The following is a 55,235-nucleotide window of genomic DNA, read 5'->3' on the forward strand; positions in this document are numbered from 1 at the left end:
ATCCGCTGAACCACCCGGCGCAGCGCTTCGGTCATCTTGGTACGGTCAAACTTCATCCGCTGACCTTACCAGCCCGCGCTTATTGCGACAGAACCGCGCATCGTCTTGAACACGACAGCGATGCATCCGGAACGGACGATGCACACGCTCAACAGCATCGGTGTCGCTGTATGTCCCTATCGCATTCAGCACCACGACGAACTGATGAGCGAGTTGACATCGGCAGGGTACAAGCGAGTCGATGGCTGGCGCAACGAAGGCAAGTCGATCGAGGTGCCGTTTGTCGACGGCGGCGACAAGCCTTACTTCGGCGGCGGCTGCTTCGACCTTCGCTGAATCAAAAACCGAGGACAGCTCGCGCGCGTGCCGGCTCACCGGTCACGCGTTCACCAGGAAGCCGGCTGGGTCATTGAGACGGATCTTGGCGTGTGGGTGTTAATGCCTTGGTTCGAGGCCAGACCGGACTCTTTTCGAGTCGCATCGATTCGCGCAGCCTGACGCCGTGGGGCGCCGCCACGGTCTGTGCATAGATATCAAGCTGGAGGCCGCCAGAGAGATCGCGCTTGAAGACACACGTGGTCGTCACTGTCTGATCGATCAACGGCAGCAGCTTGATGTGCCCCTCGCCCTTGCGCACCAGCTTCATTTCGCCAGGGCTTACACAGCTGTAGTCGGTGATGGGACAAAGCTTTGATTGATGATTTTGTTGGAGCACCGTCAGGCCGTGCAGGTCCGATCGAAGCGTCACATCGCCTGTGTCGTCTCGCTCGTCTCCGAGCAGGTATCGGGCCAAGAATGCGGCCTCGGACCTCGCATGAGCCGGGTAGATGCCGCTGAAATCCGGGAAAGTGGCCTCATCCTTCGCGGCCGGACCTGCGCATCCTTGCGCCAACAGGACGCACAGAGCCAAGCCCGCTCTCCAAGAAATCTGTCGTGACTTGCGGTTCGGATGGCGTCGGTTATGCGCCATGGATGCGAATGTTGGCTTTCCAAAATCTCCGCATAGCCTTCATCCGTTCTTCTCTTTCGGTGGTCAGATACATCGAAGTCGTCCCAAGAGACGCATGCCCCAGATTGTTCTGCACCACCTGGATGGGCATCCCCATCTGCCCTTCTCTCCCCTGCAGCGCCTGCGAGGCATGCGTGTGTCTAAGCCAGTCAACACTGGCCTTTTTCAGTTGCGCAGCGTCTGCTTCATCGAGGCCCATTGCTGCGTTCGCCAAGAATGCCTTGATCGCCTGGTAGAGCCCCGACGCCGACCAGGGGGCCGGGCGTATCAGTCTGGCGTCGAAGCGCGCCAGGATGTGGATGCCAAGATTGTTAACGGCCCCGACCTGCCGCTCGAAGCCATGGCGCGCCAGCTCGTCGCCCAGTTCATCAACCAACTCGGCTGGCACCGGCACCTCCCGGCTGCGTCCACCTTTGCCGATCACCGACAGCATCCAGTCGGTTGCACTCGACCCATCGTCCGCTCTGTATTCGACGCGCTCCAGATCCTCGCACTTCGCAGTCGTGATCTCGGCCAGCCGCAGACCGGTCGCATAGAGCCATCGCATGCCACGCCGCAGACGTCTTTGGACTTCACCATCCGCGTGTGTTTGCAGCAGACTATCGACGTGGTCCCACTGTGCATAGGTGAAGGCCCGGGTCGAGCCCAGCGGTCGCTGCGGGGTCGAAGGCAGGGCGACCGCAGCGAACGGGTTGCCCGTGACATAGCTTTGGCTCAATAGGAACGCGAACAGGCTTTTGAGGATGATCAGCGACTGTCGCAAGGCCATCGCGCTGAGCGGACCTTCAAGCGGACGCCACAGCGGCGACCAGCGTTGCTGATAGCGAGGGCCACACCAAGTCGCGGGCGGGTCGGCCAAAAAAGACCGGTAGGCCATCGCATCCTCAACCGCCAGCGATGACAGAGCAATCTTTCTTTCAAGGACGGCCCAGAGCAAGAGTCGCTCCGCTTCCTTGCGGTAAGCCCGCTGCGTCGACGACAACTCGCCCTCGCTACTGCCCGGCTTCTTCGACGCCAGCCATGCGCCGACCGCCTCATGGTCGTTCGCCGCCATCAGGAGGCACTTGCCTTGCGGAGCGCGATAGCGCCCTGCCCTGCCATCGAGTCCGGCCGGCAGCACGAACTTCTCGTACGGGCGGATGGAAGTGGCCGCAGGGACGATCGCAGCCAGGTCCTCCCGGGTCAGTTGCGCTCTCGGCTTGTCCGCATGCAAGCCGACGTGCAGTCCCAGCAGCTCTTCGTTCGCCCGGAGCCAGTCCAGGATGCGCGACGCCTTGAGCGTTCCCATCCCTGGAATTTCCACCCACCACCTTCCACCCTTGCCGTTGATGCGCTCGACCAAGGCAGACACGGTAGGCAGGCCGGCGCGTTCCAGGCGCGCGGCCATGGACGGATTGAGCCAGGAGGCCACGCTGTCCCCGGACTTGGGATCCTGCGCCACCAAACCCTGCAGCCATCTGAGGGCCTCGAGTTGTCGTTCCACGACTCTGCCGCGTCGGGAGGTGTGATCGGCGCCTCCGACACCCTTTACACCTCCGGCAGCGCTGCCCTGCCCTCCCCTGCCCGCCTTTGGATACGCGTCCTCATAGGCTTCGAGCTGTTCGGCTTCGGAGAAGTCCGTCATCCCTCGCATCTCGGCGAACTCGGAAAGACCCGGCACGGCCGGCGCTGTCGCAAAGCGATCCGGGTCCAACAGGATCAGCCGGGCCGTGCCCGGCCTGTGCTCGCGCTTGGCGGCCGCGGCGAACTCGTCTCGGATCCATGCAATGGTCCGGCGCACCTGGCGCAAATCCGCGTGCTCGCCTTCCAGGCTCAGATAGCGGTTCCAGCTGGCCCGCTCATCCAGGCCCTGGGCCAGCGCCCGCATGAAGGCGAAGTGGCCGCTGTGAAGTTTGCGCGGAGGCGTTTTCGGGCTGCTCACATCGACGATACAGAGGAGCCGTCCTTGCGTGCAGGCCAGAACTTCCACCATGGCCGCTGCTGAGCGGACATGGTGAGTTCCGGCGGCAGGGACTGGAGTTGACTGTCACGGGTGCGGCGGCGCCGTTCCACTTCCAGTGCATGCGCGATGCCATACGCCCGCCGGTCGCCGCGCAGTGCCTTCGTGCGCCAGCTTGCGCACAGGCGCTCGAGCTCTTCGTCGTTGACGTCGGCAAGTTGGGCAGGCTGGCGGAATGGCATGTACGTCGAAGGTATCGCGAGTGAAAAGTGGACGCCATGGTGCTTACGGAGGGTGCTTTTCTCAGGGTCAGGCCGACCGAGGCGCACCTCTGAACGTAGCGCCCTGCTCTGCCGCTGCTCAGATTCGAATCCGGCGATCTAGCTTGATGATAATTCATATTATCATCAACACACTTTTTCGACCTGCAAACGGCTGTCTTTCTAGGATATCTGCCTAAGTATTTGATTTTGCTCATTTTATTGTCTTTCAGTTGCAAACTCAACGCTCCAGCTTGAGCGTTGCGGCTGGATATTAGATGGATAGCGGGTAACAAATCGACAAAGTAACAACGAACGTTTGCGCCCAGGGATCGATTGTGGCGGATAGAAGCAGATCAGAAGTGCCTTGCATGGGTCGCGCCTTCTCGCATCTACAAGACCGATGGCTGCGGCGACCTGGTCCGCGCAGGCCGTTACCTTCATGTTCGCTGTCTCCAAGCTCTTCGTGGCGAAACCGCCTTTTTTTCTTTTGATCTGGACTGTATAGACGAGGTAGTGCCCTTCCCCTGGCCTGCCAGACCTAGCGCTTTTCGTTTGAATTCAAACGAGCGAGTCCATAGGCAAAGGTCACGCCTGATGCACTGGTATTTGACGTCGTGCGCCATGGCGAACTTTCCCCGGGAAAGTTGGCCATACGTACGCATTGCCACGGGCCCGTGAGGCGATTTTCTCAAGGCGCTAACGAGTTCTCCATCCAGACGGCCGAAAAAAAGGCCCCTAGGGCCAAAGTATCGAACGCGCCTTTGAGTACTCAAATGAACTTCAGCGCCTTCAATGCCTGATCCAACTTTTCCTCTTGGCCGGCCACTAATGGCAGCATCAAGGTGATCTTTGTGCGTCCAGCGCGGTCCAGCCTGATTTTTGCGATCACTTTGCCACTCGCAACAAGCTTTCGCTCCTCGAGCGCGTCGGGCGACGTTGCATCCTTGGGCGCGGTCAGCGCCGCCAGTACCTGCTGGCCATCCTGGCGTTCTGCGTCTCCCCTGCGTGCCTTGTCCTGCACTTGCGCCAGACTCTTGGCACGGGAAAGAACACCATCAGGATCGATCTGCAAAGCTTTGTTGAGGTCCGCTGCGAAGCGGAACTGGATGTCCAGCGGCGATGCAAAGGCTGCTATTACGGCGTCGGGCAACTCTGCTAGTGACACAGCCTTGCTGACCGTACCTTCCGCTAAACCGATTGATGCTGCCAGCGCGCGCCTTGTCGGAAAAAGGCGCTTGGACAGTGCACGCGTGTACATCACGCCCTGCTCCCACGCAGACAAATCCTGCCGGCCGCGGTTTTCCCGCTCCATCAGCGTGAACAACGTCTGCTCGTTCATTTCCTCGTCGATCTGAGCGAGCAATGGCAGCCCTAGCTCAAGGCAAGCCCGGTGCCGACGGTGACCATATACAATTTCGTAAAGCGGCTGAACCGATTCCGAATACTTTCCCGGGGAAAGTTCCGCGTTCGCCGGTTTTTCCCCGAGACGCGCGGCCGGAATCCGTCGAATCCGGACCGGTTGGATGTTTCCGCCGGCCGACTGGATTTCTTCCCGGAAAGCCGAGAAGGCCGCCGTCGCAAAAGCATCTTCGTGGCGATTAGCCCATTCAGATGGAGCGACCAGTCGAGGGTCGATGAATTTAGTGGCGGAGGCTCCGTCAAAACGCTCCCTCAAAGCATCCAGTTCACGCACGGATTCGGACTCCCGCTCCATGTAGGCTGCCATAGACCCCATGGACGTACGCGCCCGGCGTGGCTCAGAGCGGTCCTCCGCCTTACGCTCCGAAGGGCGTTCCGGCTGTACTCTGGATTCGGGCGGCTCGATGGCACCGGCCCGATCGAAAAAGCCGCGATTGGATGTTGTGGCCATCAGTTCACCTCCGAAGTGCTACGCATCGTAAGTGACAGGGGCGTCTGCTCAACCTGCCGCGCCCAGATGGCTTGGCCAAGGCGCTCGACATGCTTGGCCAAATCGAAGTAGGCATCGCGCGCCCTAGCGCGCGTTTTTGCGCTGTGCTCCGTGACGGGACGGTCAAAGACAGTTCCAAACGCGGTGCTGGCGTTTGACGTGACGATTGTGCGTGGAATTTCCACAGGCATCACCTTGTCGCCGTACGTAGAAAAAATCCAGCGCTTGACCACGGCGCTGGCGGGGTCCGGATCCACGCGCGATAACAGGACGTTCACAAAGTCAAATTTCTTCACGATGCCAAGCCGATCGCTCAGATCAGAAAACAAGCTCCAGAATTGCGCACCAGACGAATAATCCAACGCGTTGGGCGGCAGCGGGACGACGATCCCGTTGCTGGCAAACAGGGCGTTGACCGTGCCATAGGAAAGCGCAGGGGAGGTATCGATGATCACGAAGTCATAGTCTTCGCGCACATCATCGATGCCCAAATTCAACACGTTCCAAAACTGGAAGCCGTGCTTGAGTTCCTTGACCTGCCGTGACGGCAAGACAAACTCCACGTTGAACAGGTCGGCAGAGGCAGCGACCAAGTCGATCCCATCCCAATAGGTCGGACGAATAGCCGAGCGGATCGACGTTTCTTCTCCGACCATCAAGGGAAAGATCGTGTCACCTTCGCCCACCTCATGTTCGGGCAGCAGGCCCGTCAGGGTGGTCAGGGACGCTTGCGGATCCGCATCAATCAGCAGCACCTGGTGCCCGAGCAACGAAAGCCCCTGCGCCATCGTCATGGCGGTCGTTGATTTGCCCACACCGCCCTTGAAGTTGGCGACGCTGATCACCACGGCCTCACGACCCACGGGCCGGAGTGATGGCGCTCGCAGTTCCCTGATGACCTGTCGAGACTCTGCCAAAGTAAATTCGATGCGTCGGTTCGGCAGCGTCGTGCCTTGCGGCAATTCGGGCGAAGCCTTTAAGCGGTAAACGAAGGCGCCGCGCTCTAACTCACACAGTTCGTACAGGTCCTTTTGATACAAGAGCGGAGGCAGCTTCTTGGCGGTAGGCGCAAGCACTGTGCGGCGCACCTTTTCAACCATGTCGGCAGCCACCTCAGCCTGTCGACGGATATCCTCCAAGTCCATCGGCTGCAAGACGCCGTCGAAGATGTCATTCATTTTTTAATGATCGAGCGTTCACTCGTGTTTGATGAGGGTTAACATCATTTTGCCGTTTAACGCTCAATCATGCAAAAACTTCAGTCGAGTTTCCCAAAAGAGCTCATGTGGAGAAGACCCGGGGCCAGTGGGCCCGGTCTTGTTCAGAAAAACCTATGAAGACATTGAATACCTTTAGACAATGATTTCATCAATAGAATCAACAACTTAAGCTATTCGAGACATGTTGCATTGGGAGGCAACGGCGACTTTTTGGGAGACCCCCAGTGCTTCAATGTTCCAGGCTGGAGCTTTATTGGGGAACGGTGACACAGCCTCCAGTTGCCGGTCTTCTGATGCAAACAGCCCTAGAAAGTCGACTTTCGGTGCTTAGCAGTGTTCCCAAATGAGCTGAATTGGGAGCGCGCGCGCATTGCGGACCGAGAACTTGGACTTTCAATGGCCGCTTTGACATGAGAGGAATTGGGCACGCCGCGTTTCGGCCAGATGAAACCACGCTTTCATGTCAGGAAGAACAGCCGTATATTCCGTTCAAACCGTTTACCCATGACCCGTCCGTCCATCAAGCCTTCATCCCGCAGCTGGGTTGTCAGCGCACCCGATGATCTTGACGAGATCGAGCGGATGCTGCGTAAACCGGTCAATGGGCTGGCGCCCATCTCGCAGACCCAGCGCATCACCGTGCTGGCGCGGAAGACCTACAACGTGCTCCTGTGGCTCTCGCAACGCAAACACCGCGACGGAGAGGACGGGCCGCGTTATTACGCACCGCTGTCAGAGATTGTGGTTCTGCTTGAATTCAACTCGAACCAGACCTCGATCATCAAGGGACACCTGACCGCCATGGTTCAGACGATTGTGCAGTGGCAGTCGCCCACCGAAGGCGAGGGGCGCAAGTGGGAGGTCTCCGGGTTGCTGGCTTGGGCCTCGATCGAAGTGGTCAAGGGGCAGGTGATCGTCGGATGGGAGTTCTCGTCGGGCTTGCGCGAGGAGATCATGAACCCGAGCGTGTTCGCCTTGTTACGCATGGAAGTGCTTTCACAACTGCGCACCCATCAGGCCGTCTTCCTCTACGAATTGGCTAGCCGTTATATCGGGGTGGGCCGCAGTTCGCGCCGTCCGTGGCAATGGTGGCACGACCCTTTGACTGGACGTCCCCCGGATCCGGAGCGCCTGGACAAGCTCACGTACGCGTTCTTCAAGCGCGATGTCATCAAGCCGGCGATCGCAGAAATCAACGCGATCACAGAGTTCGAAATCACGTTGATGGAATACCGCAAAGGGCGGTTCATCACCGACATCCAGTTCCTGGTGGCGCGCAAACCGCAACAACGGCTGGACCTGAGTCAGGGACCGGAGAAGGTCGATCTGAGCGTATTGGTGAAAGCGCGCGAAATGGGCTTGTCGATCGATCGTATGGAGCAGTTGGTTGACCAGTACGGCGTGGATGCTGTGGCGGCGGCGCTGCCGGACCTCAAGAAGCGCATCGGCGACTCACGGCTGCCCCCGGTACGTGACGTCTCGGCCTACTTCCGCACGATTCTTCCCGTGCACTCGGAGCGCACGCAGAAGGCGGCAGTGCTGGAAGCCGAGCGCAAGGATCCTGAGAGCGCGTTGTCGCGCTCTGTGCAGAGGGAGCGACAGGACGCCTGGCGCAACGCGTGGCGAAAGAAACGCCTGGATGAGATCGAGGCGCAGATTCTTGCGCTCAGCGCGCAAACCCAGCGGGCCCTGACAGCGCAACTGCTCGAGCAGATGAAAAGTGACGACATGCATCCGCAAATCATCAAGCGGCTGGAGCGCAACGGCTGGCGCCATGACTTGGTCAAAGAAAAGTTCATCCGTTTTTACGCGGAGGGTGCGATCGGGATTGATTGGGACCAACCGAGCGAGTCGCAGATCCTGGCCATCGCGGCTCACCTGGGCGATGCGGGCATCCCATAAGTTTGGTGGACCGTAAGGGGAGGGCAGTGCTTTGTATGTGGCTGCTGCAGCCGAACCATCGCATTGGCGGCATGCAGGCCGCATTGCAGCTTGACGGCCAGGATAAGTGGTCGAACATCGTGGCTTTGTTCGGCGGCCGCCGCGTCGCCGGAACGACCTTGTTCAAGTGGCTTGCGCAGGAAACCTGAAGAGCTAACCGACAAGGTCCTGCTCGACTTCGCCTTGTAGCAGGGCGTCCTCGGCGTCTGAGCCCGATAAACTGTGCGTCCAAGTCAGGTGTGCATGAACGTCCGTGGTAAGGCGACTGCCAATCGGGGTGCTTGCGGCTTCGGAAGGGAAGGTTGGTCATGCGCGCTTGCCTTGAACGCCCGGCGGCAGCAGGACAGTCAACGCCTGTCCCTTGCGTTCGGCGTCCGGTTGCACCGCGGATGCGATCTCGGCCAGTTCCGGGACCATGTCCTGCCTTTCCGTTTCCAGCTTCAGCTTGCCCACGCCGAAGCGCACGACTTCTGCCGGGTCGGGAGGAGATTGCGGCGCCCATCGCACGGGCCTGGCGTCGTGACGGCCCGGCCCGCCCAGCCGGGTGGCTGGCACCACCTTTTTAGGTGGCTTGCGCAGGAGACGTGGCCTGAGGAACCCACCGACCGCGTCCTGCTCGACGTTGCACTCCAGCGCGGCGCTGCCAGCGTTTAGGCCTTCACAAGAGTGTATGCACTCACTTCTAAGAAGGTGCATCCCTTGAAGGCTTCGGTTGTCGACCTGTTCGGGTCCTGAGATGCGCAGGCATTGCCGCCGCTGACAAGCCGAGGATGGCCATCAAGCTCAGTCCGACCGGTAGGATGAGTCATGGCATCGCAAACCCCTAGCCCAGCCGATGCGGCCGTTGCTGCGCAGGCGACGGATTGGGCGCGGGACAACCGCAAGCGCTTCGCCGCTGACTTCACGCTGCCGACAAGGTACCCAGGGGAGCAGCATCCCGTCGCGCTTTTCATGGCAGGGTCGCCTGGTGCAGGGAAAACCGAAGCCTCGAAGGCGCTCCTTTCCGAGTTGGGTGACTTCCTTCGTATAGACCCGGACGAGTTTCGCAAGGCAGTCCCCGGCTACGACGGAACCAACTCCTGGCTCATCCAGAGCGCCGTTTCATATCTGGTGGAAGCGGTACTGGACCGCGCCTTCAGGCAAAAGCAGAGCTTCCTGCTGGACGGCACGCTGTCAAGCTACACGGTAGCCGAACGCAATATCCAGCGTTGCATCGACAAGGACCGTGACGTTCAGATCATCTATGTCTACCAGGACCCGAAGCTGGCATGGGACTTCGTGCAGGCTCGCGAAGTGGAGGAGGGCCGCCGGATTCCGGCGGATCGTTTCGTCGAGCAGTTCTTCGCGTCGCGTGATGTGGTCAACAGGCTCAAAGCAAAGTTTGCGAAAGACATCATGATTGATGTAATCTTGAAGAACACCGACGGCTCCTCGGGCAAATACCACGCGAATGTGGCCGATCTGAATGCCGTTGCTCCTCTTCGCCACTCACGGGAGGAAGTGACCCAGCTGGTGACTTCCCAATGAGACCTGCCATGTTTGAAATTTTCCGATCACTGCCACTGTCCGCCACGCTCGTCGAGAAGACGTCGCTGTCGAGGTTCGTCCGCGACGCCTCTTCGGAGGAGAAAAAGCGCGTGTACAAGCGTGTGATCCAGAAAGCAACGGCTGAACAGAATGAGGTGCTGGCAGCTGCGTCGCGCCGCCGTCAGAGCCGTCTGCACAACGCCGACACGGCCGCCGGCTGATCCGCCGGCTGCCTATTCCCGAATGCCCGCGCCAGCGGGTTTTTTATGTCCGCAGGTCGACCTGATGGTGCCGAGGCGCTGGGGTCATGAGATTGCGGCCCAGTAGGCTCATGTTCGCGCTACAGGCAGGTCGGCCCAACTCGTCGTGTAGTTCGGCGTCTTCAACGACTGGCGCATGACCCACTGCCGCTTCGCACCAGTCATGCCCGCGCTGCCCGGCTGGATGGCCCCGCGCCCGTGCTGCCGGTTGATGGCGTCCAACGCGGACATGAGCGGCCCGCGATCGCGCCCCGGATCGTCGAAGTCGAGCTCACCCTGCTCGACACTCGCATCCTGCAGGTCGAGCAGCATGACGCCGGTTTTCGCGTACTTGTAGTCCGGCTTGAAGATCGCCTTCAGGCCCCGGATGGCCGAAGCGGCGATGAGTGCCGTCTCCGCCGTCGGCCGGCGCAAAGGCACGGTGACCGAGCGCGAGTACTGCCGGTCCTGCGGGCGGAACGGCGCGGTATGGATGAACACCAGCAGCTGCACCGCGTGGCCGTCCTGCTTTCTGAGCTTTTCGGCTGCGCGGCTGCAGAAGTCGGTGACGGCCTCGATCAGGTCCTTCAGCTGTTCGATGGGACGACCGAAGCTGCGCGTGCAGGCGATCTCCTTCTTGGCGGCGGCCACCGTCTCGAAACCGACGCAGGGCTGGCCCTGCAGCTCGTGCACCGTGCGCTCGAGCACCACGGACCAGCGCCGGCGCACGGTGGTCGGATCTTGGCGGGCAACATCCAGTGCGGTCTCCAGTCCGTCGGCGCGCAGCTGCTCGCCGATTCGCCGGCCGATGCCCCAGATGTCGCCCAGCGCCGTCGCCTGCAGCACCGCGTCCTGGTCCGACGCGGGCAAGGTCGCTAAGTTGGCGACCCGGGCGAACTCCACCGGGTAGCTGCCGGGCTTGCGGCCGGCCGACTTGGCCACGTGGTTCGCCAGCTTGGCCAGCGTCTTCGTCATGCCGATGCCGATGCCGCAGGGGATGCCGGTCCACTGCAGGATGCGCTCGCGCATCGCCTGCGAGCGGCGCGTCATGTCCCGGATGCCGGCGACACCGATGAAGGACTCGTCGATGCTGTAGATCTCCTGGTCGGGGCCGAGACCGGCTGCGATGGACATCATGCGGCTGCTCATGTCGCCGTAGAGGGTGAAGTTGGCACTGAGCGCCAGCACGCCCGCGTCGGGCAGTTCGCGCTGGATCTGGAACCAGGGCGCGCCCATGGCGATGCCCAGGACCTTGGCCTCGTTGCTTCTCGCGATGGCGCAGCCATCGTTGTTGGACAGCACGATGACCGGCCGGCCCTGCAGGCTCGGGCGCAACACGCGCTCGCACGAGACATAGAAGTTGTTGCCGTCGACTAGGGCGTACATGGCGAATGCTCAGGCGGGCTTCGAAGGGCAGGGCGGCAAGCCGGGATACGTTGCGCCAACGTGCTGTTGGCTCATGGCGCGAAGCGCTTGATCGCAGCGGTGACAACGCCGCAGATGATGAGTTGCTGGCCTTCGCGAAACGTGATCTCCGGAAAGGTCGGGTTGGCCGGCACCAGCTTCACGCGGTCGGCGCGCTTGTGCAGCGTCTTCACCGTGAAGTCGCCGTCGACCTGCGCCACCACGATGCAGCCGTGGCGTGGTTTCAGCGCCCGGTCGACCACCAGGATGTCGCCGTTGTCGATACCCGCTTCACGCATCGACTGGCCACTGACCTGCCAGAAGAAGGTGGCCTGCGGACGCTTGATCAACAGTTCATTGAGATCATGGCGCTTGACCAGGAAGTCGTCAGCCGGCGACGGGAAGCCCGCCGCCAGCTTGCCCTGCACGAAGGGCACGAGCACGGTTTCCGGCGTCAAGGCCGCCAGCAGGGCGGACGCCCGAATACTGTTCATCCATCCGGTATGGAATGAGTGCCACGTCAGATGCAGCATATTTCGTGAAGGCGTCTCCGACGCCACGATGCCAAGTTGTGGTCGCTGTCTGTCGAACCGCCGGTGTCCTGATGACTTGCGCCGCGGCGCCGCGTAAAAGAGAAATTGCCATGACCATCGAGCTGGACAAGGATGCACGCCAGGAGGCGATCGCCTTCGTGGAGCGCTACTTCCGGGAGAACATGGAAGAGCCCATCGGTAAGATGGCTGCAGGTGCGCTGCTGAAATTCTTTCTGGAAGAAGTTGGCCCGCTCATCTACAACCGGGCCGTCTCCGATGTGCAAGAGAGGCTGCAGGCACGCGTCTCGGAACTGGACATCGAGGCCCACGAAGACGAGTTCCCCTACTGGCGCAAGAACGATCGCAAACGACAGGATCGCAAGTGATGGCGTGGTGCCCGTGTGCAGTTCCTGGCGTTAGACCTGGCCACCGTTCCCTTCAGGGATGTAGGCTGAGCGCCTGACCCACATGCTTTGAACCTATGAACAAACGACGCGTCCACGAACTCATGCGGGCCCGCTTCCCGACCTTTGTTCCGGCACAGCAGGCATGGACGAATATTGCAAATGTGCAAGGTCGTCTGCTGGCTGAACAGGCCTATGCAAGTGTCGCGCAGCCCTTTGTGGATCGGGGCATCGAGGAAGTGCTGGTACAAGTTAATCGCAAGGTCGGTGGCCGCATGCCGGTCTCGCAACTGATGGCGTACGTTGCGGAGCATCTGGCGGAAGGCCACATCCGGATCGCAGACCGTGCGTTCTCCGTGCTCTGTGTGGTCGCCGCCAATGGCGTTGCGACCAGCTGGCTGAGCGAAGCGGTGACAAAGGGAGCGGTGACAAAGGGAGCGGTGGCGGAGGACGCGGTGACTGTCGTCGCCTGATCGCCAGGACAAAGCTCTCTTTTGCACGCGCATGCGGTTCCTTGACCCTGCATCCCGGCCCTGCAAAAAGCAACCGGCATAACCTGCAGGTGCGGCTGCTGCCGCACCTGTTCAACCCATCTGTTTGAGCACCGCCTTCAGCAGTCCCGGAAAACGGCGCTTCAGATCTGCCCGCCGCAGCGAGTTGCTGTGTGCCGTGCCCGTTACATCGGTGCGCATCAGTCCCGACTCGCGCAGGATGCGATAGTGGTGCGACATGCTGGACTTCGGGCGTCCGTTGTCCAGTTCGCCGCAGCTGGCAGCCTTCACGCTGGCAAGGCGGCGCACGACGTCCAGGCGCACCGGATCGCTGAGCGCCTGAAACACCCGTTCAAGGACCAAGTCCTCCGCCGGCGGATGGCTATACGTACGCATGTATCCGATTCTAGCGTGCACGCGGCATACTCGATGTTCGATAGACGTCGAACATACGAACTTAATCTTAGAGATTCACCGTGCCAACACTTTTTGACCCGTACCAGCTAAAGAGCGTGACATTGCGCAACCGCATCGCGATTCCGCCGATGTGCCAGTACTCCGCAGATGAGGGCCTGGTCGACGACTGGCACCGCGTGCACCTGGCGGGCATGGCCCGCGGCGGCGCGGGCCTGACGATCGTCGAAGCCACGGCCGTGGCACCGGAAGGCCGCATCACTCCCGGGTGCCTGGGTCTCTGGAACGACGAGCAGGCCGCTGCGCTGGCCCCCGTCGCGGCCGCCATCAAGGCCGCTGGCAGTGTCCCCGGCATCCAGATCGCCCACGCGGGGCGCAAGGCCAGCGCCAACCGGCCCTGGGAAGGTGACGACCACATGGCAGTCGAAGACCCGCGCGCATGGACCCCCATCGGGCCGTCTGCGATTGCCTTCGGTGCCAACTTGCCGCTGACGCCGCAGGCCATGACCCTCGAAGACATCGCTCGGGTGCGTGCCGAGTTCGTCGCTGCGGCGCAGCGCGCGCTGGCTGCTGGCTTCGAGTGGCTGGAACTTCATTTTGCACATGGCTATCTGGCACAGAGCTTCTTCTCGAAGCACTCCAACCAGCGCACCGACGAGTACGGCGGCAGCCTGGAGAACCGCAGCCGATTCCTCCTGGAGACGCTGGCCGCCGTGCGCAAGGTCTGGCCGGAACACCTTCCGCTGACGGCCCGATTCGGTGTGATCGAGTACGACGGGCAGGACGAAGAAACCCTGTCGGAATCGATCGAGCTGGTGCGGGGCTTCAAGCGGGAGGGCCTGGATATGCTGAGCGTGAGCATCGGCTTCTCGACGCCGACGGCCAGCATCCCTTGGGCGCCGGCTTTCCTGGCGCCCATCGCGCAGCGGGTGGGTCGCGAAGCGGGCATCCCGGTGTCGTCGGCATGGGGCATCGGTACGCCCGAGCTTGCGGACCGCTCGGTGCGCAATGGGGAACTGGATCTGGTGATGGTCGGCCGCGGCCATCTGGGCAATCCGCACTGGCCGTACGAAGCGGCGCGCGCGCTCAGGATCGAGCGGCCTTCGTGGGTCCTGCCCGCACCGTATGCGCACTGGCTGGAGCGCTACAGGGACTAACGGGCCCGGATTGCGCTCGGTAGCCTATCGCCCTGAGAGATCGTAGAGCGCGCGGATGTGATCTCAAGCGTTGTGTCAGGGTTGGCGGAGCTTTTACGGGGGTTGGACCCAGTGGCCTTCGCGTGTTCGACCTGCTGGTGGCCAACCGGATCGACCAGGGGCAGTCGCCCTACCTTGATCGCAGGATATCTACAGCGCCTTCTCAAGCCGGTACCGGCGGGCATCCCGTGCGTCGGGCATTGCGGATCGACGGTGAGCTGCCTGACAAGGGCGCCGTGTTGCCGCTACAGCTCGAAGGGTTGGTGGCCAAGCGCATGGACAGCCCCTATGAGCCGGATGTGCGTTCACCCAACTGGGTGAAGGTCAAGCCCGGGGGCAGTCCCCGCAAAGCGCTTCAAGACAGGACAATGACGTCTCAAACAATGACATCCATACCCACCATCCAGCCGCTTCCTTTTCTTGAAGTCCCGGCGATCAGCAAATTCCAGGATTGCGCTGGCATCGATGTCGTCGCAGTCGATGAAACTTCCCTGACGTTCGAGCTTCAAGGCCCTTCTCCTTTCCTGCGCCAGGCTGAAAAGGTGCTGATGCGATCTTCCAATGAAGCGTTGCTCGATGGCCAGGCCGTCGTGCTGCGGCGCTCGACGTGGACGCAGCCCATCGGTCCTGCGAAGTTGCAGGTGTCATGCAGGTACGCACGCACGACTTCCAGCAATTGATCCCGATCGGTCCGGTGTCGTTGGCCACGCTGACGTAGACGTCGGATTGGGCCTATCTCTTCAATGCAGCCTGGGCGCCAGGTCCTGCAAGTGCTGCCAGAACGCTTCGATCAGCACGGCCGAGGCATCGTCCGGGTCGTGCGCGCCGCAGGCTTGTACCAGTGCATGGTTGTCTTTCCAGAGTCCCAGGTTGTTGCGGATCCACATGCCCAGGCCGAAGTGCAGATCGTTGAGTTCAGGCCGGGTCAGCGATGCGATCCGGATCTGTTCTTGCTCGGGTACCAACGCTCGCAGTAGCCTTACAGCGGCGTCGACCGTTTCGGGGAAGCTGCTGGTTGTTGCCATGCCCTTCATTGTCCTGTGCATTCCATCAGGAAACCGGCACTTCCGGCTGGCGCCTGAGGCCGACGCCGCCGACTGGTTGAAGGGCGGGGTCAGTCCCTGGCGGTACAGCGCCGCCTTGTGCCGGAAAGAACCGGGATCCGTCAGGTCCTCGTCCACCACGCCGCGCGCGTAGTCCGCCGAGGCCACGCCTCCATGGAGAGAGACCCTTTGCTCCGGGCTTCAAGGTTGGGCGAAGCCTGCTTCAGGTCCGAAGGGCTCACGTAGCCAGTGTGTCTCCAACGGCTGTCAGTGCGCGATGACTTTCCGCGGCCCCCTAAGTTTGAATGGCCGATACCCGGCCGGTCCAGTATCCAGTCGTTTTGGCCTGTGTCATGCGAGAGGAATCAGCGCTCGCGGCGATAGCGACCCGCCGGGTGCTGGGGCGGCAGACGGGCACCGCCCGCCACGCCCAGCTTCTCGCGCAGCGTGCCGTCACGGTAGCCCGTCTTGTAGCGACGGCGGTGCTGCAATTCCGGGACGATGAGGTCCGCGAAATCCTCGAAGCCCCCGGGCGTGACTGCGTAGCTCAGGTTGAAGCCGTCGATGTCGGTCGCATCCATCCAGTGCTCGAGCTGGTCTGCCACATGGGCAGGGTCGCCGACGAAGACCGGACCCCGGCCGCCAATTGTGTTGTGCGAGGCCAGCTCGCGGACTGTCCAGATCCTTGCCGGATCAGATGTGGTGAAGTTCTCCAGTGCAGACCGGATGCCCTGGTCGACCTTCATGTCACGGATCGGTTCGTCCGGATCGAGGCCCGAGAAATCGATGCCGGTCCAGCCCGAGAAGAGCACCCGGGCGGCTTCGGTGCTTGCGTAGTACCGGTACTCCTCGAACTTGTCCTGCGCCTCCTTGCCAGTGGCGGCGGTGACGATGATGGCCATGGCGAAGAATTGGATGTCGTCTGTGTGTCGACCCGCCTGTACCGCAGCCTCGCGCGTGCTCCGCACCGTCGGTTCGATCACCTGCGGGCTGGGTCCGCTCAGGAAGACGCACTCTGCGTGGCGCCCGGCAAAGCGCTTGCCGCGGGCCGACGAGCCGGCCTGGAACAGCAGGGGCGTGCGCTGGGGCGACGGCTCGACCAGATGGATGCCCTCCACGTTGAAATAGCGGCCCTGGTGCCGCACCGCATGAATCTTTGCGGGATCGGCAAAGACGCCCGTTGAGCGGTCACGGACCACGGCGTCGTCCTCCCAGGATCCTTCCCACAGCTGGTAGACGACGTCCATGTACTCGTCGGCGATGTCGTAGCGCGTGTCGTGCTCGGTGACCTTGGGCAGGCCGAGCACCCGCACCCCGCTGTGGCCGTGGCCCGTCACGATGTTCCAGCCGATGCGCCCCTTGGTCAGGTGGTCCAGCGTCGACATGCGCCTTGCAAAGACGTAAGGCGGTTCATGGTTTGCGTTGCTGGTGATGCCGAAGCCGAGATGGCGTGTGGCATGGGCCATGGCTGAGACGGACAGCATGGGATCGAGCTTGGGCACCTGGGCGCCAAGACGGATCGCCGCATCGGCTGTGCCGCCGAACACATCGTTGATGTCGAGGCTGTCGGCGATGAACAGCGCATCCACGAGGCCGCACTCCAGCGTGCGTGCGAGGTCCACCCAATAGTCGAGGTCGGTGAAACGCAGTGACTGGTACTGCGGATGGCGCCAGAGTCCGGGGGACTGATGCACCGGCGTCTGCATCGCAAACGCATTGATGCGGATTTCTTTTTTCGAGCTTGTGGGCGCGGGGCGTTCCTTGCTAATTGCGCAGCGGCCGGCGCTTCCCAGACTCTGATGTCCTGCGCCTTGGTGCGCTTCGGAATCAGCTTGGCTTCATAGAAGGTGTCCGCGATGCGTTGCTGTTCTTGCAACTCGCTGCGGCGCACGGGCAGGATGTCGTAACTGCGACGGCTGTTGGCGAGCTCGACTGTCGCCGCATCGATGCCACCCCAAATCGGGCTCAGGATCTCCGCGGCTGCCTTGGGATTGGCCTTGACCCACTGGCCCGTCTTGCGCAGCGTGTCGAAAACCAGCTTCAGGACTTCGGGATGCTGGTCGGCGAAGCGGGTGGGCGCCATGTAGGAGCGGTAGTAGGGTGCCAGACCTTTGCTGCCGTCGGCAATGGCACGGACCTTGCCCTTCAGGTCGGCGATCGTGCGGATCGAGGACGACTCGGGCACGACAATGCCTTGTGCTACGGGCGCCGCATTCTCTTTGGCGTAGTACGTCAATGGCGCATCGGCGGCCTGCGCGTACAGCGCAAAGGCATCTGCGATGTCGGCATGGATGTCGACGCTGCCGGAGTTCAGGGTGGAGAGCAGGCCGTTGGAGAGTTCACTCCAGCTCACCTGGAAGCCGAGCTTGTTCAGGTCCTTCTCGAGGTCACCGTTGCGCCGCGCCAGGATGACAAGTGTAGAAGTCTTCTGATAGCCGATCTTGATGGTCTGCTGCGCCATGGCAGCAGTTGCGCCGAGCATCATGCATGCGGACAGCAGCAGGCTTGCCGCCCATTGGAATGCCGATCGACGGCTTGTGTTTTTCATGGATGACCTCTGTGGACGAAGCCTTTCAATCTATGCGCGAGGTGGCGCCCTTGCCAAAGAACGAATCCGAGCATCGATAGACGGTTTTTCTGCTTAGCCTCAATGACAGCGCGCCTCACTCTTTTTTTGACCTCAGGCTTAAAGGTTTGATCCCCGATCACGCGCTCCTGGCGCAGTGATGCGAGCAGGCGTGGACGCCTGGCATGCGGCCGCTCGTCCAGCGTTGTACTGCCTGAAATCTGCTGGAGGTGCAATGCATCCTCATTCACTGGAAAAGGCTAACGCCAGCGAAGGCGGCGGTTCGTGGGACCATTGATCAAGCATGCTGCTGCATGCCTCTCGACCACCTGGGCGTCACCAAAAGAAGGAGTGATCACCTCAGCGGAGCGGCTGCATTGAACGGTTTCGGTGCGTCCTAGCCAGGGAGGCTGTAGCTGGCGTTGTTGTCGCTGATCGAGATCAGTGCTTGCGCCTGCAGTTCGTTGACCAACCCGACGAGTTCCGATTCAGACAGGACAGATTGGAACAACGAGTTGATGGTATTTGTCAGGGTCTTCGTCTTGCGTGGACGGGCTGCTCCTCGCAGTTCCAGGTGCGCAACGATCACGGCGATCTTCTCGCCCGGCAGCTTCGCGTTCAGCACCTTCAGCAGTGGAATCTCGCTCACGTCGCGCCAGCGTGCGGCCAGAATCTTCCTGTCTTTCATATGTCGAATGAGGGGATCGAAACCGGTGTCCCTGGAGATGATGTGGAAGTACGCGCTCGCGTCCTGCAGCGACAACTGTCCGATATAGAACGCGATATGAAAATCCAGCGCGTTCGGCCCGCTCCCCGAGACCTTGATGTAAGACGCACGTTCGCCCATGCGCTGCAATGCCGCGGCGGTCTCGAAGGCCACCTTCGCCTGGGTTGCGCCAACGAACACAATCAGCCGGAAGTGGTCCTTATGCAGGACGGCCAGCGCCTCCGGCTGAACGCTCTCGTAGTCGATCAGGACATAGTTGATGCGCAGGCCCACCGCTTGCCGATCAGGCTGCGAAGTCCAAGAGGGTCTTGCCTGCGGCAAGCCCCTGGCTCAGCCAGCGCGGCTTGCGTCCGCGCGTGCCGCTGACCCAGATCTCTCCGGCCGGCCCGCGGTAGCGTGGGCCGGTCGCAACCGCGGCAGCACGCCGCGTCGTGATCTTGCCCGTCAAGCCAAGCTCCTTCGCAGAGATGCCGTACTCGGCGATCGTGGCGCGAACGTCCTGCACGACTGCTCCGATTTCTTCGGCGCGCTGCTTCGCAGCAGCGGCTTTGAGTCGCGCGATCTGGATTTCCTGCTCCTTGATCTGCGCCTCGATGTCGACGAGAGAAAGTGTTGCCATTGCTTTATTGGTTTTGTGTACGGGGACTATAGGGGTGAAGGCGCCCCGCAATGAACGGGAGTAACCCACTGCGAAGTGGCGAAAGTGCTCGGGGCATTGCGCCTCAGGAACGAGGTTTGAGTGCCTTGCCGCCCGCGTGGCCAGGCGATATGCCGGGCGTCTCCGGCGGTGCCGGCCGGGCTGCTCCAGGTTCGCGCGGTGGCGCTCATCCCTTGCGGGACGGCCTGTGGCCGCCTTGCGTATCCCTCACGCAGACTCGGGTGCAGAAAGAATTAAGTCATCCGTGGTGTCTGCGGAGGGTGGGGGAGGGCTTGCCTGTGAGGCCTGACGCTACCGCACCGTTCTCGCGTTCAAGGCCCTGCGCGCGCTTCGCGTGCTCGGCGCGTGCCGCGCGCCTGCGGCGGCCTTGAGCACTGCGCTGCGGCGCGGTGGCTGGGGCCACGCAGGCAATCCCGCCTGTGTCGTCCCACAGGAGTTCATCATGACCGCATCTTCCGAGCTGACCGTCCGGCAGCAACGCATCGTCGACGCACTGCGCCCCTTCTTCGGCGCCGAGGCCGACGCCCTTTACGAGGCCCATGGCCGATCGCTGCAGAAGCTGACCTACTTCGCACGGCAGTCGATGTTGCCGAGCTGCCACCGGCTGGTGACCGGGCTGGTACTCGCGCAGGAACTGCTCGTCGAGGAGATGACGAGCCGGTCGGTGTTCGATTCGCCGACGTCAGTGTCCGACTTCCTCAAACTTCACTTTGCAGGTCAGCCGCACGAGAGCTTCGTGGTGCTGTTTCTCGACGCCCACAATACCTTGATCGCTGTCGAGGAAATGTTCCGGGGCACGCTGACGCAGACCAGTGTCTATCCGCGCGAGGTGGTGAAGCAGGCACTGCATCATGACGCGGCTGCCGTCATCCTGAGCCACAACCATCCCAGTGGCAGCGTCGATCCTTCGCGTGCGGACGAATCGTTGACACAGACGCTCCGGTCCGCCTTGTCGATGGTCGACGTGCGGGTCCTGGACCACGTGATCGTCGCGGGTGGACGAACACTGTGGATGGCGGAGCGCGGGTTGATGTGAACCCCCGCGGGGTCGTGCCACGCACGGCCTCGTAGCGGCCGGCGACGGCCGCTGCTTTGCATAAAGCTGGCCCGGCTGCGTGGGCCTTGATGCGAGCATGGCCGTGCGCTGCACGGCGGGCATTGGATCAGGCCGCGCGCTTCGCGCACGGCAGTCTCTTGATGTTGAAGTTGCATTTGCCTCCGCCTGGCGGAGGAGGGCATGAACGCATCCTGCAGCCGCGGCGCTGACGGGCGGGGTGCCTGCGCCTGTCTGCGGGCTTGTGCCCCGGGGCCCTGCTTTCAAAGCCACCTCTGGTCCGACGCATAGCTCGCCCGGTCCGATGTCCAGGGCTGTGGGCTGCGCCCCCGTCCTCACCCGGTCCTCGCTGCGCTCAGCTGCGGCTTGCGGGCGGTCCCTGGACATCGGCCCTTGTGCTCGCTTGGTATGCGCTGAGGCGGCTCCGAAAGCAGATGTTCAACCCCCGCGGCACGCCCCGCAGAAAGGCACAGCCATGCAAGCAACGCAATCCTCCCGTCAGCGCAATGCGAAGTCCCCAACAGCCGCGGGCTTTCCCCCCGCGCCCCCCGAGGACTCACCAAAAGCAGATGGCTTCAGAGACCGAAGGACTTCCAGTCGACCCGGCGGCCGGATGGATGTCCGGCAGGTCATCACGGACCGGATCATTGCGATGCTGGAAAAGGGAGGCAACGTGTTCCAGGAACGCTGGACGCGAGCTGCTTCGCGCGGTATGCCGCGCAACGGCAGGACGGGTGCGCCGTACCACGGGGCCAACGTGCTGCTGCTGTGGGATGCGGCGATCGAGCAAGGCTATGCATCGAATGTCTGGCTGACTTACAAGCAGGCCGAGGGACTCGGCGCGCAGGTGAGGAAGGGCGAGCGTGCGGTGCTGTGTGCGCACTTCGAGCGCAAGGCGAGAAAGAGCGAAGGCCGCGACAACGATGCGACGTCTCGTGCCGGCAGTGAGGACGCCAATGCTGATGAAGAAGCCCGCTCCAGCGTTCTGATCTGCATGCCGTTCTGGCTGTTCAATGTGGCGCAGATCGATGGCTTGCCCGCCGAGGTCGTCGACCTTTGCGTGAATCCGACGGTGGCACCTAACGGGCCGGTTGAAGGTGCAATGCGGCTGCTTGGTGGCTGCGATGCGACGATCCGCTACGGCTTCGAGCGGGCGATGTACCTGCCTACGCTGGACGAGATCCGGTTGCCCTGGCCGCGGCGCTTCACGAGTGCGGAGGCGCACTGCGCCACGGCCTTGCACGAGCTGGTGCACTGGACCGGACATGCTTCACGCCTGAACCGTGAGTACGGCCGGCGCTTCGGTGACGATGCTTATGCCTTCGAGGAACTGGTCGCGGAACTTGGGTCGGCCTTTCTGATGGGACATTGCGGTCTGGTCGAGGCGACAGTCGAAGGCCATGCGGCCTACCTGGACTCGTGGCTCAAAGTGCTGCGTGGCGATCGCAATGCGATTTTCACGGCGGCCCGGCATGCGGGCGAGGCGTACGAATCCATCCTGACGCGAGCTATGGCCGCATTTGACGAAGACGACAACGTCGCCGAACAGGCGGAATGAAAGACGCGCACGGCGCGCTTTGCGCGCCGTGCGGTGACAGGTTTCGCGCATCCGGGTAAATGGCCTCATGTGCCGTGAAAGCCGACGCCGCAATCGGCGTGTCTGAGGGAACTGCGTCCGGGCATCGTGATCTATTTACTTCCCGCTGTGCACTGCTGGCGGTTCAATGAAGCCATGTCTAATTTTTCTGAAAGCCTATGCAGGACACCCTCGAACTGATCATCGACGAAGCGATACCGGGCCATTGCTTCTGGACCCTGGTCAATCAATATCAAGCTGGCGAAAAGCCATTCGTCGCGGACTTCGCGATTGGACCGCTGCCGAGCAGACAGTCCGCCATCGCTGCGGGCAATGCCTGTCTGATACGCCGCAGAAGCGGCACTTGGGGCGTGCCCGTGTGGTCACCTGGCCAGACCGCCCAGCGGCCTTCGGCCGAGCACTGAAGGCTTTCGTCCTTCAGTGAGCTACCGCTGCTTCGCGGGCGCTGTGTGCGTGTCGCCGACACCGCCCACTGCACATGGGGTACGTTCATTTGACCAGTGCAGCCGCAGCGTCACATTTGAGCGGCAGGTGGACCGCCCGTTCTGCGATGGCAAGCGCTCTGGACTCGGCCTCGCCGTAGCGCTGAACGGAAAATGACCGTCGCAGCGTGAGCGTGGCGAAGATCCGGGTCTGTGCCAGCCAAGTCGCGGCCAGCGTTGTCGCATTGACGCGGCGCTGCACGCCCGCAATGCCGCTCACGTTGTTGCTGCGCAGCCAGGTGGCAGCGTCGAAGGGCAACGGCAGTTCGTGCGTCGCGGCGGGGGCCTCGCGCAGCGAGGGCTCGGCCGGGTGGGTGAGGGGGAGGCCGGCCATCTGCATCAGTTGCCGGGCCCGCTCGGCGATGGCCATCGTCCGTGCGGCTTCGCCCCAGCGGGCTTCGCTGAAGGCTTTGGTCAGGATGCGGCCGGGACCTAGGTAGGTCTTTGCACTCCAGATTACGCGCCGTCCTGCGGACTCTGCCTGCCGCGTCACGCCGTGCCCTGGCGCACCAGCATGACGTCCCAGGTAAGCGCTGTCTTGCGGATCGCGTACAGCGCCAGTGAGTTGAATTTGCCGATGGGTATCGCGCCTTGCAGCGCAAGGCGCGTGATCGGAATGGCCGGATCCTAGGGCCGGGCGTGTTCAGCTACGACCCGCGGGGTCTCTGTGCGTTCCGGGGTGCACTGCCTTTGCCCGGTTTGGCGTCTGGCCCCGTGTCACCTTTCTATGGCGTCGATGCGTGGCTTCGCATCTCTGGTCGCGGCGTCAATCGCCGCGGCCTCGTCATTGCAGCCTGTCGACATGGTGGTGGTCGGCAGGCCTGTGTCGATCTCGTAGGACCGGCGCCAGCAACCGCCCACGTAGACCGTGGCGATCGTACAGGGGCACGTTTCGTCGACTTGCTCGAACGCAGCTCAATGCGAGGTGACTCCGCGCGGTGGCACGAAGAAGGGATTTGCAGTTCCATCAATCATTTCGAATACTAGGCCACGACTTTTCAGAAAGACCAACGCCAAATCCGCAATGCTCATGAGCTCGCGCCCACTCGCCCAGGTCTCGCGATCGGCGCGCAGCTTCCGGCAAGCATCACTGATGTTTCTCCATTGCTCGACCATGCCGAGTTGCACGACCCGCTGCCAAAGAACAGGCACGGCCTCGAGAGGGGATTTGCCGGCCGCATCCAGGTAACCTGCCGCCACGGCGATGCCCTTGAAGAGAAACAGGGTGGCTTCGTGCATTCTCGCTGCGAGCAACGCGATGTCGGGTTCCCGCGCGTGAGCAAGCGGCGCAGCGTCGAGCACATCGAGATCCTGCCCAAGCGAGTCGATCAGGGCCTCGAAGGGCCTCGTGGTCGCCATCGGTCCGATGTACCCCAGCACACCACTCCAGTAGCTCCCAAGTACATCGCGCGCCAGAGTGAAGTGCTGCAGGGAAAAAGGAGGCAGACGGGCCAGCCAGTCATCCGCGGCAAACTTCATCTTCATGTGCGCGTAGAAATCGACCTGGGCCAGCGTCGACGCGATCAGCCACATGGAGTGTGTAGTCGGTTCGTTGTTGCCGAGGGAGTCCGGAAAGACAGGATCGTCCCGCGCAAAGAAGACATCGACTGTGCCAAGGTCCACCAGGAAGATCGGTATGCCGTCGGCACCGTTTCGCGCCGCCGGCAGTTCGTGACCGACCGCTGCCTCCAGAGCGGCAATTGCGGCATTGATGTTGTCATCCCGTACGACGGTGACAGCGCGCAGGCGCTCGAGGTGCAGGCCCTCGTGGCGCTGCTTCATGCACTCAACCACCACGCCGAACCATCTGACCCGGGACTGGCGCTGCGCTTGGGTCCCGGCAACCTTAAAGTCCCATCGGATATCCGGCAGACCTCGATCGACGTCGCGCATCAGTTGTTGCGTCAGCACATGTTCAAGTTCCATTCGGATCTCCGGGAACACCGGCCGGCGTCGCCGGGGCATTGGATGGGCCAACGATCAGGTCGCGCCATTTCTGGGATGTCATGCGATGCGGTTCCAGCAAGGACTGAAGTCGCCGGGATGGACGTGTCGTCGTGTATGACCGCTGGCGGGCCCAATGCGGCGTCGCCGTCCATCCCATCTCCTTCGCTATTGCGACCGCGTCCGGGTACAGCAGGCCATAGGTCACGGCGTCCTCGGCCGAGCCCAGATGCCAGACGTGCGCCAGGACGAGGTCGGAGATCCGTTCGTTCTTGCGATCCACGCTGAAGGAGGAGCCCGTCGCCGCCTTCATCTGGATGGGCTTGGCGATGAAGGAGCTGACCCTTGATGCCAGATCGACGTAGGCGATCAGGTCAACGCAGCGATCCCGTACGGGCATCCCGACCTCCAGGCCCGCCCTGAGCAGTTCGCTGATCAAGCGATTCCGGCCTAGAAGCGCCACCGTCTGGGAATCGAATTCGCGTGGGTTGCTCATGGAAAGATGGCACTCCGGTGTCGAAGGTTCTTGCACGCGGGACGGGTGTTGGCGGCGCATCGATTGCACCCCGGCCGGATCAACAGAGTGGCTTTCAATTTCCGGCGACCCTGCTGTAGCGAACGTTTTCGCCCTCGATCACTGCAACGCCCGTGTTTTGCAGGTGCTTCAAAGTGTTTTCGAGTGACTGTCGCGAGGCCGCGCTCCCGAGCATGTTGCTGATGTGACGAAGAAAGCCCGCTTTCCGGGATGGCCGCCCTGCGCCCATCTTTGCGAATGCTCTGACTAGACGCTCATACGCGTTGGGGATGGGCGCTGAAGCATTCGTCGCAGCCGGTGTCTCGGCACCGACTGGTGTCTGCTTGACGCTTTTGCGCAGGACGACCTTTTTGACAGGGGCGCGCTTGACGACCACGGTGGCTGACTTGGCTGTGGTGGAACTCGGGATTCTCGTCGTCGCGCTTGTCGCCCGCGCTACCACTGGCTTGCCTGGTGGTTCATACCCAGTCCGTCTTACCTTGAAACCCAACGTGATCGCGTGGTCGATCATGGGCTGGTATCCCGTGTCGTTGGCGATCACGACGAGGTGTGCCTCGGGGTGCTTGGCCGCCACATAGCCCAGATAGAAGGACAGGTGGAAGTCGAGTGCGTTGGGAACCCGCCGCGTGATTGGTACCAGTGTCGCGCGCTTTCCGATGCTTGACTCGAAGGTGCTGCTCAAACGGGTCTGGTGAGGTCCGTGGAATATCCATGCGTTCGCATAGCCCGGCGCAAGGGCTTCCAGCACCTCGACCGGCGGCTGAACGTTTTCCAGGTCGACCAGGATGTGAACCTCATGTGTCATGGCGTGCCGCATAGGCGCCACGGCCGTTGCGGCTTCGGTGGTGACAGCTCACCGGAGTGTTCGGATCGTCGGTTCGACGATGCTGGCTGCGTCATGGCACTTCTCCGGTGTTTTTGTTGTTGCCCGCGCATCGTCGGTGAAAACAGCCTGGGCGTGCAGGCCATCGTTGAACCTAGTCGTGAACTCTCTCACGGTGCGGGCCGCTCGGAGGGTCGGCGTTGCTGCACATTGGGCGCCACCCGGCTGTGCCGGGTCGGGCTGCTTCAGGTTCGCGCAGTCGCGCTCATCCCCTCGCGGGGACGGGGCTGCTGGCCCGCCTTGCGTATCCCTGGCGCGTCGGGACTGCGTCCCTTGGACTTCCGGACTGCACTGATCAGACCTGCCTGCGGAAGGTAGAGGCGCTCGCCGCGCGGCGGTCGCGGTGCGCGCAGGCCTCGGGCGGTGCTGCCGTGCTCCTGTGTCTTTCGCCATTTCCGGTGACTCTGCGCCCGCGGTGCCGTGGGACCGGCTGCGCCTGCAAGGGGGTGTTCATAACGCTGGCGCGTTACGAATGCTTCCCCCTTGCTCCCCCGTCCCCGCCGTCGCTGTCGTTCACCGGGCGAAGACTCAGGAGAACGGCGGCCAGCAACGGGCAGGAGGTCCGTGCGAACCGCAACCCTTCACCGAAGGGCTCCAGATCTAGAAGCCCGGCATCTCTTCAACGCAACTTCAATGCAAAGGAAACCGAAATGACTGTCATGACCCAACCCAGTGCGCCAGAGAACAAGACGGGGACGCGCGCACGCAAGCAGACAAAGACGACCAAGTTGGCAAAGGCACCCAAAGTGCCGCCAGCAGCAAAAGCAGCAACGACAACAGCGAAGGCCGTAACGACAAAGACAACGACCACGGCGAAGATGTTGGGCGTAGCGCCTGCGGCTGCGACCTTCACAGAGCGCGAGGTGCTGGTGCCGCTGGACCAGCTCTTCATCAGCGAAGCCAACGTGCGAAAGGTGCATCAGGACGACGGCATTGCCGAACTCTCCGCGCTGATCGATGCACAGGGGCTGCTGCAGCGTCTGTGCGTGGTGCCGCACGACGATGGACGCTGTGCGGTGGTGGCCGGCGGGCGGCGGCTGCGTGCCATGCAGCTTCTCGTGAGCAGCGGCCGCTGGACCCCAGCGCAGCCGGTCGAGTGCAAGCTCGTCGATAAAGCGCAGGCAGTACAGGTGTCGCTGGCGGAGAACTCCGGGCGACAGGGCATGCACCCCGCTGACCAGATGGAGGCTTTCAAGACATTGATCGATGAAGGCCTGACGGTGGGGCAGGTGGCTGGCCGTTTCGGTGTCTCGCCGCTGACGGTGGAGCGACGCCTCAAGCTCGCCCGACTGGCGCCGCGCTTCATGGACCTCTATCGCGCAGACGAAATCGAGCCGGATCAACTGATCGCACTGGCGCTCGTTGACGACCACAGCGCACAGGAAAGCGTCTGGGATGGCCTGAGCGTCCACAGCCGCAGCGCATGGCGCATCAAGGAGGTCGTCACATCGGAAGCCATCAGCGCCGATAGCCGTCTGGCGATCTTCGTCGGCCTCGACCACTACGAGGCGGAGGGTGGCCGCGTCCGGCGCGATCTGTTCTCCTCACCGGATGACCTTTCCGGCGTCTATCTCGAGAGTCCAGAACTTCTGCAAACGCTGGCAATGGAAAAGCTGCGCGGCGTGGCAGCCGTGATCAAGGAAGAAGGTTGGTCTTGGTGCGACTGCATGCTCGAAGCGGATGCCATGACGCTGCGTCACTACGGAAGAGTGCGGCAAGAGGAACGCGAGCCGACGCTCGAAGAAGCCGAAGCTATCGAGCGCCTTGCCGCCGAACAGCGCCAGCATGCCGATGTCTATGAGAAGCACCTCGACGAAGGCGATGACAGTGCCGAGAACTACGACGAGATCGAACGGCAATTGTGCGAAGCGGTCGACGTCGCCGAAGAGAACCTGATGGCCGCACGGGCCGACTTGCTGCAGTGGAGCCCAGAACGATTGGCCAGCGCAGGCGCGACGCTGCGCATCGACCGGCACGGCGAGGTGGTTGTCCAGCGCGGGCTGGTCAGGCCCGAGGACCGCAAGGCTTCTCGCGGCGCAATGAGCGATGAAGGCGACGACGAATCCGCACCGCGCGACGTGGTCGCCAAAGCCAAGCCCGAGTTCAGCGAGCCCTTGATGCGTGACCTGACGGCACACCGCACCGCTGCCATTCAGGCGGCACTGATGCAGGACCCGCACATTGCGCTGGTGACCTTGGTACACCGCATGGCGGAGACGGTGTTCAGCCTGCACGGTGCGGGCGACGATATCGTGAAGATGACGGTGCGCATGACCGGCGACAGCACGCTGTCGCAGGAGGCGAGCGAGTACCCGTACAGTCCTGCAGCAGCGCTGCTCGGTGCAGCAGAAACGGAGTGGGGCGACCGCCTGCCGGGATCCCCGGCGGCTCTCTTCCGCTGGCTGCTGGCGCAGCCGCAAAGCACCTTGCTGGAACTGCTGGCGTACTGCACGGCGCGCACTGTGAACGCCATCGCGGCAAGGCCGCGCGGCTTCAACCACAGCGACGCGCTGGTGGAGGCGTTGGACATCGACATGGCTGACTGGTGGGTGGCAACGCCTGCTTCCTACTTCGACAGGGTGAGCAAAACCAAAGCAATGGAAGCGGTGAAGGAAGCGACCGGCATTGATCCCGGAGCGGCGACCGCAGGCCTGAAGAAGGACGAGGTCGTGGCGTACTGTGCAAGCAAGCTGGAAGGCACGCGCTGGTTGCCTTCGCCGCTGCGCCGCTCCACTGCAGAGGACGTGATCAACGCCTTGAACAAGGAAGGCGGAAATCTCTCGGATTAGTTCTTTCCGCATCACTCAAAGCCGACGGCCGAGCCGTCGGCTTTTTTGATCCGTGCTACTTACGGGCAGCGCTGCGCATCTTCTCCTGCCGTTCCGCGATGCGCGCCATGTCGCCGCGCTCGATGCGCTGAGTGATGTTTTTGCGCGCACTTGCCAGAAAGCGGGCGCTCTCCTTCGCATCGTATTTCTCCGCTTCGATGACTGCCGCCCCCATCTCCTCAGTAGCGTATTCGAGGTGCGGATGTTGCCTCTCGAAGTCAAAGCGATCCATGGCCCTGAAGGCCGCACCTTCGCGGGCTAATCGCAATAAGCCAGCTGCCTCTTCAAAGGCCTCGCAGCGCTTAAGGGCCTTGTTGCGCCACGCCTGCGTCTGGCGTTTGACCTGACGTGGAAGGGAAGAGTCGCTCGTCAGTCGCTGCGCCAGCGTCTCCCACTGCAAGGCCACGCGGACCAGCTACTTGGGCGAGCGCATTCTTTTCTGTAGCGCATCCAGTGCAGTCCGGGCTGTCGGCGGCCGATGCCATTCGCCATGAAGCAGGCTGTTCCCGTGGTGTTCGCGCGCGTCGCTCGAGACGAGCTGGAGCTCGTCTACGCTGCGGTACTGTTCCACCACGCCGACAGCGAGGCGGAAATTGAACAAGCCCATGTCGTGTTCTTTTTCGAGAACGAAGCGAGAGGGAAGTCCGAGCGCACGCACGCGCTCGAACTGGGCCGTGGCGTCGAGTGCGCTGTCGTCGGAGTGGGTGACGACGAAGACAGCCTGTACGGTGTAGCCGCCGTCTCGCAAAGCAGCGGCCATCCTGTGGACTGTCAGCGGGTTGCGTGGCTCCATCGCAATCTGCAGGTGCATGCCCATCCGACCTGCATCGTTGACGATGCGTTCAAACCAATAGTCGATGTCCGAATGAACCGACCCGGCGTGCAGTGGCTCGCCGCCTTGCCCCGTGCGCCAGGCAGGGTGATACGGCCGCAAACGGTCGTCGCTGAGCACGACCATCTCACCCGTCTCCAGAGTGATCTGTCTGCGCAGCCGCGCTGCGGTCGACAGCACGGCCGCACCAGCCTGTCCAACGACCAGCACAGCCGCCGGAGAGCTGGATGCCGTACCCCACGAGAGCACATCAGGACGGATGCGATGTTCATAGATGGCGTCGAGTTCGTCCTTCGACAGTTGCAGCTGGCCGATCTGGTTGGGCGCCGCTGCGGTGAGCTTGTCGTGAGAGGTGCGGAAGCGTTCAAACACCCTGGCAACTGACTCGCCATCCTCAGGATCAAACTTCCTAAGGAGCGAGCAGGCCTCAGCGCGTTCGCTAGTCACGCGCTGGACCTCTTCCTCGCGTGCACCCGCTTGCTTGCCTTCCGTCGCTGTGTTTGCCAACCATGTGGTGGCATCTGCGACGGTCTGATGCAACATGGCAATCGCCACCTCCGCATCCAGAAACGGGGTCATCTCAGCCCAGTAGCGCGGCTCGTAAGTGTCGAGGTTTGACGCGGCCGCAAAGCGTGCGCGAACACTATCTTGCTGGTCAGGCGAAGAGTTTTCAACGCGCATAAAGGTCACCATCGAACGGATAAGGCTTGGCAGATGAATGCCTGCTGCCTTTGATAAGTCATGCGCGCGCTTGGCCAGCTCACGTGCAATGCGGAAACGAAGATTGGGACCAGTGCTCGTCATGTTCACTCCAATCGCGTCGCGGTCTGGACCTTGGTTCGCGTTGCGGTATCCAACGATGGCCACGCCATCTGCAAAGCCCGGCCGATGCGTGCCTGCTCCAACAAAGGACCGGCGGCTGCCCAAGACACGGCGCCGACCAGCAGTCCCGACAACAGCGCGCTGCCCGCGCACGCAGCCCATAAGGTTTGTTTGCTCGACGTTGGGCGCACCCCGCCCGATTCACTCGGCCATCCTGATTGCTTGCCCGACTGCAGGGCCGCCTCGATGCGCGCCGCAGAGCCGTTGAGCTTCCTGCCGGCTTCCAGCAGGGCCGGCTGAACATCCATCGAACGCTGCACCAGTTCGCCCAGCGTAGTGAGGTCGGCATTCAGTTCCTCGCGCACCTTCGTCAGCGTCTGCGTCGCTTCCTCGGCACGCTGCAGCAAAGGATCGACATCTTCCAGCAGCAGCCGCAGTGCGGCATGCTGGGCGCTCGCTGGATTCATGCGTGCTTCCTTCCCGCCGGAGCGGGCTCGGTCGCGCTGTGATCCGCAAAGATCAGTGCATGGACGCGCGTTAGATTGTCATGGGCCGTCCTTGCAAGGTCCTGTGTCATCTGCGCTGACATGGCGCGCTCCAGCGCGTCCATGTCGCCCGCCCGCTTGGCTTCGCCGCGTGCAGCCTTCCAATCGGTCGTGCTGCCCGCCAGTTCGCGAACGAACTGCCCGGTTTCCTTGGCCAGTTCATAGACCTCGTTGCGGTCGATGACTGCGTGGGGTTCAAACACGGCCTTTTCTCTGCCGCCTGCAGCGGCATAGCCCACCACCTGCGCATAGACGATGTCGACTGGGTCCAGTGCATCGCTCGCGTACTGGTTGAAGACCACCCGGACCTTGTGCGCATCCAGACCCAGATCGTGCAGCCAGTCGATCGTCGCGATGGTGTCGCGCTGCTGCTTGTCCGCTGGCACAGTGGGCACGAGGACCAGGTCGAACTCACCCACGGCACTCTTGAAGCGTTTCATCTCGGTCATGAATGCCGCGACATTGGAAGCACCGACGTCCACGATAACGTTGTCGCCCATCATGATCTCGCGGAAGATTTCCTTGAAGCGGCTCGCGCTCAGGGCTTCGACATCAAGTCCCTGAACATCGTTAGCCGCGGTCGCGTTGACCGACTCCACGCTCACGATGCGGGCACCGGGGGCGTACGCCGCCAGCAGGTGCACGGCCAGCGTGCTCTTGCCGACGTTGCCGGAAAGGTTCAAGACGCAGATTTTCATGTGAGGTCCTTCGGGGAAGGGTTGCGAAGACGCTGGCGGTAGTTGTCGATCGCGATGCGCCGGTAGTCCTTGGAGGCAACTTCCTGTGCGCGGCGAAGGGAGTCCATGACGCGGGTGGCGGAAGACGTGCCGGTCGAATCGCTCGACGAAACCACTGACATGCGTCCATGCGAAAGCCCCGACTTCACGGATGTTTCCAACGCGGGTGATGGCGCATCGAAGCCGTCTGTTGCATCAGCACGCTCGGCAGCGTCCACCGGCCGCTCGTCGCGGTGCGGTTCGCCAGGACTCGCGAGACTTCCACTGCGTTGCGACTTGCGTGCACGTTGCAGCGCGCTGCGGTAGTTCGCGGCGGTGATTTGGAGTCCGCCGGCGGTGATGGCTTGGTGAATCGAACGGTGCGAATGACCCACCCGGACGGCCTCCAGGATCGGTTCGCAGAGTCTGTGGATGACTGTGGACTCGCTTCGCAAGTCCTGTGTGACAAGGTCTGCGGTGCGCTGCTGAAGAAGAACAAGTGGAGTCGAGCGGGCCATGGGGTCTGGTCAAAACGAGCATTGATGACTATATTTTGCGCATGAATGCCGGAAATGTCTTGTTCAAATGTATCAAAGTGCTTTTTTTCGAGGATGCACCTTGGGTGCAGTTGAGGTGCAGAAAGGGTGCACTCAGCATGCAGAGTGCACGCACATTGCACGCAGTCTGGATGCATTTCGGACGCAGAAAGGATGCAGTCTTGCCACAGATTGCCTTCGGCCTGCTGTCACGCTCTCGGCCCATCCTTCGGATCGGCCGACCCGTTTTTCGTACCAAAGACTGCGTTTTTGCGAAGGGCAATGGGTTCACCGACGCGCCTAGGGTCGATACACCATACGCACCTACCAGGTGCCCGCAAACCCGCATGCAGCCTCGAAAGTCCGGTATGACCGGACATTGTCGAGGTACGACCCCGCCCCCGATAACCCGCATGGTTGCTTGCTGAGGAGGTATGACTATGGCCAGCATCGTCTCGATAAAGTTCAACGACGAGGAAGCCGAGGTGCTGCAGCGCGCCCATGCCGCCTCCGGCGTATCGGGCTTGAGTTCGCACATCAAGCAGGTCTACTTCGACGCGCTGAAGCTCAACGTCGGCGTGCTGCAAGACATCCGTAGCGACCTCGATCGCCTGGGCGACGGCATCGAGCGATTGCGCGAGAGCGGGAACGACCGAGGCGATCCCGAGATGATGTTGAGCATTCTTTGCGGCCTCTACGTGATGGTCCGCAGGTCGGTCGGCGACAGCGTGCGAGCGCAGGCTGATCAGGCGCTCGACGTCGCTGCCATCGAGAGTTACCTCAAGGCGCGGTGAGGGCTTCATGTTCGTCAACCATCGCACCCCTGACAACAGCTTGCGGGCACAGCTCTCGCTTGTCGTCTTCGCGGCAATCGCCGCCGGCTGGGTTGCCGGTGTGGCGGTTTGCTACCGATTGCCGGCGCCGCTATTCGCCAAGGGGCTCTGGTACGCAGCCAAGGAGACGCCATGGATTCCGCTGCTGTGGATCGGTCCAGCGGTCGGCCTCATGCTTGGTGTGCTGGTGTTCGCGGTCTGCGCCAAGCGCTATGCCAACCACTTCGGCGGTTCTGTCTTCGTGACCCGGCTGCGTGGGCCGAAGATGGTCAGCCAGATCCTGCTGGCCGCACAGACGCGCAAAGGCAAAGGGCAGCTGCGCTTCGCCGGCATACCCATTCCGAAGGACGTCGAGAACACCCAGTTCTTCGTCGGCGGCTCGACCGGCACCGGCAAGAGCGTGTGCATCAGCGACTACATCGAGAGTGCTGCGGCACGCCGCGACCGCATCATCTGCGTGGATCCGGACGGCGCCTCGATGCGCTACTTCTACAAGCCCGGCGATGTGATCCTGAACCCCTTCGACAAACGAAGCCAGGGCTGGAGCATCTTCAACGAGATCCGCACCAGCTTCGACTGCGAGCAATACGCCATCAGCCTGATCCCGCGCAGCCCGTCGACCGAGCAGGAGACTTGGAACAGCATGGGCCGCACGATCGTCAGCGAGACCTTGACGATGTTGCTCCGGCAAGGGGCCGGCACAACGGAGCGGCTCGTTTACTGGCTCACGACGGCCAGCAATGACGACTTGAAGTCTCTTCTTGCAGGGACACCGGCCGCCGGTTGCTTTCATGGCGCGCCGGACACCTTGGCAAGCATCCGTACGGTCTTGACCCAGTACATCACGCCGCACAAGTACCTGCCGTCGGGCGACTTCTCGTTCCGGGACTGGCTCGACCGCGGCCATGGCAGCCTTTGGATCACATGGCGTGAGGACATGCTGCAGGCACTGAAGCCGTTGATATCCTGCTGGGTCGATGTGACGTGCGCCAGCGTGCTGTCGATGCCCGAGGAACCTGGTCGGCGTATGCATCTGGTCTGCGACGAACTTGACTCGCTGGAGAAGCTGAACTACATCATCGATGCGGCCACCAAGGGCCGGAAGAAGGGCCTTCGAATCATGCCCGGCGTGCAGTCGCTGGCGCAGCTCAACGACACCTACGGCAAGGACGATGCGCTGACGTTGCGCAACTGCTTTCGAAGTGCGTTCCTCTGCGGCATCGGTGAACTCGACACGTACACGGCCGAGGAATTCTCGCGAGGGATCGGCGAGCACACAGTGCTACGGCGTGCGCCGAGCGTGTCCGTTGGAACCGCCGGCGGCAAGGGCACGCTCTCGCACCGGCAGGACACCGAGCGCTTGGTCTCGCCAGCTGAGTTCCATCTTCTGCCGAACCTGACGGGCTACGTGAAGCTGGCGGGCAACTATCCCGTGGCGCGCGTCACCATGAAGTACAAGGCACGGCCCGTGGTGGTCGCCCCCATGCTCATGGCAGACGGATTCCATGACCGACCGCATGCCAGCAACCTGCTGTTCACGGCCCCGGTATCCGGGGCACCGGCGCCCGCCACCACAACCGCAACCGCTACCGCGTAGGGCGCAAGGCAAGTTCATGCTCTCCTTCAAGTTCGTCACCAGTGCTGCGGGCGCCGCGCATTACTTCGAAACCTCCGACGACTACTACGGCAAGGAGGGACACCGCGGCGAATGGATAGGCGCCGGTGTGCTGGATCTGGGCCTGGACGGCGCCATTGCGATCGATTGCGACACCTTCCAGAATTTGCTCGATGGCCAACTGCCTAACGGCAAGCGCATCCGTTTGAGCCAGACCAAAGCGAGCAAGGACAGGAAAGGCATCGACTTCACCTTCAGCGCACCGAAGTCCGTCAGCATCCAGGCTCTGGTCAAGGGCGATGCGCGGATCGTGGCGGTGCACGACGCGGCGGTGAAGAAGAGCCTGGAGCTGATGCAGGAGTTTGCGGCGACCCGCAAGAAGCAGGCGGGCCTGTCGTTTCGTGAACGGACCGGCAACCTGGTGGCTGCAACCTTCCGTCATGAGTTGTCGCGCGCGCAGGACCCGCAGCTGCATACGCATGCGATCGTGATGAACCTGACGCGGCGCTCGGACGGCGAATGGCGAGCCTTGTCCAACGAGGACCTGCTCAAGAACGTCAAGGTGGTGGGTGCGTTTTATAGAGCTACGCTTGCGGCTGAACTCAAAGCATTGGGCTTCGATCTTCGCGAGACGCGCAAAGGCGGCTGGGAGCTGGCGCACATTCCCGATGCGGCCATCCAGCACTTCAGCCAGCGCAGCCAGGAGATCGAGCGACTGCTTGCGATGCGGGGGCAGGACCGTGGGAGTGCCACGACAGCACAGAAGCAGATCATCACGCTGGCCACGCGGCAGAAAAAGACCGAGAGCGACCGCGCGTGGTTGCGCGCGCACTGGCTGTACACCGCGCGCGAAGCCGGGGTCGATCTAGATGCACAAAGTGGCTTGGTCCATGCCGTGCGTCACCATGTTGGCAAGGCTGGTGAAGCCATCAGCGAGACCCTGACTGGCAACAGCAAGAGCAAAAAAGCCGCGGACGATGCAATCGACTTCGCCATCGCGCATCTGGCCGAACGGCAAGGCATCTTCTCGCGCGGCGAGTTGCTCGAGGTGGCTTATGGACGGGCCGCCACGCGCACAACCCCAGCCGTCGTTGGAGCCGCACTTGGACGTGCAGCGACTGATGGACGCCTTTTGCCTGAATTGCCGCTGTACCAGACTGCACGCTCTTTGAACATCAGCGCCGGCGAGCTGGCGCGTGATCCCAATGCCGCACGCTTCAAGGGGCATGACGACATGGAGAAGCTGACCCGCGCGTCGTGGGTGGCGCTCACCATGGCAGGTCGCGGCCAGACGCAGCTGCAGGCGGAGGCTTCCGTGGCTTCTGCGATCCAGCGCGGGGCACTGGTAGCTTCCGAGGCGCGCTTTGCCACACCGGAAGCCCGGCGCAGCGAGCTCCACATCCTCGCGATGGAGAAGGCGGGTCGCGGCGCGGTGCCTCCCATTGCGTCGACCGAAACGGCCGCGGCCATGCTGGCGTCCGGCGACCTGAACGCGGGCCAACGGGAGGCCGTCGCCATGGTGCTCACCGCAAAGGACCGCGTCATCGGCATCCAGGGTCTGGCCGGGACCGGCAAGAGCCACATGCTGAGCAAGGCCGTGGCGGGCATCAAGGCGGAGACGACCCGCATGTCCGGCAAGCATGGCTACAGGGTCATCGGTCTCGCGCCCTACGCGTCGCAGAACGAGGCACTGGCATCGATGGGCATGGCATCGCAGACACTGGCTTCCTTCCTTGCACGCGTGAGTGAGCACAAGCGGCTGGACCGGCACGCGATCATCTTCCTTGACGAGGCCGGTGTGGCCCCTGCGCATCAGCTTGAGAAGCTGATGGCGATCGTAGAAAAGCGGGATGCCCGGCTGGTGCTGAGCGGTGACCGCAAGCAGACCCATGCGGTCGAGGCCGGCAAACCCTTCGAGCAGCTGCAGGACGCGGGCATGACCAAGGCCTTCCTCACCGAGATCAAGCGCCAGAACAACGAGGAAATCCGGGCGGCCGTGGTGCATGCCGCCAACAACGAGGTGCCACGCGCGGTCCATGTACTTCACAACGCCATCGTGGAGGTCCGGCAGGACGCACGACGTCACGAGAAGATCGCCGAGGCCTATGTCCAGTTGCCCGAGGCCGAACGCCGCGAGACCCTGATCGTCGCGGGCACCAACGACGCACGCCGCGCAATCAATGCGCGGGTGAGGGAAGGCCTGTCGCTGCAGGGCAGCAAGCCAGTTGAGGTGCTGAACAACGTCGACATGACCCGTGCTGAACTGCGCTCCGCGCAAAGTTACGAGGCCGGTCAGATCCTCGTGCCGCAGCGGACCTATGGCAAGGACCTCACCCAGGGTGAACAGCTCACCGTCGTAAGCCATGACCTGCAACGCAACACCCTCACCGCGCAGCGCGAGAATGGTCAGAAGGTCGTCTTCGATCCATCACAGCAGTCGATGCTTCGCGTCTACGAAAAGGAGACCGTCGACTTCGCACTAGGCGACTGGGTGCGCGTGACGGCCAACAACAAGATGCTCGGCATCTTCAACGGTGAGCGCTATCAGGTCGCTGCGGTGGATGCCACGCACGTGTCTCTGCAAAAGACGAGCAAGGACGCCACCGCCCGCGATGAGCTTCGTATCGACTGCAGCCGACCCATCCACTTGCAACACGGCTATGCGACCACGATCCATTCGGCGCAGGGCCTCACCAAGAACCGGGTGCTGGTGGATGCCAACACCAAGAGCCTGACCAGCAACCGTGCGGTGTTCTACGTAGCCATCTCACGTCCCTGCAACGACATCACCTTGTTCACCGACGACGCCACCAAACTCGGTGCGGCCATGAGCCGCGAGCCCAAGAAATTCGCGGCGCTCGAGCTTCGCGATCAACGCATTGAGTCCGGAGTCGTCAAAACAAAGATCGATAGGACCGCTGCGCGCCTCAGGCTGGCGGCGCAAATAAGGATGCGCCCGCCGCCTACAGCCACGCGGTCCGGCGAAGCGACAGTGAATCGCTAGCGGCGCAGATCTTCATGCTTACATGTGTTCCCGAAAGATCCGCGGCCGCTGCCCAGGGTGCTCGAAATGATGGCGCGAACGGTGTTGTTGGCCTACTTCATTTGCGGAGCCGCTTTGCTGTCATCTGGCGAAGCGGCGTTGGCGCAGTGCGCGCCAGATGCTTTCCTGACGGTGGGAAGACCGGCTGCTCCGGTCGCTGCGACGATGCCCTCCCCATCGGCCTCACCCGCGCCTGCAGCCGCCGCGATACCGGCTGCTTCAGCGCAACCCTCTACGCTCGTTCAGTTGACTGAAGCACAGGTACTTGCGCTGCCTGTCGCGACCATTGAAACAGGCACGGACTGGACCGAGGGGGTCAGCCGCTTCGAGGGGCCCCTGCTCAGCGATGTTCTCGGCCTTGGGCCAGGTCGGGCGGGCGCGATAAGCGTCGTTGCCCTGAACCACTACGGCGTCACGATTCCGTTGAGCGACCTGTTCAAATTCAAGCCGATCCTCGCGTATGCGCAGAACGGTGTTCGGCTTCAACCCGATGACTTTGGCCCGTTGTTCATCGTCTATCCTCGCGACCGGTACAGCGAGTTGCGTACCCCGAGCATGGCGGCACGTATGGCATGGCAGGTCTGTCGAATCGATGTGGAATGAAGTGATGCGAGATTTGCGCAGCCGCTGGAACCTCTACGCCGTCAACGTTGCGTTTCCGGTGTTGTGTCTGCTGGTCATCGTCTGGGGATTTGCTTCGGACGGGTCGGGGCTCAGCAATAAGCCGGATGAGGGCGTCTACTGGTCCGCATCGCAGTACCAGATCCAATTCGGCAAGCTTCGCGAGGAACTGCTTCAGATCGTTGCCGCGCAAGACGACAGTGCAGCGTCTGTTGCGCCGCCGGACATGAAGGAACTGCAGCAGCGCGCGAACAACCTGAGCTCGCGAACCAAGCGACTGATAGACCCATCTCCGCTTCACGAAAGCTTGCGCTCCGTGTCGGGCTTCGATGAACGGGCGGCAGCCATCGCAGCGTTTGACGCGCAGATTCGCCAATCGATGAAACGGGACGTGTTGATGCGTTCCGATGCGCTCAATCTCTTGAAAGCATTCAGCGCCATGGACGGCACAGTCGAGGGGTTTGCCAACGCTGCGCGCCAGCGGGAAGAGTACGACCGCACAGAGCAGATCGAACAGCTGCGACAGAGGCGCTGGTTCACCTTTGCGGTGACGGTATTTTTGCTCGGCTGGCTTGGCTCGATCATCAAGAAGCGACGCAGCGACCAGCGCCGCGCGACCGAACTCGAAGCTGCACTCGCTGCAGAAGGGCAGGCAAAAACTGCGCTCAAAGAATCGAACAACACCAGGGCGCGGTTTTTGAGCATGGTGAGCCACGAGTTGCGCTCTCCTTTGCAGGTCATCGTGTCGTCAGTGGATCTGCTCGAACTCGGCACACCCGAATTTGCCCGACGCACGGCGGTGGCCCGGATCCGCCGCGCTTCTCTGATGCTGGGCGTTCAGCTGCGCGACCTTTTGACGATCGCTCGAGGAGAGTCAGGACGATACGAGGGCAATCCTGAATCGTTCGAAGCCACGGCGTTTGTGAAAGACGTTGCCGAGGTCGCCGCGCATGCGGCCGGCGAAAAAGGCTTGAAGTTCACGATGAACCTTCCGGCGCACCCGGTCTTTGCACGGGCGGATGTGCAGCGCATCAGCCAGGTGCTGGCCAACCTGGTGAGCAATGCATTGAGGTACACACAGGTCGGTGAGGTGTCGCTGGAACTTGTCGAGCCGGATACGCCGACGGGACTGATGGTGTTTGTCATTGCCGACACGGGTCCTGGGTTGCCGCAGGCCGGCGTTGAGCGCCTTCACACGCCACTGACACGCGATGAGCAATTGCGCCCGCGTGAGGACGGCTCCGGCGTCGGCCTGACTGTCGTGCGCACGGTGCTAAGCCATCTTGCCGCCGAGATCCAGGTCGACGTCCGGGAAGGCGACGGAACGCGCTTCACGGTGACCATCCCAGTCGTTTACGAGGACGCCAATGAGTTGCCGTCGGACGCTACGCCGGATGGTCCGGTGCTGCTTGTGGACGACCGGCCAGACGTCTCAGCTTCGATCGCTGCGCTTGTAGAAGGGTATGGCCATCCGTGCGAGGTTGCACGGTCCGCGGGCGAGGCCGCCGAGCTTCTTGCCCGGCATACCTTTGAGACCGCATTCTTCGACCTCGATCTGGCTGGATCTGACGGCGTTCAATTGGCTGAACAAATCCGCCGCGAAGCCGGGCCCAACCAGAACACTTACATCGTGGCCATCACCGCTTCTCGTCAGCGAATACCGCCCGATCTTTTCGACGAAGTCCTGATCAAGCCAGTTGAGAACCTGCGGGTCTGGTGGCATTTAGCCCATCAATCAAGAGGGCGGACACGAGTTGTGGCCATAGGACCGGTTTCTCCACCATCTGCGCCTTGAATCGAATGGTTGCCTGGCCCACTTCGCTTGGATCGGCCATGCCGTTGCGTGTCTTGCCTGACAGGATTACGAGCGCCCGGTGGTCTGGCAGACCCCGGACAGCGACCAAGAAGGGCACGGCCGTTGCACCACCTGGAAGCAGCCAGTCCGCCACGTAGCCGTCGAATTCGTTCTTGGAGATCGCGTCTTCAAAGTCGGCCGCGCTGTAAAAAGCCTTCGCGTCAATACCGGCGGCACGCAGCATCTCGCAGACCGAATTCGCGACATCGCGCTCGTCGTCGAATACTGCGACACGCCGCGCAGGTGTCTCGCTTTGGTCGATCTCCAACCGGGCAATGCCACGGGCTTTGAGTCCAGACGCTGCGGTCGCGGGGACTACGACATAAACGCCCCCTTCTTCCATTGCCACGAGCGACCCGCGAACACGAGGCGAATGGGAGTCGGCATCATCGATCCCGGCTACTGCGAACCCTGAGGCCTCCGAATCATCTTCGAGCCAGATTCGGCAGGGGACCGCCAGCCCACCGACATTGAGCGTGGCTTCGATGCCAGTGGACGAGGTTGCACCCAAGACCTGCGCCAGGCTCTCGCCGAAGTGATTCGCAAGCTTCTGGAAGTCGTCCAGTGTCCAAGCCGAACTCTTGTTCACGCGCTGGTGCGAGGCCGCGCGGGACAGATTGAAAAACTCTCCGACGAACGATGCGTGGCGGTGCTTTGGGAGATCGTGACGCTCCAGAAGGGCTCGAACCAGTTCGACAGCCCGGGAGCTTGCTTCGTCGTCAGAGGTTGGAATTTCGCTCATTGGTGGGTGGATTGTCTCGAATTGTAAATTTAGCAGCACAAGGCCCCGGCGGCTGGCATAGTCTTGTCAGACGAATCAAACGACTTCAACTGATTTGTTTGAGCGCTCATTTTTGCTGTTGCGTTCACTTGTTTCAATAAGTTGTTTGTTCTAACGAGCTTGTGCGCAGCGATCCGGAAGGCGCGGCAGCGGCAGGCACACCCGTAACCATATTTCGGAGAACCGCAATGGTAGCGATGGCTGCTTTGCTAGACGAGTGCGCACCGCAAGTTTCGCCGGTGCTGATGCAGGCGCTGGTGCGGAGCGAGTCGGCTTGGCAGCCGTTCGCGATCGGTCTGGATCGCTCGCAGGGTGCTGTGAAGCAACCGGCTTCATTGCTCGAGGCAGTGGCCGCAGCAAAAGAACTGGCCGCAGCAGGCCGGAAATTTTCGGTTGGCTTGGCGCAGATCCATGTGAGCAACGTCACGCTCTACGGCATGACATGGGAGCAGGCTTTCGATGCTTGCCAGAACCTGGCCGTGGGCCAGAAGATCCTGTGGAATTTCTATCACCGGGCATCCGCTTCCGGGTACTCCGGCGTTGCGGCTATTTGGGCGGCCTTGCGTGGCTACAACTCCGGTGGTGTCGATCGTGCCATCAGCGACGACTACGCCAACCGCATCTTCGCGTACATGAGCAGTGCACCGCCACAGGTGCAGATCGGCGGGGGCGTTCCAGTTCCCAAGCCGGCCAACGACAAGGCGACGCTGCCTTTCTCCGTGGCCGCTTCGCCAACGCCATCCGGCAAGCCCGAGCGTCCCGGCGAATCTCCCGACATCTTCGAAAAAGGGAAGCCTACCGGCTTCTAGTTCTGTCCATCCCGACCATCACACCGTTCACCACCTTCCGGAGGATTCATGAAAGAGCAAGTCACCGCAGCCCTGTCCACCATCGACCCTGCGCGGGTACAAAGAGCGGTCAGCATCGCCCGGCTCGTAGGCGCCGTCAGTGCGTTCGCATTGGCTATGGACCCTGCAATCGCGCAGAGCCTCAAGCAGGCCGGCGTCAACATCTTCAACGCCCTCTACGCCGTTGTCGGCGTGATCGGCGCTATCGCTTGCCTGCTGACCCTGCTGAACTGGGTCACCGGCAACTGGCTGGGACGCGACGATCCTAAGAAGATCTTCTTCCAGGCGCTCCTGGGTACTGCGCTGGCTTTCGGTGTCGTCGCGATCATCCAGTTCATCAAGGACATGGTGGGCGGCTCGTCTTCAGGCGTCTCGAATCTCTGAGGTTTGGCATGACCGACACAGAATCGCGCTACGAAGCACGCTATGAAGAGCCGGCGCTGGAGCGCGCCGTGATCTACCGCGGGCCGCAGGCGCCCGTGCTTCAGGCCTATGTGCCGCTGCCGGTCTTCGGCGCCGAGTGCATGCTGCTCTTGTTGGGCATGCGCCTCTTCGGCTTCTGGACGCTGCTTCTCCTTCCACTGCACATGGTCCTTGTCCTCAAGACCAACGACAACCCGTTCTGGGTGCGTGACCTGATGGCGAGCTACCGGCACCGGTGGTTCGCTCAGAACAAGAACGCACATGGCGACGGCGTCGTGAGCTTCACGCCGCATGTCACCCGGCGTGGCCGGCGCGACCGGCAAGAGGCCCTCTGATGTCTGCAGTCCCCAACACGAAGACCGAGCGCAGTGTCGCCAGCTGCCTGCCGTACTCGCAACAGATCGACGACCACACCGTCGTGACTTACGAAGGCGACTTGACGCAGACCATTGAGGTGCAGGGCTTGCCGTTCGAGACCATCGGCCACAAGGAACTCGACAACCTGAACCAGCAATGGTTCTCTGCGATGAACAACTTGGCACGCAGCCCGAACGTTGCCTTTTGGAGCCATCTGGAGCGCCGGCGCGTGCGCTTCGATCTTTCTGGTATCGACTACGACAATGACCTCAGTACCGAGTTCGCACGGCAGTACGCGGCCAAGTTCGACGGCGAGCAGCAGTTCGTCAACCGGCTCTTCGTATCGCCCGTCTATCGGCTCGCAGGCAACAAGGCGGACCGCGCGAGCATCCGGTTCTCCAAGCGCTCGAGCGAGGGCATGACCGACTTGCGCCTTCGCGCACGCGATGAGCTGTCCAAGCTGGCGGCCCAGCTGATGGCGAGCTTGAAGCGCTACCACCCACGCAGGCTCGGCACGTATTCGAACCAAGGCGCGCTGTGCTCGCGCACAGCCGAGTTTTACTGCCGTGTGCTGAACAACACCGACCGGCACATCCGCCTCGACGCGCACGAGCTCAGCCAGAACCTGCAGACGGCAGCGCTGAACTTCGGCGCCGAGACGGTGGAGATCGAAGGGGCGTCGGGATCGCGCTTAGCGGCGGTGCTCACGCTGGTCGCGCCGTACCGCGCGGAGCAACTGGACGCCAAGGTCTTCGATGGCTTGCTGTCGTCGTCCTTTGAGTACGTGCTGTCCCAGTCGATCACGGTAATGGCCTTCGACAAAGCCGATGCGCTCCTGAAGACCCAGTACAACAAGATCAAGTCCACCAGCGACAACGAAGAGCAGATGACGGAGGTGGCGGCTGCCCGCACACAGCTGCAGGCCGGCAAGTTCTCGATGTTCGAGCACGAGCTGATCCTGGTGGTCTACGGCGACTCGATCAAAGAGCTGAACCAAAGCGTCAACGCAGCCGTGACGCTGCTCGACCAGAAGAGCATGAACATGTCGCGCGAGCGTGGCGGGGCGCTTATCTGCGCGTACTTCAGCACGCTGCCGGGCAATTTCAAATACGGGCGCATCCGGGCAATGCCCATCAGCAGCAAGAACTTCTCCAAGTTCTACCCAATGCATAACTTCCCGCGGGGCAATGACCGCGGGAGCCAGTGGGGTGCGCCCATCGCCTTGCTGAAGACCGCAGCCAGCAGTGCCTACTTCTTCAACTTCCACGTGAGCCGCGACCGGTTGCTGGAGCAGGGCATCCGGCTGGACTATGAAGACGAGCTTTCTGTTCCGAGTGAGGGCGGGGAGGAGGGTTTGGCAAACGACAGCGCCGCGTCGTCCGCCCAAAAGGCGCATCGCAAAGAGCTTGGGAACTACAAGATCGTCGGGCGATCGGGTGGCGGCAAGACCGTACTCAAGCTCGCGCTCCGGCTGCTTGCACGCAAGCAGCACATGGCCCGCGGCAAGCGCCTGAAGATCTTCAGCTTCGACAAGGACTACGGCGAAGAGATCTGCATTCGTGCCATGGGCGGGCGTTATTTCCGCATCGCCGGTGGCGAGCCCACCGGAATGAACCCGTTCTCCCTGCCGCCTACAGCGGAGAACATCGCAGTCATCTTGAGCATCCTCTCCTGGAACGCGCAGTTCGATGGCAAGTACGCCATGACGCACAAAGACGAGGAAGACCTGTTGCGCAGCATCCGGCGTGTCTATGACCTGGACCCGAAGGACCGCCGTTACTCCCGCGTCCGAGACTCGCTGCCCACGCACAGGGAGAACAGCCTCTTCAATGCGCTGGGCCGCTGGTGCGATGACGGCGCCTTCGCCTGGGTGCTGGACAACGCAGAGGACCGGTTCGACCTTGAGGGCGCCGACACGTTCGGCTTCGACATGACGAACTTCCTGGACATCGAGGAAGCGCGCACGCCCATCCTGCGTTACCTCACCCACAAGATCGCGCAGAACGCCTCGGGCTCACCGCACATCATCGATATCGCCGAAGCCTGGCGGGCACTGAAGGACCCGCTCATGCAGACCTTCATCGAGAACAAGGGCAAGACCATCCGCAAGGAAGACGGCGTCATCGGCCTCGATACCCAGGAGCCCAGCGACATCAGTCGCTCGCCACTGGGCAGCACGCTGCTCTCCCAGTTCCCGACGCAGCTGCTTCTGCCCAACGGCGAGGCCGAGCAGGCCGACTACATCGACGGTCTGAAGCTCACGCCGCGCGAGTTTCACCTGATCAAGAACACGCCCGAGAACTCGGGCCAGTTCCTGCTCAAGAAGGGGGCCGAGTCTGTCGTCGTGAAGATGGACCTGAGCGGCATGGACGACATGCTGTCCATCCTGTCCGCGAGCCTGGACAACGTCGAGGTCATGAATGCCGCGATTGATGAGGTTGGGTCCGATCCCAAAGTGTGGTTGCCCATTTTTCTGAAAAGGAGAGTGTGATGAGAGTGTTCAAACGTACGAAGCGTCTGTTGTCGGGCATCGCCGTTTTCGCGGCGCTTGCCGGTGCGGGCACTGGCGCGCATGCACAGGTCCCGGTGACGGTCACCACCGATCTGCCGGCGACCATGAACCAGATCGAGACCATCATGAAATGGACCGAGCAGCTGAAATCCATGGGCCAGCAGCTCGACCAGATGAAGCAGGTCTACGGGACGTTGCAGGGCATGCGCAATCTGGGCAGCCTGATGAACAACGACCTGCTCACGCAGTACCTGCCACAAGACTATGTCGGCGCGGTGCAGGCACTGAAGAATGGCGGCGGCGGATCGTTCGCGGGCATCTCGGGCTCCGTGAACGACATCGTACGTGCGAACCAGCTGCGAAGCTGTGCCGAGCTGAACAGTGATCCTGCAATGCGCACGACCTGCACGCAGCAGTGGCAGCAGTTGGCGCTGCAAAAGCAGATCGGTGACATGGGCTATCGCAAGGCCTCGGACAACATCCAGAACCTGCAGACCTTCGTGGGTTCCATCAACTTGTCAACGGACCAGAAGGCGATCTCGGAGGTGCAGGCGCGTATTCAGGTGGAGACGGTGCGTATGCAGAACGAGCAGATCAAGCTGTCGACCATCCAGGCAATGGAAGAGGCAGACCGACGGCTTCAGCAGCAGTCGGCGATCGATAACTTTAATGCCGGCATGACGCGTGGGTCGGCTGGCGGCATCAGGTTCTGAAGATCATGAAAAAACAAACGCTTGTCCAATCTGCGACGCTGATTGGAATCGTGTTGGTTGCTGGGTGCGGTAAGCAGGAGTCACCTGTTGAAGCCGCGAAATTCGATCCTGTGTATATCGCAGCTGAGGCAGACAAAGGAAATCTGGGCCCGCTCACTGAACTCAACGCCGCTTGCAAGAGTGAAGTCGAGAAGAACGGCAAGCGCCTGTCCGCATGTAACGCGCAGGACGAAGTTCGGAAGCTTTCCAAGCCGATCAACATCCGATTCTGATGCGGAGAGCGACGTGGGCGACAACATCATCAGCGATATAAACAACAACTTTGAGCGAGCCCTCGGCGGGTTCTATCAAAGCGCTTCAGCCGGCATTTCCGGCTACGTAATTCCTATCGCGTGGGTGCTTCTCGGGATTTGCATGTTGATTTGGTGCTACCTGATTATCGAGGGCAAGGTGGCAATGCCGATCACAGACTGGCTTCTCAAGTTTGTCGGCTTCATGGTGGTGCTATATGTCATGGGGAATGGCTACTTGTCATGGGTAGCCACGCCGCTGTTCGAACTTCCATCCGAGTTGACACGCGCGCTTAGTGCCACGTCCGGCAGCGCGCCAGACCTGCTGGGTCAGGTGAACGAGAAAGTTGTGGATCTCGTCTCAGCCATGTTTACCGCTGGCACGAGTTTGATCAAGGAGTTGGCGTTTGGGCCAGCCATTGCGCTGTTCCTCATGGGCGTGCTTGTCATCGTCGCGGTCTATCTCCTTCTTGCAGCTGCACTTTTCTCTGTCATCTTTTCGAAGATCGGGCTGAGCATGGTCTTGGCCGTTGGTCCCTTCTTCGTGTTGGCGCTTGTTCTGCCTCAGACCCGGAACTACTTCTACTCGTGGCTCAACACAGCGCTCTATTTCGTCTTTTATCACGTGTTTTCGGCGCTGTTCATCTTCATGTTTATCGGCATCGTGCACAGCTATGTCACCAAGCTCAACACGACCTTAGGGGGCGTCAGTGGCGGTGGAGGTGTGTTGTCAATGGTCGCGCGATTGCTGGGTGCCAGCGGTGAAGGGCTCAACGTTGCCGCGATTTGCATCCCCATCCTTCTTATCTCGCTGGCGATGTTCTTCATGTTCCTTCAGATCCCCACGATGTGCTCGTCGCTGACCAGCGGGAGCGGCGGCTCCTTTGGCGCTGGCCTGACGAATCTCACGCATGCGAAGTCGCTGCTGAGCAGGTCAAAGGCCGACTAGGAGAGGACAGATGCAGTTCATCCTTCGACCCACCGCTTTGATGTTTCTGGTGTTCCTCGCAGCTTGTGCCGGCCCTAAGCCGCCACCCGGCTGGCCCACCGGCGAAGAACGTCCGATCAATGGCGCCGCCCTTACGTCGCCCGCGTCCAAGGCAGCTAAATGACGGACAAAGAAACCTACTTCGCCAAGGCGATCGACTGGGACACCCAATCCCGCCTGGACCTCGAGCGCCGCGCATCACGTAACGCGAAGATCGCCTGGGCGTGCGGCATTCTGGGCGGGCTCAGCGTCCTGAGCGTCAACGTCCTGCTGCCGCTTAAGCAATTCGTTCCGGCCATCATCCGCGTCGACAACGCCACCGGTGCCTATGACGTGCAGGCCCCCGGCGAAACCATCAACATCGCCCGCGACCGTGATCAAAAAATCCTGCTCTCCGACGTTGCCCGCTATGTTTTGGCCCGCGAAGGCTTTACCCGCGGCGAAGCCGAAGCGAACTACAAGACGGCGTACCTGATGTCCTGCGGCCCGGTGCGCGCCGACTGGGAAAACTATTTCAACCCCGAAATTAATGCGCAGTCGCCGGTGAAGACGATGGCGCCCACGGATTCCGAGCGTGCCGAGATCCAGAACATCACCTTTCTGCCGACGGACCAGGACGACCTGCGCGTGGCCCAGGTGCGCTTCGACAAGACCGTCACGCGTGGCGTTGCGCCACCGGTGCGCACGCGCTACATCTCGACCCTCACCGTGCGCTATGACCGCACCAACATTCCCTCGCAGATCCGCGACCTGCATGTGAACGCCTTCGGCTTCTGCGCTGTGAACTACCGGCGCGATCAGGAAGGCATTCCGCAGGTCATAGGGGCAGCTGCGCCTGGATTGGCCGGGCAGGGCGGTGCCGGCCTTGCGCCTGCTTCATCTGTGCCCGCTGCAGCGCCCGTCACACCCGCCAACGTGGGAATGCCGCAGGCGGTCGTTCGATGAAACGCTTTGTGCGTCCGTTGGCGTTCGCGTGCGTTGCCGCGATTGTCTGCGCAAGCCGTGCCGAGGTCGGCACCGTGCCGTCCGCCAGCGACGCCCGCATCCAGACCGTGCGTTACGCCCAGGACAACATCATCCGAATCTCTGCGGCAGAAGGTGTGGTCACCACGATCGAGCTCAGCAAGAAGGAAGAGATAAAGGACTTCGCCATGGGTGATCGCGATGCCTGGCACGCGGCCATCAACGGCAACCTGTTCGTGCTCAAGCCCAAGGACGTGAAGGCGGACACCAACCTCACGCTCTTCACCAACAAGCGCAGCTACCTGTTCCAGTTGAGGACGATCAGCCGCACCGCGCGCAATGTCGCCTACTGGGTGAGGCTGGAGTACCCCGAGCAGGACGAGGCGACGCCAAAAGTCATGGTCCTCGCGAAGCAGGAAGCCGAGAAGAAGCAGATCAAAGCCGACCTCAAGGCCTCCGCGCTGGAGGGCAACCTGAACTACGACTACTGGATCGTTGGACCCCAGGAACTGCAGCCACTGGCCATGCACGACAACGGCCGGCAGACGTACATGCTGTTCTCTGCGGCCAACCCGTTGCCGGCGGCTTTCATCATCGAGCCGGACGGGACCGAGAGCCTGGTCGACTACCACGTCGAGGACGATACGATGGTGCTGCATCGCGTGGTCTCCAAATTGATCCTGCGCCGCGGCAAGCTGGTGGCCGGCATCTCCAACCACTCGCAGGCCCTGCCCATCCAGTCCGCGCCCACCGGCACAACCAGCGGCAAAGTCCAGCGCGTCATTCGTGAACCGGGAGGCTAGGCATGTTCGAGCAGAAGCAAGATGCGCCGGTGGCCGAGGAGGAACGCAAGGGCCTTGTCGAGCGCAAGCGCGCAGTCGCACCGGGCCAGAAGCTGATCCTCGTCGCCACCGCCAGCGTGGCGGCGTTGCTGATCCTGTTCGGCATCGCGAGCCGGAATAACTACTTCGGGCTTTTCGGTGCTCCAGCTCCGGCCAAAACCGATGCGGCGACTGACAGCCGCCCTCTCTCGGCACCAGAGGTCAAGGTGCCGCTGGCGCTCGGTACTCCCCCGGCTCCCCCGTCCTATGTCGAGTGCCCCGGCGGCTTGCGCTTGCCGATAGGTCTGAATTGTCCAGAGCCGGAGAAGAAACCCGAGGCAGCGCAGCAGGCGGCGCAGAACGGACCGTCGGAAGAGGACCGCGTCCGTGATCGGCGGCGCAAGAGTGCGATCAACCTGGCGGTGTCACAGACCGGCACGACGCCTGCGGCGCAGCTCGGCGCCGCAGCAGTCAGCCTGGGTCTACCCGGCGCGTCGACGCCGCAGGGCGGCACCAACGCGCTGGCCAGTGCGCTGTCAGCAACGATCACCCCGGGAACCAGCGCGACCATCAACCGCAATCCGTCCATGACCCTGGCCAAAGGCACGCTACCGGACTGCACGCTGCTGACAGTCATCCTGACCGACCAACCCGGCTTCCTCAAATGCCTCCTGAGCACGCCGGTGATGTCGATGGATGGCAAGGTCGTGCTGATGGAGGCGGGGACCACTATGGAAGGCGAGTACACCCAGGGTCTGCAAGCAGGCCAGTCGACAATCTTCACGCTGTGGTCGCGCGCGGTCACACCAAACTTCGTATCGGTGCAGCTGAACTCGCCCGGCACCGATGCGCTGGGCCGTGCGGGCACTTCCGGCTATGTCGACAATAAGTGGTTCGAACGCTTCTCAGGGGCGGTTTTCTTCTCGCTGTTCGAAGACGCCAAGCAGATCTACATCGCACGTGACGATGCCAAGCAGTCGCAGCGTGCGAGCGGCAATGCCTACGGCGACACCTACAACATCGGCACGCAGGGCACGCTCTCCCAGCTGAGCAACACCGGCAGCACGACAAAGTCGATCGTCGAGGAGATGCTCAAGCAAGGCAGCCAGTTGAAGCCCAGCCTCTACAAGAACCAGGGTGAGGTCATCAAGATCTTCGTGGCGCGGGATGTGGACTTCTCGACGGTCTATGAACTGCGACCCGCAGCATCGTCGTCGTTGACGTCCTCGCCAGCGTCGGCCAACTGAAGAAGCGGAATTGGAGGGCAGACATGGGCGCACCCGACAAATACGTTTCCATCCTCGCGCACCTGCGTGCTTTCGAAGGCTGGCTGGAAGATCCAAGCGTCAACGAGGTCGCGGTGAACGCGCCCGGCGTCGTGCAGCTGTGGAAGCGTGGCATCTGGGAGCAGGTGGTCGCACCCGCCATCACCTTCGACTACTTGCAGGCGCTCGGCAGCTTCCTCGCAAACATCTCGCAGAAACCCTTCGACGAAGGGGATCCGATCCTGTCGGCGTACCTGCCGGGTGGCGAGCGCATCGAGATGACAATGCCGCCGACGGCTGCGCGCGGGATGATCTATCTCAACCTGCGCAAGCACACGAGTCAGTCGTTCGAACTGGGGCAGTTCGTCGAGCAGGCTTACTTCGTGAGGACGCGGCACGTGTATTCGCCGTCGCTGACAGACGATGACCGTGCGCGGCTGCTGGCGCAGCTCGAGCCGGCACAGGTCGAGCTTTGGCATCTTGCGAAAGCGGGTGAGTGGCCGGCGTTCCTGGCACACGCGGTGCGTAGTCACCAGAACACGATCGTCTCGGGCGCCACCGGCAGCGGCAAGACCTCTTTCATCCGCGCGCTGATCGAACTCATTCCAAACTGGGAGAGGTTGATCACGGTGGAGGACACGCCGGAGATGCCGCTGAGAAATCACGCAAATTCACAGGCCTTGTTCTATCGGCGGGATGGGCATGGAGAGCATGTGGTCGGTGCCACCGCCAAGCAGGTGCTACAGGCTGTCATGCGCAAGACACCGAACCGGGTGCTGCTGGCAGAGCTTCGCGGCGACGAGACCTTCTACTACGTGCAGAACGTCCTTAACTCGGGCCACCCCGGTGGCATCACGACCGTGCATGCGAATTCGCCGCAAGAAGCTTTCGTTCGCATCGCGCTGCTGATCAAGGCTTCGGACGAAGGCAGGAGCCTGGCGCTCGACGAGATCCTGCGACTGCTGCACACGCTGGTGCATGTGGTGGTGCAGCTGGTCTTCGACAGGGAGTCCGGCCGGCATGTGCCGGCCATCTACTACGACCCGATGTATGCGCTGTCGGTCGGCCGATAGCTTTGTTCAGCGCAGGTGTGAGGGTCCGCTGTCGGGCTCTCGTTTGGTGAAGGAGAAGTCATGAATCGAACGCAACTGATCGGCCGACTGGGCCGCGATCCGGAAGGCGGGCAGGGTCCGAAGGGCGTCTATGCCAACTTCAGTCTGGCGACCAACGAGTACTGGACGGACCGGAGTTCGGGAGAGCTGGTCGAGCACACGGAGTGGCACCAGCTGGTCTGCTACGACCGGCTGGCGGAGATCGCGCTGGAGTTCCTCACGAAGGGCAGCGAGGTCTACGTGGAAGGTCGCGTGCGAGGCACTCGGTGGACCGACAAGGACGGCAAGGAGCAGCGTGCATTGGAGATCCGGATCGACGAACTCAAGATGCTGCGACGTGCACCCAAAGCTGATCCCATCGTCGTCGCGGCGAAGGGCATGGCGTCGCTTGAGATGCTGATGCGCGACGCTGCGATCGGGCTGCGCACCGAGGTGACCATGGCAGACCTTGCGGACATGATGAACACCATCCGTACTGGGTTGGTCGGCGAGGATCAGGCTTCGAAGGTGTCCGATGAAGTCACCGCCTGAACCAACCGCTGTTCAGTCGGAAGCAGCCTCGCTACCGGCACGACCCAACGGCGCGGAACCGAACGCAGCAAAATCGGATTCCGTGGCGTTCGGGTACCCGCTCAAGTTAGGTCAGCAGCCACCGGTTCTTCAGGCTTCGCTATCACCGCTTCCAGCCAAGCAGGGCAGCGTCGCGAATGCCGACGTGGCGCTGCGGGTGTCGGTGATCGATGGCGCCGATCGCATGGTCTACAGCGATGTCCGTGATCGCAAGGGCTGGGCGCAGCCGCTGGCACTCAACGAGGCGCTGCGCGATGCCGCTCAACGCAGTGGTGCCGGTGACGTGCCGTCGGGCCCGCAGCCACGCGTCATCCGTGAGCTTGAGCTGCGACCATCGAGCCCGAGAAACGAATCGGCACCGACTGCAACCCCGTATCAAGTAGGAAAAGCCAACGTACGCAGCCCAGCGTTGAGCGCACCAAGCCGCGTAGAGACCAAGATGCCCAAGGAGTTGGTGTCCGCGCCAACCCTCGACTGCCGGCCGTTCCCGCTGAAGGTCGGATGGCCACCACCTGCATTCGCTCGTGAATACATTGCCTCCAAACCCTGCAAGCAACTCAGGATCAAAGATGCTTCATCCCGTCGTCAATGATTTGAGGATGCCACTGGCTCCCGAGTTTGCGGTAGTCGCGGCGCTCGGCGGTGTGCCGACCTCACATGCGCTGAGGCTGGTTCGAAATGTTACCCGGAGAAAATTCAAACATTCGTACATGCCTCGCCCGGTGTTGCTCGGCGTCTTGGCGGCGCTGAGGTTCGATGCCGGCGCGGGCGGTGACAACAGCATTGGGCTAATGCCTTTCGACTGGTTCCTGCAGCACCACAGGCATCTGTTCGACGATGCGCCCGTCATCGTGCGCCTCACGTCCCATGCGATGGTCATGGAAAGAGACTGGTTCGTGGACCATTTGCACCCCGTGCCGACGCCAATCGCGAATGCCTCAGCTACGTGGCAGGTGAGTGAGTATCAATGCCTGCAACGGCTTGGGAGCCAGCGGGGGAGGACAGACGTTGAGACGCGGTCGAGCGTTTCGTTGGTGCGCAGCACAAGACCATCGCCTGACCCTCGTGCGGAGCGCTCTCCAACGCTGGCGGTGGATATCGATGCCCAAGGTGTCTTGATGGACAACATCGAAGTGGAGCGCGAAATCTTTGCGCTTGTGCTGTTGAAGCTGGTGCGCGAGAAGTGCGGCGACCTGCGCGCAAGGAGCGTCTCCATGAACGGGCTGCTGGCACAGGTGCCGGCGAACGAGCGCATCTTCGTACGGCATGCCCTGACGGCGCTTTCGGACCATGGCGCTCTGGTGATGAATGGAGATCAGGTCGGCATGACGTCCAGGGGCCACCTATTCATCATCCAGCGTGCCAGCGATGGAACGCCGGTGCAGGTGCCCGACCCGGTTCAGAACGCAAATCTGATCCGCTTGCGCAAGGCGGTTCTGCTGGATGCGCGCCTGTCGAGTGACAACCTGAAAGCTGCGCAATCTCCGCCAGATGCTTGACGGTGCCCGCTATGCGCCGGCTGCGTCGCAACGGCGACATCTTAGGTGACAAGAAGTGCCTTCAGAGTCTCGAAACCTTTGCTGGAAGGGGCTAAAGCAGCCCGAAGCTGCAGAGTGGCTGAAATGCGCTCCATTCCGACAGCGGTGGAACGGGTGGCCGGGCATGCTTGAGGCATGTCAATTCTTTCAGAGCATGATCAACTTTTGCGGCGACTGTGTGATGCAGCGCTGCCTTGTGCTGTTGAAGGATTCGAAGCTGTCGACCTCATTTGTTCTCTGGTGCAAGATGAGCTTTTGCAGGCGATCTTGCCGCCGTGGGATGAAGCCAGCCGTAGCTACTCCGGATCGGCTTGTGTCGTGCGTCTCACGCAAAAAGGCATCGACGCGGCCGACAACGCCCGCCGAGCGCAAGGCTGAAGGCGTTGCCGAGTTCAGGAGTAACGAATGAACAAGAATCGGGAGGCCGGGAAGGCTTATCAGGTGCTGCTGGATTTCGCCACGCCGCAGCTGCGTCTCAAACCGCCAACCGTAGCGAAGCGGCGGACTGCTTCACGGTCGCGCCGACGTTTACTCCTAATCGACTATCACGACTGGCTGACTCTCGCTGAATCGACGGACCATCTGTCGCCGGCCTTGGTCGCTGCAACGCGGTAATACGGCTGTTGCCTCGCCATCCGGCGTCGATCCGACGGCAGTTGGATAAGGAATATGGGTGCCGATATTTCGTCGATGGCAAACGGGGCGCCATGCGCCGGCTATCCAAAATCACCACCCAGCCCCGCTGGCCAGCGGTTTTCGGCGGACTGATGGAAGTGACTGGGCGGGATAGCATTCGCCGATGAGCACTAAATACAGGACTCTGGACGTGGCGCCGAGGCCTGTCGGGATGAAGAAGCAGAACGTCTGGATACGCCCGGTCGTGTTGTTGGTTGTCGGGGTCGCGCTTGCGGTGATTTTGAGCTTGGTGTTTTGCTGTCCCGGTGAATCATTGCCGCTGACTGGCGGTGATTGGTGAAAGTCAGGCGCATCTCGGACCGTCAAAGTGTTCGCGTCCGGTCTTGGCTGCGCGTGCGCTCCTACATGCCGCAAACCCGGTGCGCCGACGACCCGCATTAGTTGCGGAGACTTAGATGGACCTGATCGTCGTGGGCGGTTCGTTCGGCGCACTGGATGTCCTGCGCCGCTTGGTCAGCGTGTTGCCAGCCGCGTTCGAGGCGCCGATCGCGGTGGTGCTGCACAGCCATCCGGACAGTCCGATGGCGCTGGCCGATATTCTCGGCAAGAGCGCGGAAATGCCAGTCTCCTATGCCGCTGGGGGCCAAGTTCTGCAGCCCGCTCAGATCTACATTGCTCCGCCTGACCGTCACCTCGTCATTCGCTCCGATGCCACGCTGGGGCTGGACAGCGGTACGAAGGTCAGGCACGCAAGGCCGGCAGCCAACCGGCTTTTCGAATCGGCGGCCAAATGCTTCGGCGCCAGGGTGATCGGGGTCGTGTTGAGTGATGGTGACGGCGACGGCGACGGCACCGACGGACTGATCGCCATCAAGGCCCACCAAGGCCTGAGCATCGTCCAGAGTCCCTCAGACGCCTTGGCGCCCAGTATGCCGACGCAGGCGCTGTTGCACGACAGTCCGGACCATGTCGTGCTGATCGAGGAACTTGGACCGCTACTGATAAGCCTCGTGCAACAACGTGCAGTATGGCGGCATCAACGCTCGGCAGGACTTGCACGCAACCACTCTTCTCCGGGCTTTGAAACTGACCATTGAATTGCGCTGGCTTTGTGAAGGGACTGGACCATGGCGCTTTGCAAAGAACCTTCGAGGATCGGCATCTCCAAGGCATTGGTTTTTGACACGCCCATTC

General features: G+C 61.9%; 59 protein-coding genes and 1 pseudogene. 37 read left to right on the plus strand and 23 right to left on the minus strand.

The window, feature by feature from the left end:
• Window positions 1-105: 105 nt before the first annotated feature.
• Complete coding sequence (locus RCH10_RS22080; RefSeq protein ID WP_409054064.1) at window positions 106-336, plus strand: hypothetical protein; 231 nt, start codon at window positions 106-108, stop codon at window positions 334-336.
• Between the two features lie 70 nt (window positions 337-406).
• On the opposite strand, the gene RCH10_RS22085 is transcribed toward RCH10_RS22080, so the two are convergent.
• From RCH10_RS22085 to RCH10_RS22105, 5 genes are all read right to left on the minus strand, one after another.
• Complete coding sequence (locus tag RCH10_RS22085) at window positions 407-910, minus strand: hypothetical protein (RefSeq protein WP_409054065.1); 504 nt, start codon at window positions 908-910, stop codon at window positions 407-409.
• 49 nt (window positions 911-959) lie between these two features.
• On the minus strand, window positions 960-2,981 hold the full coding sequence (locus RCH10_RS22090; RefSeq protein WP_409054066.1) for a phage integrase family protein: 2,022 nt from the start codon (window positions 2,979-2,981) through the stop codon (window positions 960-962).
• Window positions 2,927-3,190 carry a hypothetical protein gene (locus RCH10_RS22095; protein ID WP_409054067.1) on the minus strand — a complete coding sequence of 88 codons (264 nt, stop codon included), beginning with the start codon at window positions 3,188-3,190 and terminating at the stop codon, window positions 2,927-2,929. The genes RCH10_RS22090 and RCH10_RS22095 overlap by 55 nt, the downstream gene beginning before the upstream one ends.
• 790 nt (window positions 3,191-3,980) lie before the next feature.
• Window positions 3,981-5,081: a ParB/RepB/Spo0J family partition protein gene (locus tag RCH10_RS22100; protein ID WP_409054068.1), complete on the minus strand. Its 1,101-nt coding sequence runs from the start codon at window positions 5,079-5,081 to the stop codon at window positions 3,981-3,983.
• Window positions 5,081-6,298, minus strand: coding sequence for a ParA family protein (locus RCH10_RS22105; RefSeq protein WP_409054069.1), 1,218 nt, complete (start codon window positions 6,296-6,298; stop codon window positions 5,081-5,083). Before RCH10_RS22105 ends, RCH10_RS22100 begins: the two co-directional genes overlap by 1 nt.
• 546 nt (window positions 6,299-6,844) lie before the next feature.
• Here RCH10_RS22105 and RCH10_RS22110 point away from each other — a divergent pair.
• Both RCH10_RS22110 and RCH10_RS22115 read left to right on the plus strand, forming a co-directional pair.
• Window positions 6,845-8,242, plus strand: a complete 1,398-nt coding sequence (locus tag RCH10_RS22110; protein WP_409054070.1) for a RepB family plasmid replication initiator protein — start codon at window positions 6,845-6,847, stop codon at window positions 8,240-8,242.
• 35 nt (window positions 8,243-8,277) lie between these two features.
• Window positions 8,278-8,430, plus strand: coding sequence for a hypothetical protein (locus tag RCH10_RS22115; RefSeq protein WP_409054071.1), 153 nt, complete (start codon window positions 8,278-8,280; stop codon window positions 8,428-8,430).
• A gap of 157 nt (window positions 8,431-8,587) precedes the next feature.
• Here RCH10_RS22115 and RCH10_RS22120 read toward each other — a convergent pair whose 3' ends face one another.
• The gene (locus tag RCH10_RS22120) at window positions 8,588-8,839 is read right to left on the minus strand and encodes a hypothetical protein (RefSeq protein ID WP_409054072.1); all 252 of its coding nucleotides are present in this window, start codon (window positions 8,837-8,839) and stop codon (window positions 8,588-8,590) included.
• A gap of 249 nt (window positions 8,840-9,088) precedes the next feature.
• Here RCH10_RS22120 and RCH10_RS22125 point away from each other — a divergent pair, with 249 nt between their 5' ends.
• Both RCH10_RS22125 and RCH10_RS22130 read left to right on the plus strand, forming a co-directional pair.
• The gene (locus tag RCH10_RS22125; RefSeq protein ID WP_409054073.1) at window positions 9,089-9,808 is read left to right on the plus strand and encodes a zeta toxin family protein; all 720 of its coding nucleotides are present in this window, start codon (window positions 9,089-9,091) and stop codon (window positions 9,806-9,808) included.
• 8 nt (window positions 9,809-9,816) lie between these two features.
• Complete coding sequence (locus tag RCH10_RS22130) at window positions 9,817-10,029, plus strand: hypothetical protein (RefSeq protein WP_409054074.1); 213 nt, start codon at window positions 9,817-9,819, stop codon at window positions 10,027-10,029.
• A gap of 108 nt (window positions 10,030-10,137) precedes the next feature.
• Here RCH10_RS22130 and RCH10_RS22135 read toward each other — a convergent pair whose 3' ends face one another.
• Together RCH10_RS22135 and RCH10_RS22140 are read right to left on the minus strand one after the other, a co-directional pair.
• The gene (locus RCH10_RS22135; protein WP_409054075.1) at window positions 10,138-11,433 is read right to left on the minus strand and encodes a Y-family DNA polymerase; all 1,296 of its coding nucleotides are present in this window, start codon (window positions 11,431-11,433) and stop codon (window positions 10,138-10,140) included.
• A 71-nt stretch (window positions 11,434-11,504) separates the two neighbouring features.
• Window positions 11,505-11,945: a LexA family protein gene (locus RCH10_RS22140; protein WP_409054076.1), complete on the minus strand. Its 441-nt coding sequence runs from the start codon at window positions 11,943-11,945 to the stop codon at window positions 11,505-11,507.
• Between the two features lie 149 nt (window positions 11,946-12,094).
• Here RCH10_RS22140 and RCH10_RS22145 point away from each other — a divergent pair, with 149 nt between their 5' ends.
• Both RCH10_RS22145 and RCH10_RS22150 read left to right on the plus strand, forming a co-directional pair.
• A complete protein-coding gene (locus RCH10_RS22145; RefSeq protein WP_409054077.1) occupies window positions 12,095-12,370 on the plus strand; it encodes a DUF2164 domain-containing protein in 276 nt (91 codons plus the stop codon).
• Between the two features lie 95 nt (window positions 12,371-12,465).
• Window positions 12,466-12,861, plus strand: coding sequence for a hypothetical protein (locus RCH10_RS22150; RefSeq protein ID WP_409054078.1), 396 nt, complete (start codon window positions 12,466-12,468; stop codon window positions 12,859-12,861).
• A 111-nt stretch (window positions 12,862-12,972) separates the two neighbouring features.
• Here RCH10_RS22150 and RCH10_RS22155 read toward each other — a convergent pair whose 3' ends face one another.
• The gene (locus RCH10_RS22155; RefSeq protein WP_409054079.1) at window positions 12,973-13,275 is read right to left on the minus strand and encodes an ArsR/SmtB family transcription factor; all 303 of its coding nucleotides are present in this window, start codon (window positions 13,273-13,275) and stop codon (window positions 12,973-12,975) included.
• Between the two features lie 80 nt (window positions 13,276-13,355).
• On the opposite strand from RCH10_RS22155, the gene RCH10_RS22160 reads away from it, so the two are divergent.
• Together RCH10_RS22160 and RCH10_RS22165 are read left to right on the plus strand one after the other, a co-directional pair.
• Window positions 13,356-14,450, plus strand: a complete 1,095-nt coding sequence (locus RCH10_RS22160; RefSeq protein WP_409054080.1) for an NADH:flavin oxidoreductase/NADH oxidase — start codon at window positions 13,356-13,358, stop codon at window positions 14,448-14,450.
• Window positions 14,451-14,572: 122 nt separating this feature from the next.
• Window positions 14,573-15,169: a hypothetical protein gene (locus RCH10_RS22165; protein ID WP_409054081.1), complete on the plus strand. Its 597-nt coding sequence runs from the start codon at window positions 14,573-14,575 to the stop codon at window positions 15,167-15,169.
• Between the two features lie 60 nt (window positions 15,170-15,229).
• Here RCH10_RS22165 and RCH10_RS22170 read toward each other — a convergent pair whose 3' ends face one another.
• The gene (locus RCH10_RS22170; protein WP_409054082.1) at window positions 15,230-15,700 is read right to left on the minus strand and encodes a DUF6794 domain-containing protein; all 471 of its coding nucleotides are present in this window, start codon (window positions 15,698-15,700) and stop codon (window positions 15,230-15,232) included.
• A 197-nt stretch (window positions 15,701-15,897) separates the two neighbouring features.
• Complete coding sequence (locus RCH10_RS22175) at window positions 15,898-17,238, minus strand: LLM class flavin-dependent oxidoreductase (RefSeq protein WP_409054083.1); 1,341 nt, start codon at window positions 17,236-17,238, stop codon at window positions 15,898-15,900.
• 155 nt (window positions 17,239-17,393) lie between these two features.
• On the opposite strand from RCH10_RS22175, the gene RCH10_RS22180 reads away from it, so the two are divergent.
• The gene (locus RCH10_RS22180; RefSeq protein ID WP_409054084.1) at window positions 17,394-18,086 is read left to right on the plus strand and encodes a hypothetical protein; all 693 of its coding nucleotides are present in this window, start codon (window positions 17,394-17,396) and stop codon (window positions 18,084-18,086) included.
• Between the two features lie 409 nt (window positions 18,087-18,495).
• Here RCH10_RS22180 and RCH10_RS22185 read toward each other — a convergent pair whose 3' ends face one another.
• Together RCH10_RS22185 and RCH10_RS22190 are read right to left on the minus strand one after the other, a co-directional pair.
• Complete coding sequence (locus RCH10_RS22185; RefSeq protein WP_409054085.1) at window positions 18,496-19,098, minus strand: PIN domain-containing protein; 603 nt, start codon at window positions 19,096-19,098, stop codon at window positions 18,496-18,498.
• Between the two features lie 10 nt (window positions 19,099-19,108).
• Window positions 19,109-19,444, minus strand: coding sequence for an H-NS family nucleoid-associated regulatory protein (locus RCH10_RS22190; RefSeq protein ID WP_409054086.1), 336 nt, complete (start codon window positions 19,442-19,444; stop codon window positions 19,109-19,111).
• Between the two features lie 643 nt (window positions 19,445-20,087).
• Between RCH10_RS22190 and radC the strand changes: the two are divergent.
• The 3 genes and pseudogenes from radC to RCH10_RS22205 form a co-directional block, all read left to right on the plus strand.
• A pseudogene (gene radC, locus RCH10_RS22195) lies at window positions 20,088-20,519 on the plus strand (RadC family protein); the annotation flags it as partial.
• Between the two features lie 670 nt (window positions 20,520-21,189).
• Window positions 21,190-22,095 (plus strand): ArdC family protein, encoded by a 906-nt coding sequence (locus RCH10_RS22200; RefSeq protein ID WP_409054087.1) that lies wholly within the window; start codon window positions 21,190-21,192, stop codon window positions 22,093-22,095.
• A 197-nt stretch (window positions 22,096-22,292) separates the two neighbouring features.
• Window positions 22,293-22,538: a hypothetical protein gene (locus tag RCH10_RS22205; RefSeq protein ID WP_409054088.1), complete on the plus strand. Its 246-nt coding sequence runs from the start codon at window positions 22,293-22,295 to the stop codon at window positions 22,536-22,538.
• An 85-nt stretch (window positions 22,539-22,623) separates the two neighbouring features.
• Here the strand turns inward: RCH10_RS22205 and RCH10_RS22210 are convergent, their stop codons facing one another.
• From RCH10_RS22210 to RCH10_RS22225, 4 genes are all read right to left on the minus strand, one after another.
• Window positions 22,624-22,986, minus strand: a complete 363-nt coding sequence (locus RCH10_RS22210) for a hypothetical protein (RefSeq protein WP_409054089.1) — start codon at window positions 22,984-22,986, stop codon at window positions 22,624-22,626.
• A 545-nt stretch (window positions 22,987-23,531) separates the two neighbouring features.
• Window positions 23,532-24,542: a hypothetical protein gene (locus tag RCH10_RS22215; RefSeq protein WP_409054090.1), complete on the minus strand. Its 1,011-nt coding sequence runs from the start codon at window positions 24,540-24,542 to the stop codon at window positions 23,532-23,534.
• Window positions 24,532-25,056, minus strand: a complete 525-nt coding sequence (locus RCH10_RS22220) for a hypothetical protein (RefSeq protein ID WP_409054091.1) — start codon at window positions 25,054-25,056, stop codon at window positions 24,532-24,534. Before RCH10_RS22220 ends, RCH10_RS22215 begins: the two co-directional genes overlap by 11 nt.
• A gap of 94 nt (window positions 25,057-25,150) precedes the next feature.
• The gene (locus RCH10_RS22225) at window positions 25,151-25,912 is read right to left on the minus strand and encodes a PIN domain-containing protein (RefSeq protein ID WP_409054092.1); all 762 of its coding nucleotides are present in this window, start codon (window positions 25,910-25,912) and stop codon (window positions 25,151-25,153) included.
• 725 nt (window positions 25,913-26,637) lie between these two features.
• On the opposite strand from RCH10_RS22225, the gene RCH10_RS22230 reads away from it, so the two are divergent.
• Complete coding sequence (locus tag RCH10_RS22230; RefSeq protein ID WP_409054093.1) at window positions 26,638-28,767, plus strand: ParB/RepB/Spo0J family partition protein; 2,130 nt, start codon at window positions 26,638-26,640, stop codon at window positions 28,765-28,767.
• Window positions 28,768-28,822: 55 nt separating this feature from the next.
• Here RCH10_RS22230 and RCH10_RS22235 read toward each other — a convergent pair whose 3' ends face one another.
• Genes RCH10_RS22235 through RCH10_RS22255 form a run of 5 tightly spaced genes read right to left on the minus strand, consistent with a single transcriptional unit; the run spans window position 28,823 to window position 32,116 of the window.
• Window positions 28,823-29,212: a hypothetical protein gene (locus RCH10_RS22235; protein WP_409054094.1), complete on the minus strand. Its 390-nt coding sequence runs from the start codon at window positions 29,210-29,212 to the stop codon at window positions 28,823-28,825.
• Between the two features lie 9 nt (window positions 29,213-29,221).
• Complete coding sequence (locus RCH10_RS22240) at window positions 29,222-30,442, minus strand: zeta toxin family protein (RefSeq protein WP_409054095.1); 1,221 nt, start codon at window positions 30,440-30,442, stop codon at window positions 29,222-29,224.
• A 2-nt stretch (window positions 30,443-30,444) separates the two neighbouring features.
• Window positions 30,445-30,927 (minus strand): hypothetical protein, encoded by a 483-nt coding sequence (locus RCH10_RS22245; protein WP_409054096.1) that lies wholly within the window; start codon window positions 30,925-30,927, stop codon window positions 30,445-30,447.
• On the minus strand, window positions 30,924-31,703 hold the full coding sequence (gene stbB, locus RCH10_RS22250) for a StbB family protein (RefSeq protein ID WP_409054097.1): 780 nt from the start codon (window positions 31,701-31,703) through the stop codon (window positions 30,924-30,926). Before stbB ends, RCH10_RS22245 begins: the two co-directional genes overlap by 4 nt.
• Window positions 31,700-32,116, minus strand: a complete 417-nt coding sequence (locus RCH10_RS22255) for a hypothetical protein (RefSeq protein WP_409054098.1) — start codon at window positions 32,114-32,116, stop codon at window positions 31,700-31,702. Before RCH10_RS22255 ends, stbB begins: the two co-directional genes overlap by 4 nt.
• A gap of 581 nt (window positions 32,117-32,697) precedes the next feature.
• Between RCH10_RS22255 and RCH10_RS22260 the strand changes: the two genes are divergently transcribed.
• The 5 genes from RCH10_RS22260 (at window position 32,698) to RCH10_RS22280 (ending at window position 40,164) form a co-directional block, all read left to right on the plus strand.
• Complete coding sequence (locus RCH10_RS22260; protein ID WP_409054099.1) at window positions 32,698-33,051, plus strand: hypothetical protein; 354 nt, start codon at window positions 32,698-32,700, stop codon at window positions 33,049-33,051.
• A gap of 7 nt (window positions 33,052-33,058) precedes the next feature.
• A complete protein-coding gene (locus tag RCH10_RS22265; RefSeq protein WP_409054100.1) occupies window positions 33,059-34,687 on the plus strand; it encodes a type IV secretion system DNA-binding domain-containing protein in 1,629 nt (542 codons plus the stop codon).
• Window positions 34,688-34,703: 16 nt separating this feature from the next.
• Window positions 34,704-37,709, plus strand: a complete 3,006-nt coding sequence (gene mobF / locus RCH10_RS22270; protein ID WP_409054101.1) for a MobF family relaxase — start codon at window positions 34,704-34,706, stop codon at window positions 37,707-37,709.
• 285 nt (window positions 37,710-37,994) lie between these two features.
• Complete coding sequence (locus RCH10_RS22275; RefSeq protein ID WP_409054102.1) at window positions 37,995-38,351, plus strand: molybdopterin-dependent oxidoreductase; 357 nt, start codon at window positions 37,995-37,997, stop codon at window positions 38,349-38,351.
• Complete coding sequence (locus RCH10_RS22280) at window positions 38,341-40,164, plus strand: ATP-binding protein (RefSeq protein ID WP_409054103.1); 1,824 nt, start codon at window positions 38,341-38,343, stop codon at window positions 40,162-40,164. The genes RCH10_RS22275 and RCH10_RS22280 overlap by 11 nt, the downstream gene beginning before the upstream one ends.
• On the opposite strand, the gene RCH10_RS22285 is transcribed toward RCH10_RS22280, so the two are convergent.
• The gene (locus RCH10_RS22285) at window positions 40,058-40,966 is read right to left on the minus strand and encodes a helix-turn-helix domain-containing protein (protein WP_409054104.1); all 909 of its coding nucleotides are present in this window, start codon (window positions 40,964-40,966) and stop codon (window positions 40,058-40,060) included. The genes RCH10_RS22280 and RCH10_RS22285 overlap by 107 nt on opposite strands.
• A gap of 236 nt (window positions 40,967-41,202) precedes the next feature.
• On the opposite strand from RCH10_RS22285, the gene RCH10_RS22290 reads away from it, so the two are divergent.
• From RCH10_RS22290 to RCH10_RS22375, 18 genes are all read left to right on the plus strand, one after another.
• The gene (locus RCH10_RS22290; RefSeq protein WP_409054105.1) at window positions 41,203-41,814 is read left to right on the plus strand and encodes a transglycosylase SLT domain-containing protein; all 612 of its coding nucleotides are present in this window, start codon (window positions 41,203-41,205) and stop codon (window positions 41,812-41,814) included.
• A 48-nt stretch (window positions 41,815-41,862) separates the two neighbouring features.
• A complete protein-coding gene (locus RCH10_RS22295; protein WP_409054106.1) occupies window positions 41,863-42,237 on the plus strand; it encodes a hypothetical protein in 375 nt (124 codons plus the stop codon).
• An 8-nt stretch (window positions 42,238-42,245) separates the two neighbouring features.
• Window positions 42,246-42,611, plus strand: coding sequence for a hypothetical protein (locus RCH10_RS22300; RefSeq protein ID WP_409054107.1), 366 nt, complete (start codon window positions 42,246-42,248; stop codon window positions 42,609-42,611).
• Entirely contained in the window at window positions 42,611-45,124 is a 2,514-nt protein-coding gene (locus tag RCH10_RS22305; RefSeq protein ID WP_409054108.1) for a conjugal transfer protein TrbE, read from the plus strand. Before RCH10_RS22300 ends, RCH10_RS22305 begins: the two co-directional genes overlap by 1 nt.
• Window positions 45,124-45,858, plus strand: a complete 735-nt coding sequence (virB5, locus tag RCH10_RS22310; RefSeq protein ID WP_409054109.1) for a P-type DNA transfer protein VirB5 — start codon at window positions 45,124-45,126, stop codon at window positions 45,856-45,858. Before RCH10_RS22305 ends, virB5 begins: the two co-directional genes overlap by 1 nt.
• Before the next feature lie 5 nt (window positions 45,859-45,863).
• Window positions 45,864-46,130, plus strand: a complete 267-nt coding sequence (locus RCH10_RS22315) for a hypothetical protein (RefSeq protein WP_409054110.1) — start codon at window positions 45,864-45,866, stop codon at window positions 46,128-46,130.
• Window positions 46,131-46,143: 13 nt separating this feature from the next.
• On the plus strand, window positions 46,144-47,097 hold the full coding sequence (locus tag RCH10_RS22320; RefSeq protein ID WP_409054111.1) for a type IV secretion system protein: 954 nt from the start codon (window positions 46,144-46,146) through the stop codon (window positions 47,095-47,097).
• A gap of 10 nt (window positions 47,098-47,107) precedes the next feature.
• Window positions 47,108-47,260 carry a hypothetical protein gene (locus RCH10_RS22325; RefSeq protein WP_409054112.1) on the plus strand — a complete coding sequence of 51 codons (153 nt, stop codon included), beginning with the start codon at window positions 47,108-47,110 and terminating at the stop codon, window positions 47,258-47,260.
• Entirely contained in the window at window positions 47,257-48,081 is an 825-nt protein-coding gene (locus RCH10_RS22330; protein ID WP_409054113.1) for a virB8 family protein, read from the plus strand. The genes RCH10_RS22325 and RCH10_RS22330 overlap by 4 nt, the downstream gene beginning before the upstream one ends.
• Complete coding sequence (locus RCH10_RS22335) at window positions 48,078-48,902, plus strand: TrbG/VirB9 family P-type conjugative transfer protein (RefSeq protein ID WP_409054114.1); 825 nt, start codon at window positions 48,078-48,080, stop codon at window positions 48,900-48,902. The genes RCH10_RS22330 and RCH10_RS22335 overlap by 4 nt, the downstream gene beginning before the upstream one ends.
• Before the next feature lie 2 nt (window positions 48,903-48,904).
• On the plus strand, window positions 48,905-50,167 hold the full coding sequence (locus tag RCH10_RS22340) for a TrbI/VirB10 family protein (RefSeq protein ID WP_409054115.1): 1,263 nt from the start codon (window positions 48,905-48,907) through the stop codon (window positions 50,165-50,167).
• Between the two features lie 23 nt (window positions 50,168-50,190).
• Entirely contained in the window at window positions 50,191-51,258 is a 1,068-nt protein-coding gene (gene virB11 / locus RCH10_RS22345; RefSeq protein WP_409054116.1) for a P-type DNA transfer ATPase VirB11, read from the plus strand.
• A 60-nt stretch (window positions 51,259-51,318) separates the two neighbouring features.
• Window positions 51,319-51,828, plus strand: a complete 510-nt coding sequence (locus tag RCH10_RS22350; protein WP_409054117.1) for a single-stranded DNA-binding protein — start codon at window positions 51,319-51,321, stop codon at window positions 51,826-51,828.
• A gap of 82 nt (window positions 51,829-51,910) precedes the next feature.
• Window positions 51,911-52,459 (plus strand): hypothetical protein, encoded by a 549-nt coding sequence (locus RCH10_RS22355; RefSeq protein WP_409054118.1) that lies wholly within the window; start codon window positions 51,911-51,913, stop codon window positions 52,457-52,459.
• Complete coding sequence (locus RCH10_RS22360; protein ID WP_409054119.1) at window positions 52,437-53,366, plus strand: hypothetical protein; 930 nt, start codon at window positions 52,437-52,439, stop codon at window positions 53,364-53,366. The genes RCH10_RS22355 and RCH10_RS22360 overlap by 23 nt, the downstream gene beginning before the upstream one ends.
• A gap of 174 nt (window positions 53,367-53,540) precedes the next feature.
• On the plus strand, window positions 53,541-53,783 hold the full coding sequence (locus RCH10_RS22365) for a hypothetical protein (protein ID WP_409054120.1): 243 nt from the start codon (window positions 53,541-53,543) through the stop codon (window positions 53,781-53,783).
• Between the two features lie 27 nt (window positions 53,784-53,810).
• The gene (locus RCH10_RS22370) at window positions 53,811-54,020 is read left to right on the plus strand and encodes a hypothetical protein (RefSeq protein ID WP_409054121.1); all 210 of its coding nucleotides are present in this window, start codon (window positions 53,811-53,813) and stop codon (window positions 54,018-54,020) included.
• Between the two features lie 476 nt (window positions 54,021-54,496).
• Window positions 54,497-55,138 carry a chemotaxis protein CheB gene (locus RCH10_RS22375; protein ID WP_409054122.1) on the plus strand — a complete coding sequence of 214 codons (642 nt, stop codon included), beginning with the start codon at window positions 54,497-54,499 and terminating at the stop codon, window positions 55,136-55,138.
• The last annotated feature ends 97 nt before the right edge of the window (window positions 55,139-55,235 follow it).

The sequence above is a fragment of the Variovorax sp. GrIS 2.14 genome (assembly GCF_046115955.1).
Classification (GTDB): domain Bacteria; phylum Pseudomonadota; class Gammaproteobacteria; order Burkholderiales; family Burkholderiaceae_C; genus Variovorax.

Coding starts and splice junctions, on each gene's coding strand:
- RCH10_RS22090 (WP_409054066.1), bottom strand. CDS start 2,981: ATGGTGGAAGTTCTGGCCTGCACGCAAGGACGGCTCCTCTGTATCGTC.
- RCH10_RS22095 (WP_409054067.1), bottom strand. CDS start 3,190: ATGCCATTCCGCCAGCCTGCCCAACTTGCCGACGTCAACGACGAAGAG.
- RCH10_RS22100 (WP_409054068.1), bottom strand. CDS start 5,081: ATGGCCACAACATCCAATCGCGGCTTTTTCGATCGGGCCGGTGCCATC.
- RCH10_RS22105 (WP_409054069.1), bottom strand. CDS start 6,298: ATGAATGACATCTTCGACGGCGTCTTGCAGCCGATGGACTTGGAGGAT.
- RCH10_RS22110 (WP_409054070.1), top strand. CDS start 6,845: ATGACCCGTCCGTCCATCAAGCCTTCATCCCGCAGCTGGGTTGTCAGC.
- RCH10_RS22115 (WP_409054071.1), top strand. CDS start 8,278: ATGTGGCTGCTGCAGCCGAACCATCGCATTGGCGGCATGCAGGCCGCA.
- RCH10_RS22125 (WP_409054073.1), top strand. CDS start 9,089: ATGGCATCGCAAACCCCTAGCCCAGCCGATGCGGCCGTTGCTGCGCAG.
- RCH10_RS22130 (WP_409054074.1), top strand. CDS start 9,817: ATGTTTGAAATTTTCCGATCACTGCCACTGTCCGCCACGCTCGTCGAG.
- RCH10_RS22135 (WP_409054075.1), bottom strand. CDS start 11,433: ATGTACGCCCTAGTCGACGGCAACAACTTCTATGTCTCGTGCGAGCGC.
- RCH10_RS22140 (WP_409054076.1), bottom strand. CDS start 11,945: ATGAACAGTATTCGGGCGTCCGCCCTGCTGGCGGCCTTGACGCCGGAA.
- RCH10_RS22145 (WP_409054077.1), top strand. CDS start 12,095: ATGACCATCGAGCTGGACAAGGATGCACGCCAGGAGGCGATCGCCTTC.
- RCH10_RS22150 (WP_409054078.1), top strand. CDS start 12,466: ATGAACAAACGACGCGTCCACGAACTCATGCGGGCCCGCTTCCCGACC.
- RCH10_RS22155 (WP_409054079.1), bottom strand. CDS start 13,275: ATGCGTACGTATAGCCATCCGCCGGCGGAGGACTTGGTCCTTGAACGG.
- RCH10_RS22175 (WP_409054083.1), bottom strand. CDS start 17,238: ATGCAGACGCCGGTGCATCAGTCCCCCGGACTCTGGCGCCATCCGCAG.
- RCH10_RS22190 (WP_409054086.1), bottom strand. CDS start 19,444: ATGGCAACACTTTCTCTCGTCGACATCGAGGCGCAGATCAAGGAGCAG.
- RCH10_RS22200 (WP_409054087.1), top strand. CDS start 21,190: ATGCTGGAAAAGGGAGGCAACGTGTTCCAGGAACGCTGGACGCGAGCT.
- RCH10_RS22205 (WP_409054088.1), top strand. CDS start 22,293: ATGCAGGACACCCTCGAACTGATCATCGACGAAGCGATACCGGGCCAT.
- RCH10_RS22210 (WP_409054089.1), bottom strand. CDS start 22,986: ATGGCCATCGCCGAGCGGGCCCGGCAACTGATGCAGATGGCCGGCCTC.
- RCH10_RS22215 (WP_409054090.1), bottom strand. CDS start 24,542: ATGGAACTTGAACATGTGCTGACGCAACAACTGATGCGCGACGTCGAT.
- RCH10_RS22220 (WP_409054091.1), bottom strand. CDS start 25,056: ATGAGCAACCCACGCGAATTCGATTCCCAGACGGTGGCGCTTCTAGGC.
- RCH10_RS22225 (WP_409054092.1), bottom strand. CDS start 25,912: ATGCGGCACGCCATGACACATGAGGTTCACATCCTGGTCGACCTGGAA.
- RCH10_RS22230 (WP_409054093.1), top strand. CDS start 26,638: ATGACCCAACCCAGTGCGCCAGAGAACAAGACGGGGACGCGCGCACGC.
- RCH10_RS22240 (WP_409054095.1), bottom strand. CDS start 30,442: ATGACGAGCACTGGTCCCAATCTTCGTTTCCGCATTGCACGTGAGCTG.
- RCH10_RS22245 (WP_409054096.1), bottom strand. CDS start 30,927: ATGAATCCAGCGAGCGCCCAGCATGCCGCACTGCGGCTGCTGCTGGAA.
- stbB (WP_409054097.1), bottom strand. CDS start 31,703: ATGAAAATCTGCGTCTTGAACCTTTCCGGCAACGTCGGCAAGAGCACG.
- RCH10_RS22260 (WP_409054099.1), top strand. CDS start 32,698: ATGGCCAGCATCGTCTCGATAAAGTTCAACGACGAGGAAGCCGAGGTG.
- RCH10_RS22265 (WP_409054100.1), top strand. CDS start 33,059: ATGTTCGTCAACCATCGCACCCCTGACAACAGCTTGCGGGCACAGCTC.
- mobF (WP_409054101.1), top strand. CDS start 34,704: ATGCTCTCCTTCAAGTTCGTCACCAGTGCTGCGGGCGCCGCGCATTAC.
- RCH10_RS22280 (WP_409054103.1), top strand. CDS start 38,341: ATGTGGAATGAAGTGATGCGAGATTTGCGCAGCCGCTGGAACCTCTAC.
- RCH10_RS22285 (WP_409054104.1), bottom strand. CDS start 40,966: ATGAGCGAAATTCCAACCTCTGACGACGAAGCAAGCTCCCGGGCTGTC.
- RCH10_RS22290 (WP_409054105.1), top strand. CDS start 41,203: ATGGCTGCTTTGCTAGACGAGTGCGCACCGCAAGTTTCGCCGGTGCTG.
- RCH10_RS22295 (WP_409054106.1), top strand. CDS start 41,863: ATGAAAGAGCAAGTCACCGCAGCCCTGTCCACCATCGACCCTGCGCGG.
- RCH10_RS22300 (WP_409054107.1), top strand. CDS start 42,246: ATGACCGACACAGAATCGCGCTACGAAGCACGCTATGAAGAGCCGGCG.
- RCH10_RS22305 (WP_409054108.1), top strand. CDS start 42,611: ATGTCTGCAGTCCCCAACACGAAGACCGAGCGCAGTGTCGCCAGCTGC.
- virB5 (WP_409054109.1), top strand. CDS start 45,124: ATGAGAGTGTTCAAACGTACGAAGCGTCTGTTGTCGGGCATCGCCGTT.
- RCH10_RS22315 (WP_409054110.1), top strand. CDS start 45,864: ATGAAAAAACAAACGCTTGTCCAATCTGCGACGCTGATTGGAATCGTG.
- RCH10_RS22325 (WP_409054112.1), top strand. CDS start 47,108: ATGCAGTTCATCCTTCGACCCACCGCTTTGATGTTTCTGGTGTTCCTC.
- RCH10_RS22330 (WP_409054113.1), top strand. CDS start 47,257: ATGACGGACAAAGAAACCTACTTCGCCAAGGCGATCGACTGGGACACC.
- RCH10_RS22335 (WP_409054114.1), top strand. CDS start 48,078: ATGAAACGCTTTGTGCGTCCGTTGGCGTTCGCGTGCGTTGCCGCGATT.
- RCH10_RS22340 (WP_409054115.1), top strand. CDS start 48,905: ATGTTCGAGCAGAAGCAAGATGCGCCGGTGGCCGAGGAGGAACGCAAG.
- virB11 (WP_409054116.1), top strand. CDS start 50,191: ATGGGCGCACCCGACAAATACGTTTCCATCCTCGCGCACCTGCGTGCT.
- RCH10_RS22350 (WP_409054117.1), top strand. CDS start 51,319: ATGAATCGAACGCAACTGATCGGCCGACTGGGCCGCGATCCGGAAGGC.
- RCH10_RS22360 (WP_409054119.1), top strand. CDS start 52,437: ATGCTTCATCCCGTCGTCAATGATTTGAGGATGCCACTGGCTCCCGAG.
- RCH10_RS22365 (WP_409054120.1), top strand. CDS start 53,541: ATGTCAATTCTTTCAGAGCATGATCAACTTTTGCGGCGACTGTGTGAT.
- RCH10_RS22370 (WP_409054121.1), top strand. CDS start 53,811: ATGAACAAGAATCGGGAGGCCGGGAAGGCTTATCAGGTGCTGCTGGAT.
- RCH10_RS22375 (WP_409054122.1), top strand. CDS start 54,497: ATGGACCTGATCGTCGTGGGCGGTTCGTTCGGCGCACTGGATGTCCTG.